Source organism: Streptomyces sp. NPDC057099 (assembly GCF_042671245.1).
Taxonomy (GTDB): domain Bacteria; phylum Actinomycetota; class Actinomycetes; order Streptomycetales; family Streptomycetaceae; genus Streptomyces; species Streptomyces purpurascens.
In genome coordinates this window covers 1-55981 of sequence record NZ_JBHUTX010000012.1, presented here as the reverse complement: position 1 = coordinate 55981, position 55981 = coordinate 1, and the positions used below count along the sequence as shown (strand labels likewise).

The window sequence follows — 55981 nt, the reverse complement described above, 5'->3', positions numbered from 1 at the left end:
CGGAGCGGCACGGCACCGGGCGCCTGCTGCTGCGCACCGCTGCGGGCCCGGTCACCGTCACCACCGAACGGTCGGCGGACGGCACCCTGGTGGCGACCCTGGTCAGCGTCGCCCCTCGTACGGCACCCATCGACGAGGGCGACCTGGCCGAACTGCTGGCGATCCTGGGCTGGTCCGAGGCGGACCTGGACCCGGCACTGCCTCCCCGGGCTGCCTTCGCCGGAGCCTGGCACCCGGTCCTCGCCGCCGCGAGCCGGGACCGGCTGGCCCGCCTGGAGTACGACATGGCGGCACTCGGCACGCTCATGGCCCGCAGGGGCTGGACCACGATCGACCTGGTCCAGCGGGAGTCGCCCACCGTCTTCCACGCCCGCAACCCGTTCCCGCCGGGCGGTGTACCGGAGGACCCGGCCACGGGAGCGGCGGCGGCCGCCTTCGGCGGCTACCTGCGGGAACTCGGCCTCGTACCGACCCCGGCCACCCTGACGGTCCACCAGGGCGTGGACATGGGGCGGCCGAGCACGATCACGGTGACGGTACCGGCGGAGCCGACCACCGGAATCGCGGTGACCGGCCCGGCCGTACGGCTCTGATTCCTGCCGGCCACCGCGGCCGGCCGGAGACGCGGCTCCGTCCGCCTTCGGCATCACCGCCTCCCCCGCACCGCCCGGATCACCTCCGCGAGGGCACCCAGGATCCTGGCCCGGTCCCTGGATTCGGCTCCGTCGAGTGCGGAGCGCACGAACAGTACGGCCGCCCAGGCGACGATCAGCAGGGTGAGGACGCTGCACAGGCACAGGGCGGCGACGAGAAGCGGATCCATGGCGGCTCCTTCGGGGGCCTCGGGACGGCGGGAACGTCCATGAAGGTGCCGGGAGAGGGCCGGCCGCCGAGCCGGGCAATCTGGGCGATCGGGGCTTGCTCCGCAGGTCAGCTCGGTAGCTTGGAACTTTCCGAGTCGGCCGACTCGCCCGACTCGGGACCATCGGGCGGCACGAGCGCACGGGTACGGGGGCCATGAAGGAACCACACACGTACTGGACGGAACTGGCCAGGCTGCTGCAGCTGGCCGAGAAGCCCGACACGGCCGCCGTGCACGCGGTGATCCGGGCAGTCCTGGCCTCCCCCCGTGATGCCCCGTCGGACAGCAGCGTCGCGGACTGGTTGGAGATGCGCAGAGTCCCCCGCACCGACGCACGCGTGGTGCTGTTCGTCGGCGCCCTCGAGAGCATCGCGCGTCGGAGGAACCCGGCCGTGCGCATCCCGACGAAGGAACGCTGGCGCACCCTGGCGGCACAGGCGCGCGCGAATCACGGCAAGGGCAACGGGCTCACCGGCCCGGGTGTTCCTCCCCCCGCCACCTCCCGTACCTCCGGCGCCCGGCCGTGCTGGCGGGAGGACGTCACGGGCTCCCCGGCCTGGCAGCTGACGGGGCCGGGCGCGACGGAGCAGGCCGAAGCCCTCAGGACACAGGCCGGAAGAACCGCCGACCGATTGGCGCAGCTGTACGTCGAGGCGCGGGCGGAGCTCGACGACGACCCGTGGCACGACGTCAACCTGGCCCGCCGGATCTCCCGCTGGACCAACTGGCTCATAGGCCTGCTCCGGAGCCGCGGCACGGTCCTCGTCTCCCCCGCCGAGGCCACGCTCATCGCCCTGCTCCCCTTCGTCCATCAGGCGCACCGGTCGCGGACGGCGGCGGAACTGTCCCGCGTCGATCCGACGGACCTCGGGCAGCGGGCCGCGCCGGACGAGGAACGGCGGATGTACGAGGTGCTGCTGGGCGGCCATGAACGGCTCGTCCGGCGTGCGGAGCTGGGTGCCCTGAAGGATCGCCCCGACGGGCGGCGGGAGATCGGGTGGTGGCTGTTCCACCAGTGGGCGGGACGACAGCCGGGCCGGCTCACGGAGTTCCTGTCGGCCGTGGGCGCCGAAGGCACCGGCCTCGAGGCCGTACTCGACCCGGAGCTCCTGGCGCGCCTGCTGGGCTCCGCCCACTCCGGACCGAACGAGTTGTTCGACGCCGCCCGTCCGGACCATCTGCGTGAGTACCCCTACCAACTGGATTTCGACGGCCGGGACTTCCAGGTCGTGCGGGAACGGCTGGTGGGATCCCTCTTCGCCGTCGCGCACGGCATGGCGGTCGAGGCCACGGACCTCTCCTCGGTGATCGTCCGGCACGTGGGCGTTCCCGACCCCCTCGACCCGGCGAGGCTCCTCGGCACGGTGGACAAGGCCTCCTGGCAGCCGCGCGGGGAAGGCATCGGGCTCAGGGCCGGCTGCGGCCATCCCGCCGTGGTGGCCGCCCTGACCGAGCACGCGCACCGGCTGGAGTCCCTGTTGCGGGCCGTCCGGCGGGCCGCGGCGCCCGACTTCGACGCGCTGCCCCTGTACACGGGCGTCGAGGAGGTCCGTGAAGTCGACACCGAGGGCAAGGCCGTCCCCGTCGGCGGTGTCATCCGCTTCCGGCTCGACGAGGAACGCGTCCAGGAACTCCTCATGGGGGAGAACCTCTACCGCGACCGGTCCCTCGCCATCCGCGAGCTGTACCAGAACGCCCTGGACGCCTGCCGCTACCGCCGGGCCCGGTCCCAGGCCGCCGAGACCGTCAGCGGGTACGTGGGGCGGATCGAGTTCACCCAGGGGTACGACGAGGACGAGAAACGGCACTACCTGGAGTGCGAGGACAACGGCGTCGGCATGGACGAGGTCACCCTGTCCGAGGTGTTCTCGCAGGCCGGCGTACGTTTCACCGATCTTCCGCGGTTCCAGGAGGAACGGCAGGAGTGGCAGAGCCGTGGCGTCACCATGCATCCGAACAGCCGGTTCGGCATCGGCGTGCTCAGCTACTTCATGCTCGCCGACGAGATCCGCGTGACCACCTGTCACATGAACGGCGTCGACGGTCGCTTACGTGAGATCACGGTCCTGATCAGCGGCCCCGGCCACTACTTCCGGGTCCGGCCCACCGACCGCCCGGGATCCATCGGCACCACGGTCCGCCTGTATCTGCGGGACGACGACAAGGCACCTTCCTGCGTACGGGAGTTGCGCAGGCTCCTGGGAATCGCGGAGTTCGCGACCACCGCCCGGCAGGGCGGGCAGACCGTGACCTGGGAACCCGGTGTCCTGCGCCCGCGGGAGGCACTCGGGCTGCGAACCGACGGCTTCGAGGCCCACGGCCGCCTGGTCTCCTGGTCGGCCGGACCGGACGGGACGGACGGCCAGGTCGTCTGGTGCCGGTCCGGCGGAGGCGTCCTGGTCGACGGGATCCACACCGAACCCCGGGTACGGCGAGGCGTTCTGACCGACCCGGGCGACACGCGCCGACTGCGCGGTGCCGTGGTCAACCTCACCGGCAGGACCCGGCCCCGCCGACTCTCCGTGGACCGCACGGAAATCCTGGACACCGACGTCTGCGCGGACGTGGAGTCCCTGCTCAGGGCCGCGCTGCCGACGCTCCTGTCGGCCGATCCCCCGCTTCTGGACCCCGAGTGGCTCGCCGAGGTCGCGGGCCACAGTCCCCGGCTCGCCGACATCGTGACGGAGGCGGCGGGAGCGGCGGGGTACGAGATGGAACTGCACGGTCATCGGTCGGCCGTGGCCGCCACGGGGTTCTTCCCCCTGGACGCTCTGACCGTCCACCAGCGCGACTCCACGCTCAGGGACTACGAGGCAGCCCTGGGCGAGACCCCGGCCGGGAGGGTGGGCGGCACCATGGACGACCGCATCCTGCTCTGGCGGCTGCTGGCCCACCGGCCCAACGCCGAGCTGACGGCCCTCTCGGCGGTCGTTCCGGACTTGGAGCAGGTGGAGCGGGTGCTTCCCGCAATTCCGTCCGATGTCCTCGCGTGCACCCCTGTCCTCGATGCCTGGAACGAGCGCCACTGGCCGTTCCCGGACATCGAGAACCATCTGTCCGCTCCCGGACACGCGCTGTTCCTGGCCGGCATCCGTGCGATCTCCTACCGCGAGGCCGTGGAGCGCCTGAGAGAACTGCGCCTGCCGACACCGAGACCGACCGAGGAGGATCCCGTCGTCGACGAGATCAACCTCGCGCTCATGAGCGGTGACCTGACCCCTCCGCTCCGCCGGGGTTCGCTGTCGTCCTGGATCAGCGGCGCCGGTCGAGTGCCCCCGGGTCACCTGCTCAAGGCCCGTGCCGAGTTCGGCATCAGTCTCGGTGAGGCCGCCCGGCGCATGAGGGCGTTCGGACTCACCGTCCCGGAACCTGACCCGTCGGCGGAGGACGTGGACGAGCGGGCACTGGTCCTTCTCAGCAACAACCTGAACGGCCGGAGCCCCTGGCTCGGTGTCCGCAGACCCGTGGCTCCCGGTCACCTCCTCAAGGCCCACCGCGAGCTCGGCATCGGCCTCGGCACGGCCGTCCAGTGGCTGAGGTGGTTCGGCTTCACCGTCACGGCGGACACTTCCCTGCTGGAGGCCGCGGACGACAGGACACTGCGTCTGGTCAGCCACCACCTGCGCGGGAAGGACCCGCTGGACCCCGAGGAGCCGGTTCCCCTCGGCCATGTGCTGCACGCCGCGGCCGAGTTGGAGCGGACAGTGCCCGACGTCGCACGGGACCTGCGGGCCCTCGGATTCCGTCCGGAACTCGCCCCCGCCCGGGAAGAGCAGGCCGACGACTTCCTCCGGCGGAGCACGGAATGGGGGTGGGGCGCCCGTGAGTGGCGAAGCCTCGGCGAGAAGGACGCGATCCCGCCCGGTGTACTGGCCCGTGTCTCATCCGCGCGGGGCGTGCCCCCGTCCGACATGGCCCGGTGCATCGAGGCGCTGGGACTCCCCACACCCGCCGCGCTGCCGAACCGGGCGCGGGACACCGACGTGGTGATCCTCAGCGCCCACGCCAACGCCAAGGCCCCCTGGATCCCGGCGGACGACTCCGTGACGATCCATCAGGTGGCGAGAGCGTCGATCGAGACCGGACTCCCGCCCGCGGAGGTGGCATCCCGGCTGCGCGCCTACGGTCTCGTACCACCGGACATCCCGTTCCCTCCGAGCGCCGAGGCGCAGGACGACATCCTGCTCGAGGCGAATCGGCGTCCCGGGTCCTCCGGGGCGCCTCTTTCCCCGGACCGACCGGTGTCGGTACACCATGTGGTCCTGAAGTCCTCAGGCCTCGGCATGCCACCGCGGACCGTCGTCGACCGTCTCGCCCAGTACGGTCTGGTCGCGCCGCTCGAGGCGGCACCGGAGGATGCCTACGCGTTCGACCACTACCTCCTCGGCCTGGACGACGAGACCAAGCAGCCGCTCGATGAAGGCCGGCCCGTCCCCCTGCACCGTCTGGTCGCCGTCACCCGGAGGCTGTCCAAGGAACCCCACGAGATCGCGGAACGACTGTCAGCGTTCGGCTTCCGGGTCCCCGAGGACCGGATCGGCCGACTGGACGAGACCGACCACCGGATCTCCCGGCTGAAACCCGCCCCGGGCAAGCGGACCCCGCCCACCGGCCTCGCCGAGCCGCTCTCCGACTTCCTGTACATCGCCCGCCACTTCGACCTGCCCGCCCGGGAACTCGTGGAGCGGCTGGAACGTCTGGACGTCGATCTCCAGCGCATCCGCGACGCCGTCCGCGCCGCGCTGCCCGAAGTACCCGGCCTGATCATGGAACAGGAGCCGCGCGCCGCCCGGCCGGTCGAGGTTATTTGACCTCGCGCATCCCCAACGGCCCGCCGATCTCCTCCGCCATGACCCTGCCCGCCTCGAACTCCAGGGTGTCGTCGCCGATGCCCTGGTCCGTGTCCAGGCCGTCGAGTTCGGCGAGGGGCTGGTTGAGGCGGACGTGGGCGAGGACCGACTGGAGGGCGCGGAGGGTCGCGGAGGCGGTGGAGCCCCAGTTGGAGAAGTAGGAGAACTGCCACCACCACAGGGCCTCCGTGGTGCGGCCCGCGCGGTAGTGGGCCATGCCGTGGCGCAGGTCCGTGATGACGTCCGTGAGGTCGTCGGAGATCCGGGCCGGGACCGGGGCCTTGCGGGGCTCGTAGGGGTCGAAGACTTCGGAGTAGATGTCGATCGGGTCCAGCAGGCGGGCCAGGTTCTCGCGGAGTTCGTCGACGTCCGGCTCGGGGCCCGAGTCGGGCTCGTAGCGCTCGTCCGGCACGATGTCCTCGTGCGCGCCGAGCCGGCCGCCGGCCAGGAGGAGTTGCGAGACCTCCAGGAGGAGGAAGGGCACGGCCGATTCCGGCTCGTCGCCCTTCGCGACCTCCGTGACGGCGACCAGGAAGCTCTCGACCTGGTCCGCGATCTGGACCGCGAAGTCGTCCGGGTTCTGATCGGTCGCGTGCAGCGTGGCGTCAGACATCTAGGAGTCGTCTCCCCTCGAAGGCGCGGCCGAGGGTGACCTCGTCCGCGTATTCCAGGTCGCCACCCACCGGGAGGCCGCTGGCCAGGCGGGTGACCTTCAGGCCCATGGGCTTGATCATGCGGGCGAGGTACGTGGCGGTCGCCTCGCCTTCGAGATTCGGATCCGTGGCGAGGATCAGCTCGGTGACCGTGCCGTCGGCGAGCCGGGCGAGCAGCTCCCTGATGCGCAGGTCGTCGGGCCCCACCCCGTCGATCGGGCTGATCGCGCCGCCCAGGACGTGGTACCGGCCCCGGAACTCACGCGTCCGCTCGATCGCCACGACATCCTTCGGCTCCTCGACCACGCAGATCACCGCGGGGTCGCGCCGGGTGTCGCGGCAGATGTTGCACAGCTCCTCCTGCGCGACGTTGCCGCAGGTCGCGCAGAAGCGGACCTTCGCCTTGACCTCCATGAGGGCCTGGGCGAGGCGCCGTACGTCCGTCGGTTCGGCCTGGAGGATGTGGAAGGCGATCCGCTGGGCGCTCTTGGGACCGACGCCGGGCAGCCGCCCCAGCTCGTCGATCAGGTCCTGGACCACGCCTTCGTACAACGGACTGCCCTTCCTGGGACTTCGAGACCTTCGAGGAATTCGCGGTCTTCGAGGTCGGTCGTCGCGTACGGCCTTCCCGTACGTACCGTAGTTGTCAGCCGCCCGTCCGAGGAAGGCGGCGGGCGTCTCAGAACGGCAGCCCCGGGATGCCGCCGCCGCCCAGACCCTGCGCGAGCGGGCCCAGCTTCTGCTGCTGGAGCGCCTGCGCGTTCTCGTTGGCCGCCTGGACCGCCGCCACGACCAGATCGGCCAGCGTCTCGGTGTCGTCGGGGTCGACCGCCTTCGGGTCGATCTTCAGGGCGCGCAGTTCGCCGGCGCCGGTGACGGTCGCGGTCACCAGGCCACCGCCCGCCTGCCCGTCGACCTCCGTCTGCGCCAGTTCCTCCTGTGCCTGTGCCAGGTCCTGTTGCATCTTCTGGGCCTGCTGGAGCAACTGCTGCATATTGGGCTGGCCACCACCGGGGATCACGATCAGCTCCTTGCTCGGTACGGGTTTTCCCGTTCGGCACGAGCCTACGTGGTCAGGCCTGCCGTCGCCCCAGCACTCTTTCGAGTGATCCCCTCTCGCGCCCTATACCGGATCAAGGAATACTTCCGGGCGGAAAAGAGGCGAAAGCTGCGCCTTCGCCACCCATTGGGGGGTAGGAAGGGTCCGGCGCGTCAGGTGTGTCGTTCGTCGCGCAGTGTGAGTCGGCTGGGACCGCGCGTGGTCGTTCGTGGTCAGTAGGGAGTGCCGGGTGGGTCAGCCGGAGATGCAGCCCGAGGTGCCGCCTCAGGACGGACGGGGCGAGGGGGCGGTCCGGCCGGGGCCGGGCGATCTGACGGGGCGGGCCTTTCCGCTCGGGGACTGGGGCGAGCCGGCGGTCCGGCTGGACGAGCTGTACCGGTGGGTGGAGCGCGGGGCGCTGCGGACGGCGGCCTGGTATCTCGCGGACCGGGTGTGGAAGCGGCGGTGCGCGCGGGTGCTGCGCTCCGGGGCCGCGGTGGGGGCGGTCACCGGCGTCGCGCTGCCCCTGCTGGAGCTGACCGGGGTCGCCGGCGGGGTCGCGCCCTGGGGGTGTCTGGCGCTGCTGCTGGGGGTGGCGTGTGTGGCCGTCGACCGGTACTTCGGGGTGACGTCGGGCTGGATGCGGGACGTGGCCACCGCGCAGGCCGTGCAGCGGCGGTTGCAGGCGTTGCAGTTCGACTGGGCGGCGGAGTGCGTGCGGGAGGTGCTGGGGCCGGCGGAGGGGACGGCCGCGGAGGCCGCCGAGCGGTGTCTCGGGGTGCTGCGGAGGTTCACCGAGGACGTGAGTGAGCTGGTCCGGGTGGAGACCGGGGACTGGATGGGCGAGTTCCGGGCCGGGGGTGCGCCGGTGGGGATGCAGGCGGTGGTGTTGTCCGGTGGGGGGCGAGGGGCTGAGGTGGGGGGTGTGAACGGGCGGTTCTCCGTCCCGCCACCGGGGGGCGGCGCCCGGCCGAACATGCCCCGACAGCGGCCGCCGGAGCCGCGGTGAGAGTGCGGGGTCAGTTCTCGTCGCCCTGCGCGCACAGGCTGAGACCCTCCGGGGTCCAGCACGGTACGTGGCCGTGGGTGCGGGTGACGTCCTGGCCGTTGCCTCGGGAGAGGTACGTCAGGAAGCTCGACGCCAGGGAGTCGGCCGGGGGACGGCCGTAGGTGTAGGCGTACTCGATCTCGCGGTACGGGTAGGCGCTCGTGCCGTGTTCGATGGCGTCGACGGAGGCGGGGTCGCCGTCCAGGCGCAGGGAGTGCAGGCCCTTCGCGCGGGCGGCCAGGTTCAGTTCGCTGTAACCGACGGCACCCGGGAGGCCGGCGACCGTCGTCAGCACCTGTTCCGTGGAGTCGAGTTCGCAGCGGATGACGTCCGCCGTCGGGTCGTCCTTGTGGACGCAGTCGACGGAGGAGTTGGCGATCTCGCCCCGGCCCAGTACCCGGCGCTGGAAGACCTGCCGCGTCCCGGACCCCGCGTCCCGGCTGACCAGGTGCACGGGCAGGTCCGGGCCGCCGAGCTGCTTCCAGTTGCGGATATCGCCCCGGTAGAGGCGCCGTACGTCCGCCGTGGAGAGGTTCCTCAGGCCCACGTCGTCGTTGACCACCAGCGCGAAGACGGACACCGCCACCCGGTTCTCGCGCAGTGCGGGCAGGCCGGCCGGCTTGGGGCCGTCCGACAGAGCCACCACCGGCGGGGAGCCCCGCCCGTCCCGTACCGCCCGGTCGCCGGCCGCCGCGAGTTCCCGGATCCCGGCCGTCGAACCGTGGGCGTCCACCTCGATGACCGGGTCGCCGCCGCAGTCCCGCTCGTACTTGGCGGCCACCTCGCGCAGGACGGGCGCGAAGGCGGTCGAGCCGGTGAGGGTGAGGGTGCCGCTCGCGCAGCCGATCGGGGGCGGGGTGTCGTCCTGGACGACGACGATCGCCGCGAGGGTCACGACGCTCACCGTGAGCGCGAGGGTGATCAGCCGCGCCGCCCGGCTGAACAGCGGCGGCTTGTCGTCCGGCGTGGCACTGCGGTTGGGGTGCACCTCGCCGTCACGCAGGCCTCCCACCAGCCGGATCTCGTCGCCGACATCGCCGCCGGCGAGCAGCACGAGCAGCTTGAAGTGGTCGCCCCGGTTGAGCGGGACGCGGGGCATGCGCAGCGTGTTGCCGTCGTAGGCGAAGCCGCGGGCCGCGGTGAAATGGTCCATGAGGTGGTCGGTGTCCGACGGCTGGGTCACCGAGACGCCCCGCACGGTACGGCCCGCGAACACCGCGGTCAGGCCGTGCAGTTCGGGGCCGGTGTAGTCGTCGCGGTCGATGCCCTGCGAGCCGTCGTTCTCGATGCGCAGCAGGACCAGGGTCGCGTCGGCCATGCCGGGCGCCTCGTCGAACAGGCCGAGACGGCGGTTGGCGCGGCCCGAGCGCACGTCGTCGCCGATGGCATTGTCCATCTGCACGCGGTAGCCCACGCGCTTGCGGCGCGGTACCCGGCGCTCGTACCAGACCATGACGCCCGAGGCGATGATGCCGAGCAGGGCCGTCGCCACGGCCACGAGGTTCTCCGCGCTCAACCACTCCACCGTGGGTGCCCCCGCCGCCGCCCGGACTCGATCGTCCGGTCACCGTACGGCTGTACGAGCGGGTATCCGGATTTCGTCGGCTTGAATTCGCCGAACGTTCAACGACCTCGGGGCAACCGGAAGTTGGTCATTCCTTGGAGTACGTCAGCCGCTCCCCGCTGCTCGTGTTCACGCGCTGGAGCGTGTAGTCCGTCAGGAGGGTGACCTCGGTGGCCTCGCCCGGGGTGCAGGCGGAGCGCGGCTGCCCGACCGTCACGGTGGACGGGCCGATGTTCAACGGGCCGTCGGAGCCAGGATCGTCGGTCAGCTCGCCCTCGAACACGCAGTGGTAGGTGCCGCCTCCCTTGGTGGGGCCGTCGGCCACGAGGGACAGGACCGTGTCGCCCGGTTCGCCCTGCTGGATCGTCAGGGAGCGGGTGTGCTGCCCGTCGGCGTTGTCGATGGTGGTGGTCCAGGTGCCGAGGTACGCCGTGGGGATCGCGCCGTCCGCCGGGGAGGATGCGGTGGTGTCCGGCTGCGAGGCCTGCGGGGAGGAGCCGGAGTCCGAGGGGGCGCCGGTGTCCTGCGTGGGGGTGGGGCGGTCGTCGGCCCGGTCGCCCTCGCCGCCCTGCATCAGCGCGTACACCGAGCCGCCGGCGGCCAGCGCGACGACCAGGGCGATCACGACGAGCAGGGCGGTGGAACGGCCGTTGCGGGGCGGGTCTTGCGGGGGGCCGTAGGGCGGGGGCGTGCCGTAGGGCGGTGGGCCGTAGGGCGGGGTGGAGCCGGGCTGGGGGTGTTGTTGGGGGTAGCCGTAGGCCGGTGCCGGGTACGGGGGCGGGGGTGCGTAGGGGCCGGGCGGGATGCCCTGGCTCGCGGCCATGGTGGGCAGGTGGTTCAGCGGTGGGCCCTCGCCTGGCGGACCCGGTGGGGGTGGGGCGGTGGGTGCCTGCGGCGCAGGGGTCGGCGACGATTCGTCGGTGGTCGGGGCGTGTTCGGGGGTGGCGTCGGCTCCGTACTCCGGCTGCGGGGCGGTGGGGGCTGGTCGCGCCCACGCGGCGGAGCCGCCCATGTCAGGGCCCCGCGCCCCTTGGGTCTCTGGATCCTCTGTCTCCAGCAAGCGCACCGCATGCCGACCCAACTGGGCCACCAGTGCGCCCGGCAGCCATGGGTCGAGGGCGCGGCCGTCGGCGACGGTGTCGTCCGCGCCGGTGCGTTCCAGGACGCGGTCGAGGGTCGGGCGGGCGGCGGGGTCCTTGCGGAGGCAGTCGCGTACGAGGTCGGCGATGCCCTCGGGGACGCCCGTCAGGTCCGGTTCCTCCTGGGCGATGCGGAACATCAGCGCGTGCACACCGCTGTTGGCGGTGCCGAAGGGCAGGGCGCCGGTCGCGGCGTAGGCGAGGACGGAGCCGAGACAGAAGACGTCGCAGGCCGGGGTGATGCGGTCGCCCCGCACCTGCTCGGGCGCCATGAAGCCGGGCGATCCGACGAGCGCGCCGGTGCGCGTGAGCCCGCCGTCCGTCACGGTCTCCAGGGCCCGTGCGATACCGAAGTCGATGACGCGCGGGCCGTCGATGGTGACCAGCACGTTGGACGGCTTGAGGTCGCGGTGGACGATGCCGGCGGCGTGGATGTCCTTGAGCGCGTGCGCGAGCCCGGCCGCGAGGATGCGGACCGTCCGCTCGGGCAGGGCACCGTGGTCGTGCCCGACGACCTGCTGGAGACTCGGCCCGGCGACATACCCCGTGGCGACCCACGGCACCGCCGCCTCGGTGTCCGCGTCCAGCACCGGCGCCGTCCAGTACCCGCCGACCCGCCTCGCGGCCCCCACTTCCTGCCGGAACCGCTCCCGGAACTCCTCCTGCGCGGCCAGCTCCTCGCGCACGAGTTTCACGGCGACCGTACGGCCCCGCTCCGAGCGCGCCAGATACACCTGCCCCATACCGCCGGCGCCGAGCCGCGCGAGCAGCCGATAGGCACCGATGCGTACGGGATCCCCGAGCCCCAGCTTCTCCATCGCTCAGCCGCCTTCCCCCCACACGTGAGCAACAGATCGAGAATAGTGCGGGGGCGGGGCGGGGTGACCTGGGCGAACTCTACGGTTCCGTAACAGGCGGACCCACCTGGTCGAGCACGGTGGACAGGCGTTCCAAGAGCCGCACCGCCTCCGCCAGTTCCGCCTCCCCGAACTCCTGGGCGAGCCGGTCGGCGAAGGCCGCGTGTCCGGGTTCGATCCGGGCGATCGCCGCGCGCCCCTCCTCGGTCGGTGCGAGGAGCTTGGCGCGGCGGTGCGCGGGGTTCGGCCGGTACTCGGCGAGGCCGCGTTCCACCAGCAGGTCGGCGATGCGCTGCACGCTCTGCCGGGTGATGCCCATGGCGCGGGCGATGCCGGAGACGGGCAGCGGCTCGCCGAGGACCGCGCCGAGCACCTGCCACCAGGCGGCGGTGAGCCCGGCGGGCCGGGCCAGTTCCTCCGCGACGGCGAGGAACTGGCCGTTGAGCCTGAAGACTCCGAGGGCGCTGCGGCTGAACAGGTCCTGGCGCTCCCGGCTCACAGCGCGCCGGCCTTCTCCAGCACCGCGTACGCCGCCGCGTCGGAGTCGTGGAACAGCCGGTACCAGGCGTCGAGCACCTCACCCTCGTAGACCCCGAGCAGCCGGAGGATCTCCCGGGCGAAGGCGACGGGCTCGGTCGGGCCGGCGGTGACCAGGGGGCCGTCGGTGACGGCGTCGGTCTCGACGTAGCGCTCGCCGCCCGCGTAGCCGGTCGCGGCCAGGTAGAAGGAGACGGCGCTGGTGTGGTCGCGGTCGTCGAGCAGGCCCTCCCGGGCCAGTCCGGCGGTGGCCCCGCAGATCGCGGCGACCGGCACGCCCGCTTCCAGGAACGCCCGGGCCTTGCGGGCGAAGGGCGCGAGGTCGTCGCTCGTGTCCCAGAGGTCGGCGCCCGGGAGGATCAGCAGGGCGCTGTCCTCGGGGCGTACGTCGTCCAGCGCCGTGTCGGGCTGGATGCGCAGCCCGCCGATGCTGGTGACCGGGGCCGTGGACGGGCCGACCGTGCGGATGGTGTGGCCGGCGCGGGCGAGGTGGGCCGTGGCGTGGCCGGTCTCCCAGTCGGCGAGGGTGTCGTAGACGGCGAGATGGACGGGCTTGGCGCTCATGGCTCCTCCTGGAGTTCCGTGTATGACAACATACTGTCGATTAGGCAGCATGCTGTCAATATCCGTGGGAAGGTCCTCCGTGTGAGACCTCGTGTGAGACCTCGTGTGAGACCTCGTGTGAGACCTCGTGGGACACCTCCCCGTCGACAACCTGTCGCGGAAACCCCCAGACCTCACACACGACGCCGATTTCCCGCGCGCACTCCGCATGCCTACGCTCGCCCGCATGACCCCTCAGCCGAACCCCGAAGCCGGTGCCGCCGTCAAGGCCGCCGACCGTGACCATGTGTTCCACTCCTGGTCCGCCCAGGAACTCATCGACCCGCTCGCCGTCGCCGGCGCGGAGGGGTCGCACTTCTGGGACTACGACGGCCGCCGCTACCTCGACTTCTCCAGTGGGCTCGTCTACACGAACATCGGCTACCAGCACCCCGAGGTCGTCGCCGCGATCCAGGAGCAGGCGGCGAAGATGACGACGTTCGCGCCCGCGTTCGCGATCGAGGCGCGGTCGGAGGCGGCACGGCTGATCGCCGAGCGGACCCCCGGCGACCTGGACAAGATCTTCTTCACCAACGGCGGCGCCGACGCCGTCGAGCACGCCATCCGCATGGCCCGGCTGCACACCGGACGCCCCAAGGTGCTCTCGGCGTACCGCTCGTACCACGGCGGCACACAGCAGGCCGTGAACCTCACCGGCGACCCGCGCCGCTGGGCCTCCGACAGCGGCACGGCCGGGGTCGTGCACTTCTGGGCGCCCTATCTCTACCGCACCCGCTTCTACGCCGAGACCGAGGAGCAGGAGTGCGCGCGGGCGCTGGAGCACCTGGAGACGACGATCGCCTTCGAGGGGCCCTCGACCGTCGCGGCGATCATCCTGGAGACGATCCCGGGCACGGCCGGGATCATGGTCCCGCCGCCCGGCTACCTCGCCGGTGTGCGCGAGATCTGCGACAAGTACGGGATCGTCTTCGTCCTGGACGAGGTCATGGCCGGGTTCGGACGCACCGGTGAGTGGTTCGCGGCCGACCTGTTCGACGTCACGCCCGACCTGCTGACCTTCGCGAAGGGCGTGAACAGCGGCTATGTGCCGCTGGGCGGTGTCGCGATCTCCGGCGCGATCGCGGAGACCTTCGGGAAGCGGCCCTACCCCGGCGGTCTGACCTACTCCGGGCACCCGCTGGCCTGCGCGGCCGCCGTCGCGACGATCAACGTCATGGCGGAGGAGGGCATCGTCGAGAACGCGGCCCGGCTGGGCGCGTCCGTCGTCGGGCCGGAGCTGCACGCGCTCGCCGAGCGGCACCCGAGCGTCGGCGAGGTGCGCGGCGCCGGCATGTTCTGGGCGCTGGAGCTGGTGCGGAACAAGGAGACGCGCGAGCCGCTGGTGCCGTACAACGCGGCCGGGGAGGCGAACGCGCCGATGGCCGCCTTCGCCGCCGCCGCGAAGGGCGGCGGGCTGTGGCCGTTCGTGAACATGAACCGGACGCATGTGGTGCCGCCCTGCAACATCAGCGAGGCGGAGCTGAAGGAAGGCCTCGCGGTCCTGGACACGGCGCTGTCGGTGGCGGACGAGTACACGGCCTAGACCGGGGCCGAACAGGAGAGTAAACAGCTGTAAACCCGTCAGTAGCCGACAACCTCGCGCCTCATTCGAACGCGTAAGGTGGCGTGCTCGTAGACATACATATACGTGCACGCCACCCGAACGCGACGAGGGAGACGCCCTGACCATGCCCGGCAGCACCGGCAACGGCGCCGTGACGCGCAGCACCCTGCGCCAGCAGATCGCGGACGCGCTTCGTGACGAGGTGCTGGCCGGACGACTCCAGCCGGGTCAGGAGTTCACGGTCAAGGAGATAGCCGAGCAGTACGGGGTGTCCGCGACGCCGGTGCGCGAGGCCCTGGTCGACCTCTCCGCCCAGGGGCTCCTCGACGCCGACCAGCACCGCGGCTTCCGGGTCCACGAGTACTCGGCCGAGGACTTCCGCGGCATGATCGAGGCCCGCGACCTGGTCATCGAGGGGATGTTCCACGCCCTCACCTCCGGGCAGCGGGCCTCCCTCCAGCCCGACGACCCACGGGTCGCCGCCGTGCTCGCCGGGGTCCGGCGGCGTGGCGAGGAGGCCCAGCGGGCGGCGGGGGCCGGTGACCTCACCGTCCTCATCGGCTACGACCTGCGCTACTGGCGCGAACTCGCCGCGCTCTTCGGCAACCCGTATCTGGGCGACTTCCTGCACCGGCTGCGCGTCCAGACCTGGGTGGGCGCGGTGCAGCATCTGCGCCGGCTCCCCGACCTGCGCGGCGAGCTGTGGGCCGGCCACACCGCGCTGGTCGACGCCCTGGCCGCCCAGGACACCGTCACGGCCCGGTCGATCATCGCCGGCTACAACTCCCACTCGCTGGCCCTGATCGAGCGCCTTGCCTCCTGACTGCCTGCGTCGCAGCTGTCCGTATGGGTATGGGACATGCACGACAGGAGCCTCTGCCGTGCCGCACCGATACGCTTCCCTGACCACCGTGCTACCCGACGCCACCCGACCGCTGAGCTGAGCGAGGAGCCTTCTTTGGCCTGTGACCTGTGGCTGGTACCGCTCGTCGACGTCTTGTGCCACACGCCGGACAACCCGTTCGCCGAGGAACTCGCGCAATACAACAAGGTGCTCGCCGAGGCCGGGTTGCCGCCGGTGCCGGTGTACCAGTACATGCCGGGCCTGTCCGGCGAGGTCGCCCCGGTCGCGGGCTTCGACTACGACGCGCTGCACTTCCTGCGCCGCGCCTATCTGCTCCAGGTGTGCGGCCTGCCGGTGACGCCCGTGGACGAACTCGGCGGCGACTACGAGCAGTTGCTGGAGATGTTCGAGTCGACGGCCCAGCAGTCGCATCTCGTGTGGCACTACGACCACGCGGGCGCGTACGTCCCCGTCGACTTCCCCAGCCCGCTCGCCGACGACGATCTGCTCGCGGGCGGCGGCCCACTGGGCTCCTCGCACGCCCTGCTGCGGGAGCTGGAGACGGTCGCCCCCGCCCTGGGCATCGACCCGGCCAACCCCCCGGCCGCGCCCCAGGCCCCCCTGGCCCCCACGGAGCTGGAGGAACCCGCCGTCCCCGCCCCGTACGACCCCAGCCCGTTCGCCCGCGAACGGCACGTCTGGCTCGGGTTGCACGCGGCCGTGACACGGAGCCTGGCGCAGGGGTCGATGATCGTCTTCAGCTGAGGGCGGAGCAGGAGCCGATCGGAAGGTGCGTCCATGACGAGTGAGCAAGCCCGCCTGACCGCGATGATCACAACGGTCGAGCAGGAGGCGCCTGAACCTGCTCACCGGCTCGCTGGCCCTGGATCTGATGGTCGGGGGAGGCACCCTGCCCACCACGCACCGCCAGGCGCTGGACGCCCTGCGGGAGGCGGACGCCCCGCTGGTCGCGGAGTTGGCGGACGAACTGCGCCAGGACAGGCGCGACTCGGACATCCAGGCCGTCAAGCTGCTCCGCGAACGCACCGGCATCGACCTGGCCGGCGGCTATCACCTCGTCCGGGAACTGGCGGCACAGCTCGGCCGGTGACCAAGGGTCGCCCCTCGGGTCACCGGCCGCAGCAGCAGGCGTTCTACAGGAACGAGTTGATCTCGATCGTCTCGTCCCGGCCCGGGCCCACGCCGATCGCGGAGATCGGGGCGCCCGACATCTCCTCCAGCGCCTTGACGTAGGCCTGGGCGTTCTTCGGCAGGTCGGAGAAGGACTTGGCCTTGCTGATGTCCTCGTTCCAGCCCGGCAGCATCTCGTAGACCGGCTTCGCGTGGTGGAAGTCGGTCTGGGAGTACGGGAGCTCCTCGACGCGCTTGCCGTCGATCTCGTACGCCACGCAGACCGGGATCTGCTCCCAGCCGGTGAGGACGTCGAGCTTGGTGAGGAAGAAGTCCGTCAGGCCGTTGACGCGGGTGGCGTACCGGGCGATGACGGCGTCGAACCAGCCACAGCGGCGGTCACGGCCGGTGGTGACACCGCGCTCGCCGCCGATGCGGCGCAGGGCCTCGCCGTCCTCGTCGAAGAGCTCCGTCGGGAACGGGCCCGCGCCGACACGGGTCGTGTAGGCCTTGAGGATGCCGATGACCCGGCTGATCTTCGTCGGGCCCACGCCGGCGCCGGTGCAGGCGCCGCCCGCGGTCGGGTTCGAGGAGGTGACGAAGGGGTACGTGCCGTGGTCGATGTCGAGGAGCGTGCCCTGGCCGCCCTCGAAGAGGACCACCTTGTCGTCCTCCAGGGCCTGGTTCAGGACCAGGACCGTGTCGGCGACGTACGGGCGGAGCTTCTCGGCGTAGGCCAGCAGCTCCTCGACCACCTGGTCCACGGCGATCGCGCGCCGGTTGTAGAGCTTGGTGAGGACCTGGTTCTTGATGTCGAGGGCCGCCTCGACCTTCTGCGTGAGGATCGACTCGTCGTAGAGGTCCTGCACACGGATACCGACGCGGTTGATCTTGTCCGCGTAGGTCGGGCCGATGCCGCGCCCGGTCGTGCCGATCTTGCGCTTTCCGAGGAAGCGCTCCGTCACCTTGTCGACCGTGACGTTGTACGGCGTGATGATGTGCGCGTTGCCGCTGAGGAGGAGCTTGGAGGTGTCGACACCACGCTCGTTCAGACCGCTCAGCTCGGAGAGCAGGACCGACGGGTCGACGACGACACCGTTACCGATGACCGGCGTACAGCCGGGAGACAGGATTCCGGAAGGGAGGAGGTGCAGTGCGTACTTCTGGTCGCCTACGACGACCGTGTGGCCGGCGTTGTTGCCGCCCTGGTAGCGCACTACATAGTCCACGGATCCACCGAGCAGGTCGGTGGCCTTTCCCTTGCCTTCGTCACCCCACTGAGCACCGAGCAGCACAAGTGCGGGCACGCGCGTACACCCCTTCCGGGCGGGGCATGTCCATGGTCGAGGGCGAACGCGGCGGTGTACCACCGCGTGCACCGCGACCGCCGTTGGCCGCCAACCGTCGGACCGGATGCCCCGGAATAGACGAAGCCCCTGGCGCAATAGCGCAAGGGGCTCTTGCACAAAGATGCTACCCGAGGAAGCGAGGCATGGCCGAGGTGGCGACTTCTCCGACGTCCGAGCAGCTGCTGGTGGTCATAGACCCGATCGCACGCCGGACGGACAACGAGTCCGTACGGATCGCGAAAGACGTGCTCAGCGGGGGTGCCGGCACGAAGGTGTGCCTGCCGGAGGGGCCGGAGGAGTTCGCCCGGGCGCTGGCCCGGCGGGGCTCGCGGCGTCCCGTGGTGGTGGGCGACGACCGGGCCCTGATCCGCGCGGTGTCGCTGCTGCACCGGCATCGGGAGCTGGCGGGGTGCGCGCTGTCGGTGGTGCCGGTCGGGGGCGTCATGTCCCTCGCGCGTTCGCTGGGGGTGCCGACGGGGACGGTGGCCGCGGCGCGGGCGGTGCTCGACGGGGTCGAGCGGCGGATGGACCTGATGGTCGACGACAGCGACGGGGTGGTGCTCGGCGCGCTGCGCATACCGCCCCTCTCGCCCTTCCCGGCGGCCGAGGGCGAGATGTCCCAGGCCGAGGATCCGGAGACAGGCCGTCCGTGGCTGCGGACCTGCCAGTCCCTGGTCCGGACCCTGGTACCGGCAGGCCGGCCGTCCCGGCTCACCGCCGGGCCGGAGCCCGGGCCGTCCCGGCTGCGGGTCGAGGTGGACGGGGAGACCCTCGTCGACCTGAACCAGCCGGTCGAGGCGGTCTCGGTGGCACCGGGCCCCGCGGGCATCGCGTCGGTGGAGGTCAGACCGGTCTCGGTGGGCGCCGAGGCCTCCCCTCTCCTCGCCCAGGGCCGCACGGTGACCGTCTCGGGAGCCCATTTCCGCTACCGGGCGGACACGGCGGTCTCGGGACCGGTCCGGACCCGGACGTGGAGGGTGCGGGAGGGGGCCTGGGGGCTGACGGTGCCGGCGGCGGTGTCGTGAATCAGCTTTCGGGGGCCTGGAATCCGGCGGTGTCCAGCAGACAGTCGAAGGGGGCGGGGATGGGAAGCTTCTCGCCGAACGGCCGGGTGATGCGCGACTCGTACCCCTTGGCGGACGGCGTCCACAGGACCGTGGCCTGCTCCTCCTGCATGTCGAGGAGCAGGTAGACGGGGACGCCTGCTCGTCCGTAGACCTCGACCTTGTCGGTCAGGTCGTCATCCCGGGTGCTGCTGGATGTCAGTTCGGCGACGAAGGACAAGGCCTCACCGTCCAGCCGGTTGCTCGTGGTCTCGAACACGCGCCCGGGCGCGGCGTGGATGTCCGGTCCGTACGCCCGCTCGTCGCCTGGAAAGACGTACAGGAACGGGCCACAACTGATGCGGTGCCCTGGAAGGAGATGCGGCCGCAGCTGTTCACACACCAGCTCCATGACGCGGTGGTAGTAGCCCTGCGACCACGGCGACACAACGATCTTCCCCCTGATGATTTCGGCCTTGAAGCCGTCGCGCAGGCGCAGCTCGTCGAGGATGTCCAGCAGTTCCTGGAAGCTGCTGGACTCGGCACCGCTTATCGTCGGTCGCTCTGCCATGACTGTCATGATGCGCCCTCCCCTTGGATGCGAGCCATCCGCCACCCAGTGTAGTCGGATGGTCACTCCGGCCCGAACGTCTTCTCCCTGTGCTCCCGCCAGCGCGCCATCATCGCCTCGACCTCTCCCTGGAGGAACTCGAAGAACGCGAGGGTCTCGGAGAGGCGGCGGCCGGCCGGGGTGTCGTGGCCGAGGCTGGTGACGCCTTCGCGGAGGGCGCCTTCCCAGCGCTTGAGGACGGCCTCGCGGTTGGTGAGGGCCTCGTACCACTGGTCGCCGTGGACCCGGTAGCGCTCGCGGCGGGAACCGGGCTCGCGTTCGCGGGAGACCATGTGCGTCTGGGCCAGGTAGCGCACCGCGCCGGACACCGCGGCGGGGCTGATGCGCAGCTGGTCCCCCAGTTCGGCGGAGGTCATCGAACCCTCGTCGGAGGCGAGCAGCGCGGCGAAGACCCGGGCGGGCATCCGCGGCATGCCGGCCTCGACGAGCTGCGCCGCGAAGGACTCCACGAACCTCGACACGGCCTCCGTGTCCCGGCCGCTCCCGGCTGATTCCGTCATGCGGTTCATCCTATCCACGATTCATACGGTTCCTTAACTTCACAAATTTCTGAAGAAAGCGTACCTTCTGAAGCATGACGAAGGCCATCACCGTCTCCGGACTGCACAAGTCCTTCGGACGGACGCACGCACTCGACGGGCTCGATCTGGAGGTCGCCTCCGGCGAGGTCCACGGCTTCCTCGGCCCCAACGGCGCCGGCAAGTCCACCACCATCCGTGTCCTGCTCGGCCTGCTGCGCGCCGACTCGGGCGCCGCGCAGGTGCTCGGCCGCGACCCGTGGACGGACGCGGTCGAGGCGCACCGTCGTATCGCCTACGTCCCGGGGGACGTGACGCTGTGGCGCAACCTCTCCGGCGGCGAGGTCATCGACCTCTACGGCCGGCTGCGCGGAGGACTCGACCCCGCGCGCCGGGCGGAACTGATCGAGCGCTTCGAGCTCGACCCCACCAAGAAGGGCCGTACGTACTCCAAGGGCAACCGGCAGAAGGTCGCCCTGGTCGCCGCGTTCGCCTCGGACGTCGACCTGCTGATCCTGGACGAGCCGACCTCGGGCCTGGATCCGCTGATGGAGGAGGTCTTCCAGCGGTGCGTCGCCGAGGAGCGCGAGCGGGGGCGCACGATCCTGCTCTCCTCCCACATCCTCAGCGAGGTCGAGGAGCTGTGCGACCGGGTGAGCATCATCCGCAAGGGCCGTACGGTCGAGACCGGGTCGCTCGCCGAGCTGCGCCATCTGACGCGTACGAGCGTGACGGCCGAACTCGCCGGGCCGCCGAACGGACTCGCGGAGCTGCCCGGCGTCCACGGCCTCGACGTCCAGGGCCGTCGCGTCCGGCTCCAGGTCGAGTCCGACCGGCTGGACGCCGTACTGCGGTCGTTGTCCGAGTCGGGTGTGCGGTCGCTGACGTCGACGCCGCCGACGCTGGAGGAACTGTTCCTGCGGCACTACCAGGACGAGGCGGACGAGACGGCAGAGACGGCAGAGGCGGCGGCCCGATGACGACCTTCGCGGTGCGGCCCGGCAGCTCACGCCAGCTGGCCGGGACGGGCACGCTGTTGCGGTTCGCGCTGCGCCGCGACCGGCTGATGATCCCGGTGTGGATCGGGGTCAACGCCCTGATGGTCCTCTCCATGCCGGGCACGCTGGAGGGCCTGTACGGCACCCCGGCCGAACGCGCCGACCTGATCCGGCAGATGGCCGGCAACTCCTCGCTGCGCGCGATGATCGGCCCGGTCTTCGACGACTCGATCGGTGCCCTGACGGCCTGGCGGGTCGGCGTCTACGCGGGCGCCCTGGCCGCCGTGATGAGCCTGCTGGTCGTCGTACGGCACACCCGGGACGAGGAGGAGAGCGGCCGTCAGGAGCTGGTCGCGTCCGGGATGGTGGGCCGCCGGGCCTCCCTCACCTCGGCCCTGCTGGCGGCGGCGGTCGCCAACGCGGTCCTGGCCCTGCTGGTCACGGCCGGACTGGCCGGCCACGGCGCGGCCGGGGCCCTGGCGCTGGGCCTCGGGATCGCCGGAGTCGGGATGGTCTTCGCCACGATGGCGGCGATCGTCGCCCAGCTGACGGAGAGCGCGCGGCTGGCCCGTGGGCTGACGGCGGCGGTGCTGGGCACGGCGTTCGTGCTGCGCGCGGCGGGCGACTCGGCGAGCAACGACGGCTCGTCGCCGATGACGTGGCTGTCGCCGCTCGGCTGGCTGGAGAACCTGCGGCCGTACGCGGACGAACGCTGGTGGGTACTGGCGCTGCTCGCCGGGGCGGTCCTGCTCCAGGGCGCGATGGCCTACGGGCTGGCCGGCCGCAGGGACATCGGCATGAGCTTCCTGCCCACCCGGCCGGGCCCGGCCACCGGCCGCCTGGGCAGCGCGGGCGCGCTCGCCTGGCGGTTGCAGCGGGGCGGTGTGCTGGGCTGGAGCATCGGCTTCCTCCTCGCCGGGGTCGTCTACGGCGGCATGACCGAGGGCGCGGCCGACCTGGTCGGCGACAACGCCGGTGCCCGGCGGATCTTCGAGCGGATGGGCGGCCGGTCCGGCCTGACGGACGCGTTCCTGGCGTCGATGGTCGGCATGCTCGGCCTGGTCGCGGCCCTGTACATCGTGGCGTCGGTGCTGCGCCTGCACGGCGAGGAGACGTCGGGCCGGGCGGAACCGGTCCTGGCGAACGCGGTCGGACGGCTGCGGTGGGCCGCCGGGCATCTGGTGATCGCCTTCGGCGGTGCGGCGCTCCTGATGCTGCTGGCCGGCCTGGGCTTCGCCCTCGGCTACGGCAAGGACATCGGGCCGATCCTGGGGGCGTGCCTGGTGCAGCTCCCGGCGATCTGGGTGATCGGCGGCCTCGCGGTCCTGCTGATCGGCGTACTGCCCCGGGCGGCAGCGGCGGCCTGGGGCGTCGCCGGAGCGGTCCTGCTGATCGGCTGGGTCGGACCCGCGCTGGACGTGCCGCAGGCGGTGCTGGACCTGTCGCCCTTCGGGCATCTGCCGAAGCTGCCGGGAGGATCCATGGAGTGGCGGCCGGTGCTGGTCCTGCTGGGGCTGGCCGTGGTGCTGGTGGCCGCCGGGCTGGCGGGGTTGCGGCGCCGGGACATGACGACCTGAGCGACGGCCGGAACTGCGCGGCGGCCCGCGTACGTCCATGCCGGGCATGGGACAACGTACGCAGGCCGCAGCCGGTTGTCTGAGCGCGGTCGTCGGGGCGGGCGCGGGGCTCGCGGTGTGGGCCGTCGGCGTCCGGGAGCGGCTGTGGCGGTTCGAGGCGGCCCCGGACTGGAGCGTGCTCTACGCCGAGCTGCCCCTGGCGGTCCTCGGCGGGGTCGCCGCCGCCCTGGCGGTCTGGGCCCTGGTCCGGCGTCTCAGGGATCCTTTCAGACCGCGACGCTGAGCCCCTCCAGCCCTCGGATCACGAAGTTCGGCTTCCGCTGCGGCTCCTCGGCGAGGCGCAGCGCCGGGGCCTTCTCCAGGAGGGCCGTCATGGAGGCCGCCAGCTCGATCCGGGCCAACGGCGCGCCGATGCAGTAGTGGATGCCCGCGCTGAAGGAGATGTGCGGGTTGTCCGTGCGGGTCAGGTCGAGGTGGGACGGGTTCTCGAACACCGTCGGGTCGTGGTTGGCGGAGCCGAAGAGCATGGCGATCTCCGCGCCGCGCGGGATCGTCGTGCCGGCGATCTCGATGTCGTCCAGGACCCAGCGTTCGAAGAGCTGGAGCGGGGTGTCGTAGCGCATCAGTTCTTCGACGGCGGAGGGGACGAGGGTGTGGTCCGCGCGCAGGGCCGCCAGTTGGGCCTCGTTGCGGAAGAGGGCGTACCAGCCGTTGACCGTGGAGTTCACCGTGGCCTCGTGGCCGGCGTTCAGGAGGAGGACCGCCGTCGAGATCATCTCCTGCTCGGTGAGGCGGTCGCCCTCGTCGTGTGCCTCGATGAGGCCCGAGACGAGGTCGTCGCCGGGTTCCTTGCGGCGGGCCGCGATCAGTTCCCGCAGGTAGTCGGAGAACTCGACCGACGCCCTGACCGCCTTCGCCGCCGTCTCCTCGGACGGGTTCAGCTCGTACATCCCGCAGATGTCCGCCGACCAGGGGCGCAGCGGGGCCCGGTCGGACTCCGGGATGCCGAGCATCTCGGCGATCACCGCGACGGGGAGGGGTTCCGCCACGTCCGTGAGCAGATCCCCTCCGCCGGCCGCCACCAGCGCCGACGCCAGGTCGTCCGCCAGGCCCCGCACATACGGCTTCAGCCGCTCCACCGTGCGCGGGGTGAACGCCTTCGAGACCAGGCGCCGGATCCGGGTGTGGTCCGGCGGCTCCAGGTCGAGCATCCCGTGGTCGTTGAGCGTGTGGAACGGCTCGTGCTCCTGCGGCGGCGCGGTGCGGCCGAACTCCTCGTGCGTGAAGCGGTGCTGGTACGTCCGGCCCAGGCGCCGGTCGCGCAGCAGGGCCGAGACGTCCGCGTGGTGCGGGACGAGCCACTGGTTCGTGGGCTCGTAGTAGTGCACGCGGCCCTTGGCCCGCAGCTCGGCGTAGGCGGGGTACGGGTCGGCGAGGAACGCCGGGTCCCACGGGTCGAACGCGAGGTCGAAAGCAGCTGCCATGGACGGACGCTAGCCCGGATCCCCGTCTCCGACCAGGGGTGTTCCGACACGAACGGCCCCCGACCCCCGGCTAGCCCGGCGTCACCAGCCGTGCCTCGTACGCGAACACCGCCGCCTGGGTGCGGTCCCGGAGGCCGAGCTTGACCAGGATGCGGCTGACATGCGTCTTGATCGTCGACTCGGCGACCACCAGCCGCTCGGCGATCTCCGCGTTCGACAGGCCCTGCGCGATCAGGACCAGCACCTCCGTCTCCCGCTCGGTGAGGTCCCCGTACGCCGCCTGCGCGGAGGGCATCAGGCGCGGGGTCTCGGAGAGCTTGGAGAACTCGGTGATCAGACGCCTGGTCACCGAGGGGGCCAACAGGGCCTCCCCGGTGGACACGATCCGCACCCCGTCGGCGAGCTGGCGGGCCGAGGCGTCCTTGAGGAGGAAGCCGGAGGCTCCCGCGCGCAGCGCCTGGTACACGTACTCGTCGAGGTCGAAGGTGGTGAGCACCAGCACCTTCGCCGCGCCGTCGGCGGCGACGATCTCGCGGGTCGCCTCGATGCCGTTCAGCTCGGGCATGCGGATGTCCATCAGCACGACGTCCGGGGCGAGTTCGCGGACCTTCGCGACGGCCTCCCGGCCGTTCACCGCCTCGCCGACGACCTCGATGTCCGGCATCGCGTTCAGCAGGACCGAGAAGCCCTCGCGCACCATCATCTGGTCGTCCGCGATCAGTACGCGAATGGTCATGCGTCACCCTCGTCCGGCAGGGCGACCGGAAGGAACACCGCCACCTCGTAGCCTCCGTCGTCCGTGCGGCCCGCCGTCATCTCGCCGTTCAGCATCGACACCCGCTCCCGCATGCCGGTGATGCCGTGCCCGGCACCGGGCGAGGGTTTGATCAGGCTCGGGTTCGGCGGCGGGCCGTTGACTATACGCAGGCCCAGCCCGCCGAGGACGTAGCCGATCTCGACGCGGGCGGTCGCGCCCGGCGCGTGCCGCAGGGAGTTGCTCAGCGCCTCCTGCACGATGCGGTACGCCGACAGCTCCACGCCCTGGGGCAGTTCGCGCACCGCCCCGGTCACCGCCTTGTCCACGATCAGCCCGGCATCCCGCACATTGGCCAGCAGTCCCTCCAGCTCGGCGAGCGTGGGCTGCGGGGCGTCCGGGGCCTCGTAGTCCTCGGCGCGGACGACACCCAGGACGCGGCGCAGTTCGGTCAGGGCCGCCACCGCGTTCTCCCGGATCGTGGCGAAGGCCTTCTCCAGCTCCGGCGGCGGGTTCTCCACCCGGTACGGCGCGGCCTCCGCCTGGATGGCGACCACCGACATGTGGTGGGCGACGACGTCGTGCAGCTCACGGGCGATCGTCGTGCGCTCCTCCAGCAGGGTGCGGCGGGAGCGCTCGTGCGCGGTGACCGTCTGCTGGGCGGTGACCTCCTGCACGGCGTCCCGGCGGATGTGCCGGACGGTGACGCAGAGCAGGATCATCGCCGAGATGATCAGCATGGGGCCGGAGTTGCTGCCGTACATGTCCCGCGGGCCGATACCGGTGTCCGCGAGGAGGGCGTAAAGCGCCGTCAGCGCCCACATCCACCCGGCCGTGCGCGGCCTGGTGCGCATCGCCACGATCGTCAGCACGGTCAGATGGCAGACGAAGCTGCCGCCCGACCAGGGCCATTCGCCCCAGCGTCGGTCGAGCACTCCGACGATCGGGGTGGAGAGCATGGACAGCCAGAACGCCCCCACCGGCCGGATCATGGTCGCCAGGACCGGAAGCAGGGTCAGTGGTGCGACCAGGAGCACCGCGACGTCGGTCTCGACACTGGCAGTGAACATGGCGATCAAGGCCGCCAGGGCGATCAGGGCGTGCGGCGTCCAGGTCGCGTACGCCCGCAGGCGGCGGGGCAGCCGCCGGATGAACCGCCCGTCCGGGCTCCTGCGCGGCAGTGGCCGGTAGGAGAAGGCGTCGTGGATGAGGTCCTGCCGCAGCCCGCGCAGGGAGTCCACCGCCACCCGGTACTCCGGGCTGTGCTGCTTGGCCCCGTCCCCCGGTGGCGTGGTCTGCAGGTGAGTCGTCTCGGTCACGTACAGAAAGGTAAGCGCACCCCGGGTCCCGGTCGTCCCCAGTGAGAGGGGTTCCTCGGGGTCCCTCTCAGGTACTACGGGAACGCGGGGGTGCGGCCTCAGTACCCCGACGGCCGCACCAGCCCCGACTCGTACGCGAACACCGCCGCCTGCGTCCGGTCCCTGAGGCCCAGCTTCACCAGGATCCGGCCCACGTGGGTCTTCACCGTCTGCTCGGCGACGAAGAGGTGCCGGGCGATCTCTCCGTTCGACAGGCCCTGCGCGATCAGGGCGAGCACCTCCGTCTCCCGCTCGGTCAGATCGCCGATCCGTTCCTTGAGCGGGGCCCGGGGCCGGTCGTCCAGCCGGGAGAACTCGGCGATCAGCTTGCGGGTGATGGCCGGGGCGAGCAGCGCCTCCCCCGCCGCCACCACCCGCACCGCCTCGGCGAGCTGCTCCGACGACGCGTCCTTCAGCAGGAACCCGGAGGCCCCGGCGCGCAGCGCGTCGTACACGTACTCGTCGAGGTCGAAGGTGGTGAGCACCAGCACCTTGATGTCCGGGTGCGCGGCCGTGATCAGCTCGGTGGCCTCGATACCGCCGACCCCGGGCATGCGGATGTCCATGAGGACGACGTCCGGGGCGGTCTCGGCGGCCTTCGCCACGGCTTCCCGGCCCTCCCGGGCCTCGCCGACGACCTCTATGTCGGGCTGGATGCCGAGCAGCACGGTGAAGCCCTGCCGGACCATCGCCTGGTCGTCGACGATGAGAACCCGGATGGGATCGCCGGTGCCGCCGCTCGTCATGGGGTTCCTGCCTCGGGGTCGGGGAAGTGGTAGGTGATCTGGTCGGTGCCCGGTGCGTCGGCGGGAGGGGAGTCCGGCAGGAACGCGGTGACCTTGAAGCCGTCCCAGTGCCACGGGTGCGCGGTCATGGTGCCGCCGAGCATGGCGACCCGCTCCCGCATGCCGAGCAGTCCGTGCCCCGCTCCCGTCGAGGGCGACGCGGGCCCCGTCGGCCGGGAGTTGACTATCTCCACCTCCAGCCCGTCCGACTGGTACGTGAGACGGACCTTGGCGCTCGCGCCGGGCGCGTGCCGCAGGACGTTGCTCAGGGCCTCCTGCACGATCCGGTACGCCGACAGCTCCACGCCGGGCGGCAGCGGACGCCGCTCGCCGTTGATCTCGGTGGTGACCTCGCGGCCGGCGGCCCGGGTGTTCTCCACCAGCGCGTCGAGCCGGTCGAGGGTGGGCTGCGGCGCGTGGTCGGCGGTGACGCCGCCCGGGCCGAGCGGTGCCTCCCCCGGACCGGGGTGTTCCGAGCGCAGCACGCCCAGCACCCGGCGCAGCTCGGTCAGCGCCTCAAGGGCGTTCTGCCGGATGCCCGCGAGGTTCTCCTTGAGCTCGTCGGGCGGGTTCTCGACGAGATGCGGGGCGACCTGCGCCTGGATGGAGATGACCGACATGTGGTGGGCCACCACGTCGTGCAGCTCCCGCGCGATACGGCTGCGCTCCTCCAGCAGGGTGCGCCGGGTGCGCTCCTCGGCGGTGAGCGTGGTCTGCTCGACGAGTTCCGCGCGGGCCTCGCGGCGGCCGCGCAGGGCGGTGCCGAGGAGCGCGAAGACGGCGGACAGGGAGACCGCGAGCACCCCGGTGGGCGAGTACTGGACCCCGGAGGCGGTCAGTCCCTCCAGGGCCCAGGTGACCAGCACGGTGACGCCCAGCGCCTCCGCAGCGACACGGGTGGGCACCCGCAGCGCGAGCAGCAGCATGACCAGCAGGTGGGCGACGATCCCCGCGGCGGTCCAGGGCCAGGTGAACGAATAGTCGGGTTCGATCCGGGCGTACACCGCGACGGCGCCCAGCACGGTGGCCGTCGTCGACAGCCACCAGGCCGGTATCGGCCGCCACATCGCGAGGACCACGGCGACGCCCTGCCCGAGTGCGAGCAGGAAGGCGTCTCCGGGGTCCAGATGCCCGTTGTCGTTGAGCTGGGCCGTGCCACCGAGCGTGACCCCGAACGCGGCCAGGCACACCAGCCCGTGCGGCAGCCAGCGCAGCCAGGTGGAGGGCGGCAGCGGATCCGCCCGGACGGTCCACAGGTCCTCGCGCAGCACGCGCAGCCAGCTCCCCACACGCGCTCGCAGCGCGCGGCCCACCCCCGTGTCCGTCACGCGGCCCAGCCTAGACATGGCGGGCCTTCGCCGCTGTCCCCCGGCCGGACGGACGGTGCGTCCGCACCACCCGCGACCGGCGGCCCGGGTCGCCACCCCGTTCGAAGGAGCGGAAGGCCGCCCAGCACACCGCGAGGGCCAGGACGAACACGGGAAGCCACAGGAGCCGGGCCCCGACCCAGTCGAGCCCGTCGGGCCGCGTGTGCAGCCCGGGGAGCCGGCCCGCGAGGAGGCCGGTGGCCGTCGTGGCCATCAAGGCGGTCTGGTGCCAGAGGAAGATGGTCATCGCGGAGAGGTTGGCGAGCGCCACCGCCGCCCAGGCCACGGGCCGGCGCATCGCGCGGCGCAGCCGCTCGCGCAGCAGCAGGGCGAGACCGCACTGGGCCAGGCCGAAGGTGACGACGGCCAGCGTCGGCGGGTCCAGGTTGGACATGCCCTCGCCCGGTACGCCGACCATCGACGCCGGGTAGCCGGCGAAGACGACGAGCGCGGCGGTCGCCGCCGCACCGCAGCCGAGCAGGACCCAGCCCGCGCGGCGGCCCTCCAGCTCGCCCCGGGTCCAGGCCGCGCCCAGGGTGTAGGGCACCATCCAGCCCGCCGCCACGTTCACCCAGCCCAGCCAGGCGGGGCCGCCCAGGCCGAACCGCACAAGGTCCACGTGCAGTACGACGGCCAGCGGCCACAGTGGGTTCAGCCGGGTCAGCAACGGGGTCGCCGCCGTCAGCACGGCGAACACCACGAGGAACCACAAGGGTGACAGGGCCAGCTTCACCAGCGTGCGGACCGTCCCGAACTCGGCGCCCGACAGCAGCAGGGCGAGCGCGGCGACCGTCCACAGGCCGAGGACGGCCGCGACCGGCTTGAACAACCGGGTCAGACGGCCCGTCAGCCAGCGGTGGTACGGAACGCCCCGGGCGCGGGCCGAGGCATAGCCGCGGGTGGCGACATGGCCGCCGACCAGGAAGAACACGGCGAGGGTCTGGAACAGCCAGGAGACGGGCGTCAGCCAGGGCATGTCCCTGAGCGGGCTCGCCGTGCGCAGGGCGCTGCCGTCGGAGACCAGGGCCGTGACCAGCCAGTGGCCGAGGACGACGCCGAGCACCGCGGCGGCGCGCAGGGCGTCCACGGCCCGGTCCCGGTCGGCCGGGGTGGCCCTACCGACGCGGTCGGCGCCGCGCAGCACCGCGTGCCGGATACCCCGTACGCCGATGTCAGGCATGGGTCACCGCCTCGGTCTCGCCCAGGACGATCCGGGTCAGGTTGGTCAGGGAGGCCGTGCCGGGCCTGAAGTAGTCGCTGTGGCCGCCGTCGCCGGCCGCGAAGACCCGGGCGCCGAAGGCCGGGGAGGCGGGGTCGGTGCCGAAGCCGACGGTGGTGCCGAACAGGTCGGCGCTGACATGCGGGACGTTCGCCACCCAGTCGTCGCCGCCGAGGGCCGCCCAGACGCGGGCCCGGGTGTGCAGGGCGGCGGCGGAGTCCGCGCCGGTGCCGGGGCTGCCGACGAGCGCGAGGTCGTCGACGGCGAGCCCGGCGGCGGCCCGCCCGCAGACGACCGAGCCGTACGAGTGGCACAGCAGCGAGATGCGCGGCCCGTCGCCCGCTATGGCACGCAGGTCGGAGACCAGGGCGCGCAGCCGCGGGGCCGCCTGCTCCGCCCTGCCGGTCGTGGTGACCGTCGTGCTGACCGTGCCCGGCGTCTCGTAGCCCAGCCAGGCCACCACCGCGGTGCGCGTGCCCGACGGGGCCTGCCGGACGAGCTGCCCGTGCAGCGCGGCGGCGGCCGCGCGGAACCGGCCGTAGGTGTCGAGGCTGGTGTCGGAGCCGGGGACCAGGACCGCGATCCGGTCGGCCCGGCGGAGGTCGCCCAGGACCTCCGTGACCCGGCCGGAGCCGCGGCCGTCGAAGGCGAGCAGGTGCCGGGAAGGGGCGGCCAGGGAACGGTCCGTCGCGGCCCGGGCCCGGTCGTGACGGCCCGCGGCCATCCGGGCCGCTTCGGCGGCGTTGGCGCGGTTGGCCGCGTACGCCTCGTCCAGCGTCGACGCGCTGAGCGGAGCGAGGGAGGCGGGTGCGGGAGCGGGGATCTCCGGCCGGGCCGCCCCGGAAAGGGGGAGAACCACCGCACCGGTGACGAGGGCGGCGAGCGCGGCTCTGCGCCATCGGCCCCTGCGGCGCCGAAAGCCAGGGCCGTCCCCGTCGCCTCGGCCGCCGTCACGGCGGTACCTCGATGCGAGACCCATGGTCGTTCCCCCTCCAGCGCACCCGGCCATCGGGTCTGCACGGAAGGGAAGTTACGGAGCCGGAGTCGTCGTCCGCGTCCCACCAAGGAACTCACCTGCGGAGTAGCTCTCAAGTACTACGGGTATGCCCCGGGGCCCACCCAGGGGTCCCGCCAGGACGGCCCCTCACCAGGCCAGTTGCTCGATCTCCTGAGCCACCACGGCGCACGCGTCCGCCGCCGGGTCGATGAGCGGGAAGTGACCCACGTCCTCCAGCAGCGTCACCCCCACCATCTCCCCGGCCTTCGCCGCCGCCTCCGCGTACGACTCGGCGACCATCTGCGGCACATCGAGGTCGGCGCGCCCCTGGACGAGGGTGGTGGCGATGCCGGTGGGCAGCAGCAGCGCCGGGTCCGCGTACGGCTGCCGCTCGGCGAAGTGCTCGTCCCCGCCGAGGAGTTGGCGTACGGCATTCCCGCACACGTCCAGCTTGTCGGCGACCGCGAAGTCCGCGATCGGCGCGAGGGCGACCACGCCCCGGAGCGCGGCCGAACCGCCGCTGCGCCAGGGTGAGTCGGCCGGCAGGACGTGGCGGGCCGCGCCCCACAGCGCGAGGTGCCCGCCCGCCGAGTGGCCGGTGAGGACCGTACGGCGCGGGTCGGCCTGCGGCAGCAGTTCCCGTACCAGCGCCGGGAGGGCGTCCAGCGCGGCGGCCACGTCGTCGAAGGTGTCGGGCCAGCGGCCCGCGAGGGAGTCTTCGTCACCGCCGCGCCGGTACTCGGCACTGGCCACGGCCAATCCGCGGCGGGCGAGGAAGTCCGCGAAGGGGCTGATGTGACGCCGGTCGTAGGGCGCCCGCCAGGCACCGCCGTGCAGCACGAGGACGACCGGGGCGGGCCCGCCCGGTCCGGCCTCCGTACGCGGGGCGTAGAAGTCGATCACCTGGTCGGGGTGGTCGCCGTAGGCGGCGGTGGCGTCGGGGCCGACGGGCTCGTGGGAGAACGCCGACTTCTCCTCGGCAGCGGCCCGTGCTGCTGCGACGTCGTCCGTCATGCTCCAACCTTCCAGCGAAACGTACGGGCGGACCAGTGAGAAGTCGGCCGTTGGCCGGGACGGTACCAGGCAGGTGACATGCGCGGGCACGTGGATGTCACGCTGGGTGAAGATGGGGCGGTTCAGCCGTTTCCTTGCGTCTGAGGCGAGTTGCCGACGAACGGCTGGGAAACGAACGGCCCCCGCGGCGGCAGGGGCCGTTCGTCAGGGACCGTCCGTCACGGTCGGCTCACGCGAGGGACAGCGTCTCCGCCAGCACCCGTGCCGCCCGCTCCACGTCGGCGAAGCCCACGTACAGCGGCGTGAACCCGAAGCGCAGCACGTCCGGCGCCCGGAAGTCGCCGACCACACCCCGCTCGATCAGCCGTTTCATCACCTCGCCGGCGTCGTCACAGCGCAGGGCGATCTGGCTGCCCCGCTCCACGTGCGCCACCGGCGTCAGGCACTCGACCCTGCCCTCGGGCACGTACTCCGCCACGCACTCGAGGAAGAAGTCCGTCAGCGCGAGGGACTTGGCCCGCACCGCCTCGACCGATACCCCGTCCCACACCTCCAGGGCCGCCTCCAGGGCGAGCATGGAGAGGATGTCGGGCGTGCCGACCCGGCCGCGCAGTGCACCGGAGGCCGGTTCGTAGGCGCCGCGCATCCCGAACGGCTCGGTGTGGGAGTTCCAGCCGGGCAGCGGGGAGTCGAACCGGTCCTGCAGCTCCCGACGTACGTACAGGTACGCCGGTGAACCCGGGCCGCCGTTCAGGTACTTGTAGGTGCAGCCGACGGCCAGGTCCACCCCGTGCTCGTCGAGCCCGACCGGCAGGGCGCCCGCACTGTGGCACAGGTCCCAGACGGCGAGCGCGCCCGCCTCGTGCACGGCGGCCGTCAGCGCCGGCAGGTCGTGCAGCCGGCCGGTGCGGTAGTCGACGTGGTTGAGGAGGACGGCGGCGGTACGGCCGGACAGCGCGCCCGGCACCTCCGCGGGTGTCACCGGCCGCAGGGTGCGGCCGGTCATCCGCGCCGCCGACTCCGCGATGTACCCGTCGGTCGGGAAGGTCGTGGCGTCGACGAGGATCTCGTCGCGGTCGTCCCCGGCGAGGCGCACGGCCCCCACAAGTGCCTTGAAAACATTGACACTTGTCGAGTCTCCGACCACGATCTGCCCGGGGGCCGCCCCGACCAGCGGGGCGATCCGGTCACCGATCCGCTCGGGCGCCGTCCACCAGCCGCTCTCCTCCCAGGACCGGATGCGCAGCTCGCCCCACTGACGCCGTACGACGTCCTCGACCCGCCCGGGCACGACGGCCGGCAGCGCGCCCAGCGAATTGCCGTCCAGATACACGACCTCGTCGAGGACGAACCCGTCCCGCTTGCCGCGCAGTTCGTCGGCGGCGTCCAGCTTCTCCGCCCTCATCACGAGTTCAGACATAGGACCGCGCCGTCCACAGCTCGGGGAAGACGTTCTTCTGCGCCCGCTTCTCCAGCCAGGCCACCCCGGCGGAGCCGCCCGTGCCGGTCTTGGAGCCCATCGCGCGGCGGGTGGCGACCAGATGGTCGTTGCGCCACCGCCACACCAGCTCGGCGACATCGCTCAGCGCCTCGCCCAGCCGGGCGAGTTCGGCACCCTGGTCACCGGAGTACACGGCCGTCCAGGCCGCCTCCACCTCCGGCGACGGTTCGTAGCGCTTCGCCACGTCCCGCCCCAGCACGGCCTCCGGGACGTCGTACCCGCGCCGCGCGAGCAGCCGTACGACCTCGTCGTACAGGCTCGGCTCGTGCAGCGCCTTCTCCAGCTCGGCGTGCACGCGCGGGGCGCCCCGGTGCGGGACGAGCATGGACGCGGACTTCTCGCCGAGCAGGAACTCCATCCGCCGGTACATCGCCGACTGGAAGCCGGAGCCCTCGCCGAGGGCGCTGCGGTACGAGTTGAACTGGGCGGGCGTGAGCTGGGCGAGCGGCCTCCAGGAGGCGTTGAGCGCCTCCAGCTCGCGCACGGACCGCTTGAGGGCGGCGGTCGCGGTGGGGATGTCGTCACCGCGCAGTGCGCGGGCCGCCGTCTCCCACTCGTGGACGATGACGGTGAACCACAGCTCCATCACCTGGGTCGTCACCAGGAAGACCATCTCTCCGGGGTCGTCCGAGAGGGTGTGCTGGAGGTGGGTGAGCACGTCCGCCTTGACGTAGTCCTCGTACGGCGTCGTGCCTTGGAAATCGAGATGCGGGGTCTCGGGCTCGTGAGCCTCGTGGGACATCGCTGTCTCCTGCAGATAACTCCGGGTAGCGGTCCGCCCCTGCCGAATTCCGGCACGGGGGCCCCGGTCCCCACGGGCATACTCCGCAATAATCCCCCGGAACCGCAAGGCCCGCCCGCTGACCGGACGGGCCTCGCGTACACGGACCGCTGTCAGCCCAGGACCTGCGCCGCCGTCGGCGAGGAGTCCTTGAGGAACTGGGAGCAGCGCTCGTACTCCTCCTGCTCGCCGATCGTCTGCGCGGCGCGGGCGAGGGCGTGCAGGGCACGCAGGAAGCCGCGGTTCGGCTCGTGCTCCCACGGCACCGGGCCGTGGCCCTTCCAGCCGCTGCGGCGCAGGGCGTCCAGGCCGCGGTGGTAGCCCGTACGGGCGTACGCGTACGACTCCACGGCCGCGCCCCGCTCGAACGCCTCGTCGGCGAGCTGCGCCCAGGCGAGCGAGGAGGTGGGGTGCGCGGCGGCGACGTCGACCGGCGCGGTACCCGAAGCGAGCAGTTCCCGTGGCCCGGGGTCATCGGGGAGGTGGGTCGGGGGCGGACCCCCGAGAAGGTTCTCGTGAATGGACATGAGGTCAAGTCTGCGCCATCACGACAGCCGCGGCGCAGCGGGCGGGGGTACGGGCCGGACGGCCGCTACGACAGCCGCTTGCGTACCGGCTCCCCCTCCAGCGGAGGCGACGTGACGCCCCCGAACGTCCGGCACTCCGGCCGCTTGCAGTCCGGCGGCGGCCTCCGTACGAACGCGAACGCGATCACCGCCCCCACGACCAGCGCCCCCGCGCACCACCCCATGGCCTTGCCGAACGCCGCGTCGAAAGCGGCCGGCTCCCGGTACGCCTCCTCCCCCATCCCCGCCAGCAGCGGCAGCGCCGCCACCGCCACCAGGCCCGCCGCCCGGGCCGCCGCGTTGTTGATGCCGCTGGCCAGCCCGGCCCGCACGACGCTCACCGAGCCCAGCACCGTCGCCGTCAGCGGCGCCACCAGCATGACCAGGCCCAGCCCGAGCACCACCAGCGCCGGCAGCACATCGGCCCAGTAGGACGCACCCGGCCCCACCCGCAGCATCAGCAGCATCCCGACGGCACACAGCAGCGGCCCCACCGTGAGCGGCGGACGCGGCCCGATCCGGTCGGCCAGCTCCCCGGACCGCGCCGACAGCAGCAGCATCATCACGGTCGTCGGCAGCAGCGCCGTACCGGCCCCGAGGGCGGAGTAGCCCACGACGACCTGGAGCTGAAGGGCCGCGAGGAAGAAGAACCCGCCGAGGGCCGCGTACACACACAGGGTGACGATGTTGATCACCGTGAACTGGCGGGAGGAGAAGATGTCCGGCGGCATCATCGGCTCGGGCCTGCGCCGCTCGACGACCACGAACGCGACGGCCGCGGCCACTCCGGCCACCGCCGAGAGGGCCACCACCCAGCCGCCCTCACCGGCCTCGATCAGCGCGTACGTCAACAGCGCCAGCGCCACCGCGCCCAGCACGGCCCCCAGCACGTCGAACCGGCCACGGGCCCCCTCTCCGCCCGACTCGGGGACATGACGCAGCGCCACCGGCACGCACACCAGCGCCAGCGGCACGTTCAGCAGGAACACCCACCGCCAGCCCGGCCCGTCCACCAGCCAGCCGCCGACGAACGGCCCGATCGCCGCGCCGACCCCGCCGAAGCCGGACCACAGCCCCACCGCCCTGCCCCGGTCGTCGGGGTGGAAGGACGCCTGGATCAGCGCCAGCGACCCCGGCGTCAGCAGGGCGCCGCCCACCCCCTGCAGGGCCCGCGCGGCGATCAACGCCCCCGCGTTCGGCGCGATCCCGCACAGCAGGGACGCCACCGCGAACCACACCACTCCGACGACGAACACCTTCCGGCGCCCGAAACGGTCCCCCAGCGCCCCGCCCAGCAGGATCAGCCCCGCCAGCGTGACCATGTACGCGTTGACCGTCCATTGCAGGGCGGACAGGTTCGCGTCGAGATCACGGCCGATGCGCGGCAGCGCGACATTGACGACGGTCGAGTCCAGCAGGGCCATGCTGGAGCCGAGGACGGTGGTGAACAGGATCCACTTGCCCTGGGGCGAGGCCATGCGGACATCGGGCATGCAGGGAGCATACGGAAGAGCCCGGCACCACAGGAGGTGCCGGGCTCAAGCCGTGAAAACCGGACTTACTTGATCTTCGTGCCGGTGGAGCGCAGGTTGCCGCAGGCCTCGAGGACGCGCTTGGCCATGGACGCCTCGGCCAGCTTGCCCCAGGTGCGCGGGTCGTAGGTCTTCTTGGAGCCGACCTCGCCGTCGACCTTCAGGACACCGTCGTAGTTGCGGAGCATGTGGTCCGCGACCGGGCGGGTGAAGGCGTACTGGGTGTCCGTGTCGAGGTTCATCTTCACGACGCCGTTGTCCAGCGCGGTGGCGATCTCCTCGGCGGTGGAGCCGGAGCCGCCGTGGAAGACGAAGTCGAAGGGACCGGGGGCGGCGGCCTTGCCGAACTTGGCGGCGACGCCCTCGTTCAGCTCCTTCAGCAGCTCGGGACGGAGGACGACGTTGCCCGGCTTGTACACGCCGTGCACGTTGCCGAAGGACGCGGCCAGCAGGTAGCGGCCCTTCTCGCCCAGGCCCAGGGCCTCGACCGTGCGGATCGCGTCGTCGACCGTGGTGTAGAGGGAGTCGTTGATCTCGTGCGAGACACCGTCCTCCTCGCCACCGGTCGGGGTGATCTCCACCTCGAGGATGATCTTGGCGGCGCGGGCGAGCTCCAGCAGCTCCTGCGCGATGGAGAGGTTGTCGGCCAGGGTCTCGGCGGAGCCGTCCCACATGTGGGACTGGAACAGCGGGTTCAGACCGGCCTCGACGCGCTTCTGGGAGAGCGCCAGCAGCGGACGTACGTACCCGTCGAGCTTGTCCTTCGGGCAGTGGTCCGTGTGCAGGGCGATGTTCACCGGGTACTTCTCGGCGACGATGTGCGCGAACTCGGCCAGAGCGACCGAACCGGTCACCATGTCCTTGCTGTACTGACCGCCCAGGAACTCGGCGCCACCCGTGGAGATCTGGACGATGCCGTCGCTCTCCGCCTCAGCGAAACCGCGCAGGGCCGCGTGCAGGGTCTGGGTGGAGGTCACGTTGATGGCCGGGTAGGCGAACTTTCCTGCCTTCGCCCGGTCCAGCATCTCGTTGTAGACCTCGGGAGTTGCGATGGGCATGCGTCCGCTCCTTGTATCTGCGGGTTGGCGTACTGCGTTCTTTACGGCCCTGACCTAGACCTTGGGATGCGACGTCATCGTCGGCCCCATCTTTCCAGACTTGGCCGGAAGGTCCAGGCCACCGTCCACGCCGTGGTCAGTCCAGCCCGAGCTCGTCCTTCGAGAAGGCGAAGAGGTACGGCACCCCGGCCCCCTCCTGGATCTTCTCCGCGGCGCCGGTCGCCCGGTCGACGATCGTCGCGACGGCCACGACCTCGGCCCCGGCCTCGCGCACGGCCTCGACGGCGGTGAGCGGGGAGCCGCCGGTGGTGGAGGTATCCTCGACGACCAGCACGCGGCGGCCGGCGATGTCCGGGCCCTCGACGCGGCGCTGCAGGCCGTGCGCCTTCGCGGCCTTGCGGACGACGAAGGCGTCCAGGCGCTTCCCGCGCGCGGCGGCGGCGTGCAGCATGGCGGCGGCGACGGGGTCGGCGCCCATGGTGAGCCCGCCGACGGCGTCGAAGTCCAGCTCGGCGGTCAGGTCCAGCAGCACCTGCCCGACCAGCGGCGCGGCCTCGCCGTCCAGCGTGACGCGGCGCAGGTCGACGTAGTAGTCGGCCTCCAGACCCGACGACAGGGTCACCTTGCCGTGCACCACGGCCTTGTCCTTGATCTGCTGCAGCAGCGCGCCGCGTGTGTCCGTCATGGCGCCCAGCTTAGGGGTCCTTTCACTATGAGCGTCCGATCAGGTCGCGTGGTCTGGTGCCGTGCATCGCAAGGCGCCGGAGAGCCCTCGTAGCGGAGCTACTAGGGCTCTTCGGCAACGCGGCGAGGTGCGGTGCCAGGCCGCGCGACCCGGGCGCTCATGGTGAAAGGACCCCTCAAAGGCGGCGCCAGGTCCAGGTCGTGGTGGCCTCCAGCGGCTCCAGGGGCGTGACCAGGCGCGGCAGGGTGTTGAGGCCGTTGGGCGGGCCGGTCTGCGGCTCCACGCACACGGCGGCCTCCTGCTCGTCGTAGACGACGACCCACTCCTCGCGGCTCGCCACCTTCAGCTCCAGCTGCCCGGGCCAGGTCAGGGTGACGTCGACGCCGCCGGGCATCCCGAAGCAGTCGTCCCAGGGGCCGGGCTTCGGGTCGAGGCGGTTGCCGGTGGGCAGGTGGTCGTCGCCGCGCTCCTCCTGCCAGGCGGGGTCGAAGTCGAGCTGTACGTCCTGAGCGCCTTCGCCGCCGAGGTTGCGGTTGAACCAGGGGTGCCAGCCGATCTGCGCCGGGAAGGACGAGTCGTAGGTCTCGACGGACATGGTGAGCGTCAGCGCGTCCTCGGCGAGGGCGACGACCTGGGTGACGCGGCCCGGGTGGGGCCAGGGGTCGACGAGCTCGTACGTGAGGACGGCCTCGTCCGTGCTCGTGCGGGCGGTGCGCCAGGCGTGGTCGCGGACGGTGCCGTGGATGGCGTGGGGCGGGGCGTTGAGCGGCATCTGCCTTACGGCGGCGCCGTCCAGGAACCGGCCGTCCCGGACCCGGCCGCACCACGGCACCATCGGGAAGCAGCCGAACCGCTCCCCCTGCCGCAGCATCTGCACGCCGCCGATCCGCAGCCCTCCGACCCGGCCGCCGTTGCCCGGCTGCACGGTCACCTCCGCGTCGCCCGCGGTCAGCGTGATGTCTTCGTCACTCACGGGACGACCCTACTGCGGTGATCAAGAGGACCTCACGCGATACGGGGCGTTTCAGCGGCGTCGGCGCAGGGCCCGGACCGCCACGATGGCCGACGCCACCGCGAGCGCCGCGGCGGGCGCCGCCCAGCGCAGCGGTGCCGGGGGCGACACGGTCTGCGGCGCGGGCACCGGCGCGTACCGCCCACGCGGCGGGGCGTGATCGACCTCCTCGGCACTACGCCCGATCATCGTCCGCCGCGCATGCGCCGCCTCGGCGATGGACTCGGCGTCCTCATCCCCTTCAGCGGCCCGCCCGCCGGGGGCCGACGGCGGAACGGCGGGGGGTTCGGGGGCGGGGGGCTGGCCGTCTGGCGCCGGGGCAGGGGGCTGGTCATCGGGGGCCGGTGTGGAGCTCTCGTCGGCCGAACCGGAGGCGGGGCCCTGGCCGCCGGGGGCGGAGGCAGCGCCCTCGCCGCCAGAGCCGGAGGCCGAGCTCTCGCCACCGGAGCCAGAGGCAGGGCTCTCGCCGCCAGAGCCGGAAGCCGAGCTCTCGCCACCGGAGCCAGAGGCAGGGCTCTCGCCGCCAGAGCCGGAAGCCGTACCCTCGTCGGCCGTCGCCGTGCCCCCGTCGGCAGACGCCGCCGTGTCCTTGTCGGCCCTGGCCGGAGGCACGGCCTCGTCATCCGCGTCCGGGGTCGTTTCGTGGTCGGTTGTCGCCCGGGGTTCGAAGTCCTGGGTGGCGAGGGACGTGGTCGTTTCCGGTGCGGTGTCGGCCAGGTGTTCCGCGAAGCGGTGCAGGAGCCGGACGACGGCGCCCTCGACCGCGTCGGCCGGCAGGTCCTTGATCCGCCCGTCCGCGGAGGCCGTGCCGTCGAACACGAGGGTGCAGCCGTCCTCCGCCTCCCGCAGGGAGATCCGCAGGGCGAGCTCGACCGAGCCGCTGCCGCGCGACTCCTCCGCCTCGCCCTCCACGGCATACGCCCCGTCGTCCCGCCGGGAGACCCGTACGGCACCCCGGTAGGTGACGGAGTGACTGCCGACCCGGATCTTCAGCCGCCCGGTGACGGGCTCGGCGCCGGCGTCCTGCTGGAGCCCGGGAACCACCCGGGCGACCCGCGCGGGGTCGTCCAGCACCTCCCTCAGCCGCTCGGCCGGAACCGGAACGAACACCTCGTGCTCCATGTCGACGGACTCTACCCAGCACAGGCGAAAACGCACCCCCACCTCCGGAATTCGCTCCGCATACGGGTCCGCCCGGCGTATCCTGCGCCGCCCCGCCCCGGCTCCCTCAGTACCGCGGATGCACCAGCGTCGAAGCGGGCAGCCCGGCGATCCGCGTCCCCCGCGCCGCCCGCGCCCCCGCCGCCAGGGACGCGTCCGTGAGGATCCGCGGGCGCGGACCGTCCGGATCGAGGCGTGGCCGCGGGTCCGTGCGGGCGGCCAGGACGAATCCCCAGTCCCGGGGCGCCCGGGAGCGGTCGGCGGGGGTGCGGTCGGGGCCGACGGCGAAACCGGCGCGGCGTCCCTCCATGCCGTAGGGGGCGGTACGGAAGCCCGCCGCGCGCACCGTCGCGTCCACCGTCCAGTACACCCGAGGCCCCGCCGCGACCGGCCCGGCATGCACCACGAGCCGCCCGCCGGGGGCCAGCACGCGCCGCGCGAGCCCGTAGAACTCCTGCGAGTACAGCTTCGTACTCGCCGTGATCCCCGGGTCGGGCAGATCCGAGACGACCACGTCGTACGCCGCCGGGGGCGCCCCGCGCAGCCAGCCGAAGGCGTCCTGGACCGTCACCTGCACCCGCGGGTCGCCGTACGCGTGCCGGTTCAGCGCGGACAGGCCCGGGTCGGTGCGGGCCAGCCGTACGACCTCGGCGTCGAGTTCGACGATGTCGACCCGGTCCACTCCGGGGTGGCGCAGCACCTCGCGGGCCGCCAGGCCGTCCCCGCCGCCGAGGATCAGCACGCGCGCGTGCGTCCCGGTCATCGCGGGGTGGACGAGGGCCTCGTGGTAGCGGAGTTCGTCGCGTCCGCTGACCCGGAGCCGGCCGTCGAGGAAGAGGGCGAGCGGCCGGCCGTGCGTGCCGCCGGCGAGGACGACCTCCTGGACGCCGGTCTGGAGCGCGACGCGGACGTCCCTGCCGTACATCGCCTGCCGGGCGGCCCGCTCGAAGTCGTCGACGAGGACGGCGGCCGAGGCGAGGATCGCGAGCACGAGCCCGTTGACGAGCAGCAGCAGCCAGCGGGCGCGCCGGGTCAGATCCCGGCGGAACAGCCCGAGCACCAGCGCCCCGCCGACGACCGCGTTGACGGCGCCGGTGAGCAGCGCGCCGGTGAGCTGGCCGAGGAACGGCAGCAGGAGGAAGGGGAAGGCGAGGCCGCCGACCAGGGCGCCGACGTAGTCCGCGGCGAACAGGTCGGCCACCGCGCCGCCCGCGTCCTGGCGGCGGATGCGCTGGATCAGCTCCATCAGCAGCGGGACCTCGGCGCCGATGAGCAGCCCGGTCGCGAGGGAGAAGGCGACCAGGAGGCAGCGGGGGCCGCTCGCCCACATGCCGCCCCAGTCGCCCGTCCAGGCGAACACGGCGTACAGGGCCATCGCGCTGCATCCGCCGACGAGCGCGAGCGTGGCCTCGACGGCGCCGAAACCGGCCGCGGCGAGCCCGCGCAGCCGCTTCGCGGCGAGGGAGCCGATGCCCATCGCGAAGACCATGACGGACAGCACGACCGATGCCTGTGTGACCGAGTCGCCCATCAAGTAGGAGGCGAGGGCGAGGAGTTCGAGTTCGTACACGAGTCCGCAGGCCGCACAGACGAACACGCCCGCGAGGACCAGGAACCGTCCGGTGCCCGGCCGGACGGGCAGCCGTGCCGGGCCGCCGGGGCCGCCCGGGGCGCTCCTGGGCGGCGGGGAACCGGGCGGGGCGGGCGCGTGCGGCTCGATCACGCTGCGACGTTACGTCACGCCTCGACTGCGGTTCGTCACCCACACGTGTGGTGCTGGTTTACGGAGGCCCCATATCGGTACGAGATGCGGTTCACCATCGGTACGAGATGCGGTTCGCCGCGTGCGGTGCCGCCGGTTCAGTTGGCGGAGACCGTCGCCGGCATCCGTACGCCGACTCTCGTACGGGTCGCCACCAACTGGCCGTCCTGCGGATACGCGTGCCAGGTCCGCCAGTGCACCTGTCCCTCGTGGTGCTGGGCCAGCAGTGCCGTGAAGGCGTGCGGGCTGCCGGGGAAGACGCCCGCGAGGCCGTGCGGATGGTCGGAGACGAGGGCCAGCAACTCCTGGGCGCGGCCTTCGAAGGAGCCGGGCGAGAGGACCTCGACCCGGGCCGCGAACTCGTACTCCCAGTCGCCCACCCGCTTGGCGACGCCCAGCGGAAGCGGGGTGCTGCTGCCCGGAATGCACGCCACCGTCTCCGAGCAGATGCCCCGCTCCTCCTCCAGCAGGACCTGGTGGGACGCGCCGAGGAGTCGCAACTGCATCTTCGCGCCCGTCAGTTCGAGGTCCAGTGCGGCCAGTGCGGGAAGCGGCTCGCGCCCCAGCGCCCAGGCGAGATCGGCCGCGCGCGTGTCGGTGTAGGAGGTCTTCAGGGTCGTGAGCATGGATCGGCTCCGCAAGCACACAAGGAGAGGGAGATGGGTCCGCCGCGCCCCGGTCGCACCGGGGGGTTTCGGCCCGGATCAACCCGGTCGGCCGGTTTCTGGAAGGTGTCCGCAGAGCGTCCGAGGGGCTGCGTTGGTGGTTTAGAGGGAATCATGAACTGTGGTGCCGCCACAGCGTTTTTACCCAAGTTCGTAGGGTTTCCATCCCCCAGAGGGCTCTACAGCTCAATTGTTCAACTACGGCGTGCGCCGGCGCCGGGGAGGCGTGCGCCGGTGCGCCGGGGCCGCCGCCCGGAGCCGGGACGGACGGGTGCCCGAACTCGGAAGGGGCCCGCGAGATGCCCCTTTGACAAGCGCAGTTGCCGGAGTCACGCCCGAGTACGCCGTCCCATGGACGCAGTTGTCCTACAGACATGTGAAGTTGTCTGAGACCTCGCACAGTTGCCCGACAGACGTTCGACGCATCCGCCGGACGGGAAACGCGGGGCCCGCCTCAGCTGCGGACCCCGCGTTCGGTGGGTGCGTCTCCCCCCGTGGGGAGGGCCTGTGGGACTGCCGTCAGCTGCCTCCGCCGCCGCAGCCACCGCCACCACCGCCCCCACCGCAGGAGGACCCGCCTCCGCAGGACGAGCCGCTGCTGCAGGACGAACCGCCGGACGAGCCGGAGTCTCCCCCGCCGGCCCACCAGCTGCCGCCGCCGCTCGCCGAACCGGAGGACCCCCACGTCCCGCGACGCGCCGTCCGCCCGGAACCGCCCCTGCGGACCCCGGACACCAGCGCCGCGATCAGGATGACTGCGAACACCGCCAGGATGATGCCGATAACCATGGCGTCACCCTCCTTTCGTTTCCCCCGAAGCGGCCCCCCGTGGGCGCCTCGCTCTTGCGTGAACAGGGGATGCCCGGCACCCGCACGACCCAAAGCAGAGTTGAGGAAGTCCAGAGCTTCGGCGCAGGATGACCGGCATGACCTCCAGCGCGCGCCCCCTCCTCAATCGCCGGCTCGCCGAGTTCGGGACGACGATCTTCGCCGAGATGTCCGCCCTGGCCCTGAGCACCGGCGCCATCAACCTCGGCCAGGGCTTCCCCGACACCGACGGCCCCGAGGAGGTCAGGGAGGCGGCCGTACGGGCGCTGCGGGACGGCCGGGGCAACCAGTACCCGCCGGGCCCCGGCGTCCCCGAGCTGCGTGCCGCCATCGCCGCCCATCAGCAGCGGTACTACGGCCTGTCCTACGACCCCGACACGGAGGTCCTGGTCACCGCCGGGGCCACGGAGGCCATCGCGGCCTCGCTGCTGGCCCTGGTGGAGCCCGGCGACGAGGTGATCGCCCTGGAGCCGTACTACGACTCCTACGCGGCGTGCATCGCGATGGCGGGCGGGCGCCGGGTGCCGGTCACCCTCCGCGCGCACGAGGACGAGGGCCGCTTCCGCCTCGACCTCGACGAGCTGCGCGACGCCGTCACCGACCGCACCCGCCTGCTGCTGATCAACACCCCGCACAACCCCACCGGCACGGTCCTCACCCGCGAGGAGCTGGCCGCGATCGCCGAGCTGGCGGTGGAGCGCGATCTGCTCGTGGTGACGGACGAGGTGTACGAGCACCTGGTCTTCGACGAGGCCGAGCACGTGCCGCTGGCGACGTTCCCGGGGATGCGCGAGCGCACGGTGACCATTTCGAGCAGCGGCAAGACGTTCTCGTTCACCGGCTGGAAGGTCGGCTGGGTGACGGCGGCCCCGGAACTGGTCACGGCCGTCCGATCGGCGAAGCAGTACCTGACGTACGTCTCGGCGGGCCCGTTCCAGTACGCGATCGCCGAGGCGCTCGGTCTGCCGGACTCGTACTTCGACGGCCTCCGTACCGACCTGCGGCGCAAGCGTGACCTGCTCGGGGACGGCCTGCGGGCGGCCGGGTTCAAGGTCTACCAGCCCCAGGGCACGTACTTCATCACCACCGGCATCACCCCCTTCGGCGAGAAGGACGCCTACGCCTTCTGCCGCGCCCTCCCCCAGCGCTGCGGCGTCGTCGCCATCCCCAACTCGGTCTTCTACGACAACGCCGACGCCGGCCGCGGCCAGGTCCGCTTCGCCTTCTGCAAGAGGGACGACGTTCTCCACGAGGCCGCCGTTCGGCTGCGGCGCCTGGCTTCGTGACATCACCTTCCCCTGCCGGGTCGCCGGCGGCCCTGACGCGGCGCCCCGCCCGAAGCGCGCCCGCATGACCGGGTAACAGGTTCTTCAAAGGTTCTTCATCACCTCCGGCCTACGGTCGGGCTGCCCGCCGCGCCCGCGGTCGGGCCCGACAGGAGGCGGGAGAACCGATGAGGACGAACCGGGTGCTGATGGCCATGGTGACGGCGTCGGTCATGGCGATCACCCTGGCCGGCTGCGGCGGCGAGGGCGACGCTCCGAAGGTCCCGACGGCCGACGGCGACAACGCGTCCTCGGCGTCCGGCACGACGGCCGCCCCGGGCGGTGGCGACGACGTGTCCGCGTACGTGAACGCCCAGCGCGAGTGGGTGAAATGCCTGCGGAAGAACGGGGTCGACGCCCCCGACCCGGACGCCAAGGGGCAGGTCGACTTCGGCGACAACGCGGCGCTGAAGAAGGACACGAAGTTCCTGAACGCCTCCGAGAAGTGCGCCTCGCTCGTGGCGGCCGTCCCCGAGAGCCTCGAGAAGGCCAACCAGCCCAAGCTCACCCCCGAGCAGATCAAGGTCAAGCGGGACTACGCCGACTGCATGCAGAAGAAGGGCGCCCCCGACTTCCCCGACCCCGGCCCCGACGGGACCGCGCAGGGCTCCGAGTGGGACCAGACGTCGGCGGGAGCCAAGCGTGCCACCCGTGTCTGCGCTCCGATCATCGGCGACCCGGCGGACCAGCCCGCGGGCAAGGGCTGACGATGACGGAGACGGTCACGCAGACCGATCACGAGCGCGGGGCGGCTCCCGCGCCGCCGCCGCGCGGACGGCGCGGCCGGCGTACGGTCCTGGTGGCCTCGGCTCTGGTCGTCGTGGCGGCGGTCGCCGTGGTCGGTGCGCTGGGCCTCGGCGGAGGCGGGGCGGAGGACGACTCCCCCGCCCCGCCCCGCTCGGGCTCCACCGTCCCGGTCACCCGGGCGACACTGACCGAACGCACCACGGTGGACGGCCGGTTGGGCTACGGAACCGAGATACCGCTGCCGGTCAAGTCGACGGGCACCGTGACCTGGCTGCCCACGGACGGCAGGACGGTGCAGCGCGGCGGCACTCTGCTGCGCGTCGACGACCGGCCGGTGGTGCTGCTGTACGGGACGCTGCCGATGTACCGGGACCTGGGCCTGACCACGGGCACCGGACAGGGCACCCCGCAAGACGCCGGGAACACGGAGGACGCACAGGGCAAGGGGGACGCCCAGGGCACGGGGAACCAGGGCCTCACGGACGACACCTCCAAGGCCCCGGCTCCCTCCGGATCGCCGACGCCGGGCGGCGCCGGGGCAGGAGGGACAGGAGGGACGAGGAGCACGCTGCGCGGGATGGACGTCCTGCAGTTCGAGAGCAATCTCGCCGCTCTCGGCTACACCGGCTTCACGGTCGACGAGGAGTTCACCGACGTCACCGCCCGCGCGGTCAAGCGCTGGCAGCAATCCCTCGGGCTTCCGCAGACCGGCACGGTCGGTGTCGGGGACGTCGTCTACTCCGCCGGCAAGGTGCGGATCGGCCACGCGGGTGTCCGGCTCGGTTCGGCGGTCACCGAGGACGTCCTCACGTACACCGGTACGTCCCGGAAGGTCGTCGTCAACGCCTCGGCGGCGGAGGATTCCTGGGCCGTGCGCGGCGCCGCCGTCACGATCGGGCTGCCCGACGGGACATCGGTGAAGGGCGAGGTGGCCTCGGTGGGGAAGAAGGCGACCGACCCCGAGGAGGGAGGCGGGGAGGGCGGCTCCGGGGCACCGACGGTTCCGGTGACCATCACCGTCAAGGACCAGAAATCCGTGGGAAGGCTGGAGAGCGCGCCGGTCACCGTCGAGTACGTGGGGCGGGAACGGGCGGACGTCCTCACCGTCCCGGTCGCCGCCCTGGTCGCGCTTGCCGAGGGCGGCCACGGCCTGGAGACCGCGGACGGCCGGTTCGTCGCGGTGAAGACCGGGCTCTTCGCGGACGGCCGGGTGGAAGTGAGCGGAAGCGCGGTGCGCGAGGGCATGAAGGTGAGGATCCCCGAGTGAGCGCGGCGTCGGCGGTCGTGGAGTTCGACGGGGTCTCCAAGACGTACCCCGGTGGTGTGGCGGCGGTACGGGACGTGACCTTACGCATCGGGCGCGGCGAACTCGTCGCGGTCGTCGGCCCGTCGGGCTCGGGCAAGTCCAGCATGCTGAACCTCATGGGCAGCCTCGACCGGCCCTCCGCCGGGCGGGTGCTGGTCGACGGCCACGACGTGGCGAAGCTGACGGACCGTGAGGTATCGGCACTGCGGGCCACCCGGATCGGCTTCGTCTTCCAGCAGTTCCATCTGGCGGTAGGGGTTCCGGTCCTGGACTCCGTGGCCGACGGGCTGCTGTACGCCGGGGTACCGCTGCGCCGCCGCCGGGCCGGGGCGGCGGTGGCGCTGGAACGAGTCGGCCTCAGCCACCGCGTCCACCACCTCCCGCACCAGCTGTCCGGTGGCGAGCGCCAGCGGGTGGCGGTGGCCCGGGCGGTGATCGGCGAACCGGCGGTCCTGCTGGCGGATGAACCGACCGGCAACCTGGACTCCGCTTCCGGGCAGGCCGTACTCGGTCTGCTGCACGAGCTGCACGCCGCCGGGACCACCGTCGTGATCATCACCCACGACCGGGAGATCGCGGCCGGGCTGCCCCGCCGCATCGAGATGCGCGACGGCCGCGTGGTGGCGGACACCACGACCGTGGCGGACACCACGACCGCGGACGCGCCGAGTGAGGCGGTCCGATGACCGACGGTACGACGAACGGCCTCCCCATGGACGACGCCCCGCCCACCCCGCCGTCCGGCCCCCGCCGGCGCACCGGACGTGGCCGCGGACGGGCGAGCGGTGCCGTCGCCGGCACGGACGGCGGGCTGCGGGCCGCCCGCCTCGGCCCCCAGGACATCGTGCGACTCGGCGGGACCGGGCTGCGGACCCGTCCCCTGCGGGTCTTCCTCTCCGCGCTCGGGATCGCGATCGGCGTCGCCGCCATGATCGCGGTGGTCGGGATCTCCGGCTCCGGCCGGTCGGAGGTGGACCGCCGGCTCGACGCGCTCGGCACCAACCTGCTGCGGGTCGCCCCCGGCGACGCGCTCGACGGCACCGAGGCCAAGCTGCCCCACGAGGCCGTCGCGATGATCGGCCGCATCCCGCCCGTGCGGCAGGTCGCCGCCACCGGCGCGACCGCCGCCCACATCTACCGCAATGAGCACATCGCCATCGGCCGCACCGGCTCCCTGGAGGTCCTCGCGGCCGACAGGGACCTGCTGCCGGCGGTCGGCGGCCACGTTCGCCGAGGCCGCTGGCTGGATTCCGCGACCGAGAAGTACCCGGCGGTCGTACTCGGCTCCACGGCCGCGCGGCGGCTCGACGTGTACACGCCGGGGACCCGGGTCTGGCTCGGCGGCCGCTGGTTCTCCCTCGTCGGCGTCCTCGATCCCGTACCGCTCGCGCCGGAGCTCGACAGCGCGGCGCTGGTCGGCTGGCCGGCGGCCCGGACGTACCTGCGCTTCGACGGCCATCCGTCCACGGTCTACGTCCGCGCCGAGGACAGCCAGGTCGCGGAGGTACGGGCCGTGCTGCCGGCCACGGCGTACCCGGAGAAACCGGGCCAGGTCAGCGTCTCCCGGCCCTCCGACGCGCTCGCCGCCCGCGAGGCCACCGAGTCGGCGCTGGCCGGGCTGCTGCTCGGCCTCGGCGGCGTGGCCCTGCTCGTCGGTGGCGTGGGGGTCGGCAACACGATGGTCATCTCGGTCCTGGAGCGGCGCCCGGAGATCGGCCTGCGCCGGGCACTGGGGGCGACCCGCGGCCAGATCAGGACCCAGTTCGTGACGGAGTCGCTGCTGCTGTCGCTCATCGGCGGCCTCGGGGGGACGGTGCTGGGGACCGCGATCACGGCGGCCTACGCCCTCAGCCGCGAGTGGCCGACGGTCGTCCCGGTGTGGGCGAGTGCGGCGGGGATCGGCTGCACCCTCGTCATCGGCATGATCGCCGGACTGTATCCGGCGGTACGGGCGAGCCGGCTGTCACCGACGGAGGCCCTGTCCGGCTCCTGAACGGGTCAGGGGCGGCCTCGGTGAGACCGCCCCTGACGCACTATGAGTCCGGCCTGCTCAGCCCTCCCGCGGGAGTGCCGGCGGGCGTACTAGAAGCCGCAGTAAGTGAGGCTGCCGCCGTCGCTCAGCAGGTCGTCGCGGACCCAGCCGGTCGTACCGGTGGTGTCGTTCCGGAGGTACGTCCAGGTCTCGCTGGTGTTCCCGATGCGCGTGTAGCAGTGGTAGTCGAGGCGGTGGGTGTTGTAGGCGATGCCGTTGCTGGCACAGTTGGTGCTGGATCCGCTTCTCTCGTTGGCGCCGCTGGCCGTCCTGTTCCAGGCGCTGCTGTCCAGGTCGGAGGCGGTCCTGCCGCAGGACGCGGCCGCGGTGGCCGGGGTGGAGAGGGCGAGCGGGACGGCCATGGCCACCGCCGCAAGGGCAGGTACGACAGCCGCGAGTCGACGCTTCATTTCTGTACCCCCATGAATCCATTTTCTGTTGGCACTGCTTCCCCCGTGCACCGTGTGGCACCTGAGCAAAACAGTCACCACTGCATCAATCGGTGTGCAAATGGCGTCAGTACAATCGCAGTCCCGAAAATCCTGAAGAAAGAATTCCGCCCGCAACTGTCCGATTTCTGTCGACAGGGGACCGAAAATGCCAGGAGCGACAATGCGCCACTCTGCGGCCCTTTTGGCCACTCGATGAGCTTCCGGCTCCGGGTACTCGGCCTGCTGATGCTGGTCGCGATGACCGCCACCGCCGCCACCGCCTGGCTGACCCTGCGTCAGGCGAACCGCCAGGTCCAGGAGAGTGTCACCGCGGGACGGCAGGAGGTCTCCCGGATCACCGGCGAGCTCCGCGCGTACGGGGTCGCGCACGCCACCTGGGAGGGCCTCCCGCCGACGGTGAGCCGCCTGGCAAAGGACACCGGCCAGCGCATCCGGGTCGCCACCGAGAACGGCGTCCTGCTCGCCGATTCCGACGCGCTCCAGGGCCGTGCCCCCCGCCCGGTGAGCAGCCAGCCGGCGGTGCTGGTCGACCCGCGTCCCCTCCTGCGGATCCCCGCGGGACAGTTACCGCGGACCTCGATGAAACTGACGGCGACAGCGATCGCCCAGTACCGCGCCGAAGCGGCGTACGCGGCCTGTCTGACCCGGGCGGGGGCCGAGGTGACGGCCCGGCCGGACGACACCGGCGTGCCGCGGATCCGCACAGAGCGCCGGCCGGAACAGTGCGCGGAGCCGACAGGCGAACCGGACCCGCGGACTGCGCGGGACCTGGAGGCGATCAGGACATGCGAGTCCGAGCAGCAGTTCATCGCCTGTCTGCAGCGGGTGTTCAACGAACGCGTGGGCTCCGCCGCCCCGCCACGCCTGGAGATCCGTCTCGGCGTCCGGGACGAGTCCCCGCCCACCCTGGCCGCGGCACCCACGGTGGCCGTCGCCGGCGGCGTCGCCCTCGCCGCCGTGCTCGGCGCCCTGCTCCTGAGCCGGGCCGTGCTGCGCCCGGTCCGTGCCATGACCCTGGCCGCCGGGGGGCTGGGCGAGGGAGACCTGGGGCGGCGGGTCCCCGTCTCCGGCCGGGACGAGATCGCCCAACTCGGCCGTGCCTTCAACCGGATGGCGGACTCCATACAGGCCGGCGAGGAACGCCAGCGCCGCCTCACCGGTGACATCGCCCACGAGCTGCGCACCCCGCTGGCCAATCTGCGCGGCTATCTGGAGGCCCTGCGGGACGGGATCGTCGAACCGACCCCCGAGCTGCTCGACTCCCTCCACGAGGAGGCACTGCTGCAGCAGCGGATCGTGGACGACCTGCAGGTTCTCGCGCTGGCCGAGGCCGGTGCGCTCACCTACCACCGCACGCGCGTCGACCTGCGCGAGCTCCTCGAAGCCGCCGGCACGGCCCACCGCGCCCAGGCCGACGCGGCGGGTGTCGCGCTGAGGCTGGATGCGCCGCAGCCTGTGTACGTCATCGCCGACGCCGACCGTGTACGTCAGGTCGTCGGCAATCTGGTCGGCAACGCCCTGAGGGCCACGGCACCGGGCGGCACGGTGACACTCGCCCTGGTCCGGAGCGGCGATCTCGCGATCATTCAGGTGCGGGACACCGGCAAGGGCATACCCGCCGAGGACCTGCCGCATCTCTTCAACCGCTTCTGGCGAGCGGACGCGGCACGGGGCCGCGCCACCGGAGGGAGTGGCCTGGGGCTGTCCATCGCCCGCCAGATCGTGACCGATCACCAGGGGACCATCGACGTGGAGAGCGCCGTCGGCGTCGGCACCACCTTCACCGTCGCGCTCTCCACGGCCCGGCCGCGGGCCGACGCCGGCTGATCGACCCCGGTCAGGATCCCGGGAGCGCCCGGGTGGGGGCCGAGCCGTCCAGCAGGCGATACCCCCGGCCGTACACGGTCTCCAGATGGCGTGGCCGGGCCGGGTCGTCCCCCAGCTTCCGGCGCAGGTTGCGGACATGGGCGTCCACCGTGCGCTCGAGTACATCGCTGTCGTAGCCGAAGGCGCACTCGATGATCTGGGTCCGGGTGAACACCCGCCCCGGCTGGCGGGCCAGAGCCTCCAGGATCGAGAACTCCTTGGAGGTCAGCGCCACCGGACGGCCCGCCACCCGGACCTCGAAGCGGGCGGTGTCCAGTTCGACCGCACCGACCCGCAGCACCTCGCTCCCGGCCGCGCCGCCCTTCCTGGAGCGCCGCAGCAGCGCCCGTACCCGCGCGGTGAGTTCGCGGGGACTGTAGGGCTTGGTGAGGTAGTCGTCGGCCCCCAGATCGAGGCCGAGAAGCATGTCCTCCTCGGTGCTGCGGGCGGTCAGCAGCAGAATCGGCACCTCGGAGGCCTCGGCACGCAGAATGCGGCATACGTCAAGGCCGTCGACGAGCGGCAGCATCACATCGAGAACGATGAGATCCAGCCCCGTCGAACGCGCCCGTTCCAGCGCCGCCCTGCCGTCGGCCACGACCTGCACGGCGTTGCCTTCCCGTTCCAGATAAATCCGGATGAGACGAGATTGTTTTTCGTCGTCTTCGGCGACCAGGATGCGCGCGCTCAACGATTCTCCTCAGCGAGGCCCGGCACGATTCCATCACCGTTGATACCAACGCACCCCCGGAATTCCCACCTCCGGGAAACTCCCGGGCGTCAGGCCGGGCGGATCGCGCCCTTGATCGCCGACTGGCCGGCGAAGAACACCGACTCCTCACGGATGAGCGCTCCGGGACCCGGGGCGTGGATCATCATGCCGTCGCCGCTCCAGATGCCGACGTGACCGAGGTCGTCGTGGAAGAAGACCAGGTCTCCGACCTGGGCGTCAGCGAGCGAGACCTGCGTTCCCGCTCCCCACTGGGCCTGCGTGGTCCGGGGAAGCATGACGCCGGCGGCCTTCCACGCGGCCTGGGTGAGACCGGGGGCGTCGTACGATCCCGGCCCGACCGCGCCCCATACGCAGGGCCTGCCGGTCTGCGCCCGGGCGAAGTCGATCACCCGCTCGGCGCGGGTGCGGTGGCCGCTGTCCGGCGACAGCCACGATCCACCGTAGGCGCCGGGTGGGAACGCGGCGGAGAGGGCGGGTGCGGCGGCCGGCTCGGTGAGTACCGCCGGAGCAGGAGCGCTCGGGGCAGATGCCGGGGCGTCCGGCAGGCCGGCGTCATAAAGGGCGGTGGTCAGGCCGGCCGGTGCAGCGGGGGTGTGGCGAGCGGCGGGATCGGACGTGTAGTGCGGGGTGGGAGCGAAGGTGTGGTCAGGAGTGGGAGCGGCTGACAGAACCGCGGGATACGTCGCGGTCGCACCGGTCGCCGGACCGGCACCGTAGGTCAGCGTCCCGGTCGCCGGACCGGCACCGTAAATCTCCGTCCCGGTCGCAGGACCGGCACCGTACGCCTCCGTCCCGGTCGCCGGGAGATCCACCTGGAGGGTGCCTGCGGCGGGCCCCTGGACGGTGGGCAGCGTCACGGTGGGCAGCGGGCCGGACAGCGGGTCGGGCTCCGGGGCAGGCGCCTGCCCGACGGGCTCGTACAGCGGCCACGCCGCCGCGTCGCCGCCGAGGACCGGTAGCGCGTCACCGGGCCCGGCGCTCTCGTCCCGCCGGGACTCGCCCGGCAGAGCCGGTGCGACACGCTGGGCGGGGATCTCCGGGAGGGCTCCGGTGGCTGGTGACTGAGCTGTTCCGCCGGTCAGCTCCCGGGCAACACTCTTGGGCGCTTCGAGGGCGAGGGGTTCCGCGGGACGTTCCGCAGGGCGCACGGGTCGTACGGACTCGGGTGCGCGGTCGGGACGGACCGGCGACCTCCGGTCCGGCAGCGTCGCCGGCAGGGTCGGGCCCGATGTGGCCCGGGCGGAGGCGAACCACTTCCGGGCGAAGGTCACGGCCGCGGGCTCCGTGTCCTCCTGGGACCGGCCACCGGTGGCGGCCACGTTCCTCTGGCGCGGGATCGAAGCGGCCCGGGTCGCGTTGTACCTACCCGTGTCGCTCTCGGCCCGGTCGTAGAGCCTGTTGACCCACCGCCGGACCTCGTCAGGGCTCGGGCCCTCGCTCTCACTCGCCAACGAGGGCGCTCCTTCCGTCCAAGCGGGCGAGACCACCTGCCTACCGGTAGAAGTCGCGCGCGCAGTGGTCAACTTAGCAAACTTGTGAACCTTTAGTGAAGATCGATCACTGGCGAGGTCAGGAGGATCGCGACGGCGAGAGCGGCGCCGACGCCGTGACGGACGCGGCGAGGAAGGCGGTGGAGCGGGAGACGGGCATCGGATGTGCGCCGCTGAGAAAAGGCGTACGGCGCGTACAGCACGTACCTGTCCTGCTCGTACGCGCCGACGCGCCGCTGGGGCGAGGCCTCGCTGGGCCTACTCTTCGTCTTCGGGCTTCTCCGCCTCGTTGATCTCCTCCTCGAGCCCGAGCTGCTCGATGAGCCACTTGTCGAACTCGATCGCCGCGCGCACCCAGCTGACCGTCGAGGAGACGAAGTGCTCCAGGCTGACACCCATGCCGATCAGCATCTGGGCCTCGCCGATGAGGCGGACCGTGCCGTCGTCGTGGGTGTGGCTGTAGACCTTGGGCCACAGCGTGCGGCGGTTCCAGTCGTCGATCGACTCCAGGATCTGCGGCTTCGCCTCGATCTCATGGGGCCGGTCGTAGAACGTCCGCACGGAGAAGACCTGCTGGTCTCCCTCACCCCGGAACATGAAGTAGGTGCGGAACTGCTCCCACGGCGCCGCGAGGTCTCCCTCGTCGTCGACGACGTACTTGAGCTCCATCTGGTCGAGGAGCTGCTTCACGAGGTCCTGATCCGGGACGACGGGGCCGGCCGGGCCGCCGGGCTGCGGCTCGGGCTGGCCCCCGAAGTTCGGAATCGAGGACGGGTCGATGGTCACCGTGAATTTCCCTTCGTACGGATTCCGCCATCCTCCCCCATCCGGGGAGGGGGGTGGCAAGCCCGGACCGGCCCCATCAGCCGTCGGCTGACAGGATCCGGCCGGTCGGGGGAAGCACCGGGTACCCACCGGAGCCTTCACACGACTGTCAGGCGCGACGGACCTCGAAGATGTCGACCTTGTTGTTCCAGTTCCCGCCGCCCGGGTAGTCGAGGTTGGTGAAGTTCGACCAGCCGCCCGGCGGGTCGAGCCGCCGGACCCGGTCCGCGACGGGCCAGGAGCGCAGGTCGGTGATCTTCGCGTCGCCGTAGTTGATCGAGTAACGGCCGACCCAGTAGTAGACGGCGCTCAGCTTGTCCCGGCAGCCCCACTCCTTGAGGTCCTTCTCCCCGTCGGAGAACAGCCGCAGGAGCTTGCCCTTGTAGCCGACCTTCATATAGAGGCACCAGTAGTCGGCGACGCACCGGGAGGGCGGCGCGGCGGCCGCGCTGGGCCCGGCGGGAGCGGCGGCGTTGGCCTTCAGCGTCTCCTCGCGGATGTCGGCGGGCAGCTCGGGGTCGGCCAGCGCCTCGGCGTCCGAGTCGTAGCAGTGCACCTCACCGCTGGGCAGCTCGGTGCAGCTGTCGGCGCCCTCCCACGAATCGGCGAGGTTGATCTTCTTCCCGTTGTACTCGGCGATCACGGGGTTCGCCGGCGCTTCGTCCGCCGGTGTGGCGGTGACCGACGGCTCGGCGGTGGGCTCCTCGGCCGCGTGCACCACCGTGCCGCTGGTGAGCACGAGCACGGTGGCCGAGGCGGTGGCCACGAGGGCGGCCGTCAGCGATCTGCGTATCACGTCTGTCCTCCGGGACGGGGTCGTGGCGGGGTGAAGGGTGTCGCCGGTCAGCCGTGGACCAGCTTGGTGCCCTCGAGCTCCTGGGTGATGGCACCCTTGCCGTCGCCCTCGATGTCGTAGACGACCGTGGCGTCCGACGACCACCACAGCTCACCGTCGTAGACGACGGACGGAGCGACGCAGGTGTTCTCGGGGGAGTCGTAGGACCACTGGTAGTGGTCGTTGACGACCGCGGTCATGTCGCAGGTCTTCTTGGTCCTGACCTCGTCGGTCCCGGACGTGCCGAGGCGCGACTCGATCCGCGTCGTGATCTTGAAGCTGGTGAACCGCGTCGAGCCGTCGATCACCTGGTCGACGCCGAGCTGCCAGTAGACGACCGACTTCCCGGTCATGTTGCCGTTGGACGTCGTGTTCGCCCCGGTGTTCTCCACGTAGTAGGTCGTCTGCGGCTTCTGGCCGGGGAAGACGACGTCGAACTGGGACGAGGCCGTCCAGGCGGCGGCCGGGCCGGCGAACAGCACGCCGATCGCGAGGGCGGACGAGGCGAGACCGGCTGCGGTCAGAGTCTTGCGCATGGGCATTCCTTCTGGCTGGGGCTGAGGTGGGGACCCGAGAGGGCAGTGGAGTGCAGTGCGGGGCTGGTCGCCTGTGCCGCTGTGGCGGCGCGTGCCGCGACGGCTCCCCGTCAGCGCACGGGCGGCGGCCTGAAGTCGCGCAGAATGGCGCGCAGGGATGCGTGCACCCGTGAAATCCCCCGTGAATTCCCCCGTGAATGGTCAACGCACCAGGCGGGACTGGTCAGGTCCACATCACTGGCAGCCAGGTCACTCTAGGCACAGCGGCAACACGCCGACAGAGGGCCGAGATGACGTGGCCGAGAAGCGCTCCACGAGCGGAAGCGGCCACCGAATACGGAAGACCGTTCGAATCCTGCCCGGAAGGTGCGACGTTGCCGTGAAGCGGAGGGCGCGGAGTGCGCGGGGGTGACCCCGAGTTGGCCGAATACTTCGTATGCCTACGCCCCCGCCCCGTCCCAGGAAGTGCCCACATGACCCCCACCCCGCCCCCGCCCT

General features: G+C 72.1%; 53 protein-coding genes (1 of these 53 cut by a window edge). 17 read left to right on the top strand and 36 right to left on the bottom strand.

The window, feature by feature from the left end; all coding sequences use genetic code 11:
* Nucleotides 1-593 carry the 3' portion of a PhzF family phenazine biosynthesis protein gene (locus tag ACFT4A_RS18135; RefSeq protein ID WP_382831204.1) on the top strand. It extends 244 nt beyond the left edge of the window, so the window shows 593 of its 837 coding nt (coding positions 245-837); its start codon lies off the left edge, out of view; it ends in the stop codon at nucleotides 591-593.
* A gap of 53 nt (nucleotides 594-646) precedes the next feature.
* Here the strand turns inward: ACFT4A_RS18135 and ACFT4A_RS18130 are convergent, their stop codons facing one another.
* Nucleotides 647-823, bottom strand: coding sequence for a hypothetical protein (locus tag ACFT4A_RS18130; RefSeq protein WP_382831201.1), 177 nt, complete (start codon nucleotides 821-823; stop codon nucleotides 647-649).
* A gap of 194 nt (nucleotides 824-1017) precedes the next feature.
* Between ACFT4A_RS18130 and ACFT4A_RS18125 the strand changes: the two genes are divergently transcribed.
* A complete protein-coding gene (locus ACFT4A_RS18125; RefSeq protein ID WP_382831198.1) occupies nucleotides 1018-5673 on the top strand; it encodes a hypothetical protein in 4656 nt (1551 codons plus the stop codon).
* On the opposite strand, the gene ACFT4A_RS18120 is transcribed toward ACFT4A_RS18125, so the two are convergent.
* From ACFT4A_RS18120 to ACFT4A_RS18110, 3 genes are all read right to left on the bottom strand, one after another.
* Nucleotides 5666-6325 (bottom strand): DUF5063 domain-containing protein, encoded by a 660-nt coding sequence (locus ACFT4A_RS18120; protein WP_382831196.1) that lies wholly within the window; start codon nucleotides 6323-6325, stop codon nucleotides 5666-5668. The two genes, ACFT4A_RS18125 and ACFT4A_RS18120, sit on opposite strands and share 8 nt — an antisense overlap.
* Complete coding sequence (gene recR / locus ACFT4A_RS18115) at nucleotides 6318-6917, bottom strand: recombination mediator RecR (RefSeq protein ID WP_003991835.1); 600 nt, start codon at nucleotides 6915-6917, stop codon at nucleotides 6318-6320. Before recR ends, ACFT4A_RS18120 begins: the two co-directional genes overlap by 8 nt.
* A 127-nt stretch (nucleotides 6918-7044) precedes the next feature.
* The gene (locus ACFT4A_RS18110; RefSeq protein ID WP_078899404.1) at nucleotides 7045-7386 is read right to left on the bottom strand and encodes a YbaB/EbfC family nucleoid-associated protein; all 342 of its coding nucleotides are present in this window, start codon (nucleotides 7384-7386) and stop codon (nucleotides 7045-7047) included.
* A 268-nt stretch (nucleotides 7387-7654) separates the two neighbouring features.
* Here ACFT4A_RS18110 and ACFT4A_RS18105 point away from each other — a divergent pair, with 268 nt between their 5' ends.
* Nucleotides 7655-8413 (top strand): SLATT domain-containing protein, encoded by a 759-nt coding sequence (locus ACFT4A_RS18105; protein WP_382831194.1) that lies wholly within the window; start codon nucleotides 7655-7657, stop codon nucleotides 8411-8413.
* A gap of 10 nt (nucleotides 8414-8423) precedes the next feature.
* On the opposite strand, the gene ACFT4A_RS18100 is transcribed toward ACFT4A_RS18105, so the two are convergent.
* From ACFT4A_RS18100 to ACFT4A_RS18085, 4 genes are all read right to left on the bottom strand, one after another.
* Complete coding sequence (locus tag ACFT4A_RS18100) at nucleotides 8424-9977, bottom strand: substrate-binding domain-containing protein (protein ID WP_382831191.1); 1554 nt, start codon at nucleotides 9975-9977, stop codon at nucleotides 8424-8426.
* 127 nt (nucleotides 9978-10104) lie between these two features.
* A complete protein-coding gene (locus ACFT4A_RS18095) occupies nucleotides 10105-11973 on the bottom strand; it encodes a serine/threonine-protein kinase (RefSeq protein WP_382831189.1) in 1869 nt (622 codons plus the stop codon).
* 79 nt (nucleotides 11974-12052) lie between these two features.
* Nucleotides 12053-12511, bottom strand: coding sequence for a MarR family winged helix-turn-helix transcriptional regulator (locus ACFT4A_RS18090; protein WP_382831186.1), 459 nt, complete (start codon nucleotides 12509-12511; stop codon nucleotides 12053-12055).
* Nucleotides 12508-13113, bottom strand: coding sequence for a type 1 glutamine amidotransferase family protein (locus ACFT4A_RS18085; RefSeq protein WP_382831184.1), 606 nt, complete (start codon nucleotides 13111-13113; stop codon nucleotides 12508-12510). Before ACFT4A_RS18085 ends, ACFT4A_RS18090 begins: the two co-directional genes overlap by 4 nt.
* 226 nt (nucleotides 13114-13339) lie before the next feature.
* Here ACFT4A_RS18085 and ACFT4A_RS18080 point away from each other — a divergent pair, with 226 nt between their 5' ends.
* From ACFT4A_RS18080 to ACFT4A_RS18065, 4 genes are all read left to right on the top strand, one after another.
* Nucleotides 13340-14695 (top strand): aspartate aminotransferase family protein, encoded by a 1356-nt coding sequence (locus tag ACFT4A_RS18080; protein ID WP_382831182.1) that lies wholly within the window; start codon nucleotides 13340-13342, stop codon nucleotides 14693-14695.
* A 145-nt stretch (nucleotides 14696-14840) separates the two neighbouring features.
* A complete protein-coding gene (locus ACFT4A_RS18075) occupies nucleotides 14841-15539 on the top strand; it encodes a GntR family transcriptional regulator (protein ID WP_382831180.1) in 699 nt (232 codons plus the stop codon).
* Between the two features lie 135 nt (nucleotides 15540-15674).
* Nucleotides 15675-16325 (top strand): hypothetical protein, encoded by a 651-nt coding sequence (locus ACFT4A_RS18070; protein ID WP_376388725.1) that lies wholly within the window; start codon nucleotides 15675-15677, stop codon nucleotides 16323-16325.
* Nucleotides 16326-16452: 127 nt separating this feature from the next.
* Nucleotides 16453-16671: a hypothetical protein gene (locus ACFT4A_RS18065; RefSeq protein ID WP_382831178.1), complete on the top strand. Its 219-nt coding sequence runs from the start codon at nucleotides 16453-16455 to the stop codon at nucleotides 16669-16671.
* A gap of 43 nt (nucleotides 16672-16714) precedes the next feature.
* Here ACFT4A_RS18065 and ACFT4A_RS18060 read toward each other — a convergent pair whose 3' ends face one another.
* Entirely contained in the window at nucleotides 16715-17998 is a 1284-nt protein-coding gene (locus tag ACFT4A_RS18060) for an adenylosuccinate synthase (RefSeq protein ID WP_382587582.1), read from the bottom strand.
* A 185-nt stretch (nucleotides 17999-18183) separates the two neighbouring features.
* Between ACFT4A_RS18060 and ACFT4A_RS18055 the strand changes: the two genes are divergently transcribed.
* Entirely contained in the window at nucleotides 18184-19065 is an 882-nt protein-coding gene (locus ACFT4A_RS18055; RefSeq protein WP_382831175.1) for a diacylglycerol kinase family protein, read from the top strand.
* A gap of 1 nt (nucleotide 19066) precedes the next feature.
* On the opposite strand, the gene ACFT4A_RS18050 is transcribed toward ACFT4A_RS18055, so the two are convergent.
* Together ACFT4A_RS18050 and ACFT4A_RS18045 are read right to left on the bottom strand one after the other, a co-directional pair.
* Entirely contained in the window at nucleotides 19067-19663 is a 597-nt protein-coding gene (locus ACFT4A_RS18050) for a Uma2 family endonuclease (RefSeq protein WP_382831172.1), read from the bottom strand.
* A gap of 53 nt (nucleotides 19664-19716) precedes the next feature.
* Nucleotides 19717-20214 (bottom strand): GbsR/MarR family transcriptional regulator, encoded by a 498-nt coding sequence (locus ACFT4A_RS18045; protein ID WP_382831170.1) that lies wholly within the window; start codon nucleotides 20212-20214, stop codon nucleotides 19717-19719.
* A gap of 74 nt (nucleotides 20215-20288) precedes the next feature.
* On the opposite strand from ACFT4A_RS18045, the gene ACFT4A_RS18040 reads away from it, so the two are divergent.
* From ACFT4A_RS18040 to ACFT4A_RS18030, 3 genes are read left to right on the top strand one after another with little or no spacing between them, the layout of a single operon-like run.
* Nucleotides 20289-21212 carry an ATP-binding cassette domain-containing protein gene (locus ACFT4A_RS18040; protein ID WP_382831168.1) on the top strand — a complete coding sequence of 308 codons (924 nt, stop codon included), beginning with the start codon at nucleotides 20289-20291 and terminating at the stop codon, nucleotides 21210-21212.
* Nucleotides 21209-22807 (top strand): ABC transporter permease, encoded by a 1599-nt coding sequence (locus tag ACFT4A_RS18035; protein ID WP_382831165.1) that lies wholly within the window; start codon nucleotides 21209-21211, stop codon nucleotides 22805-22807. The genes ACFT4A_RS18040 and ACFT4A_RS18035 overlap by 4 nt, the downstream gene beginning before the upstream one ends.
* 46 nt (nucleotides 22808-22853) lie before the next feature.
* Nucleotides 22854-23090 (top strand): hypothetical protein, encoded by a 237-nt coding sequence (locus ACFT4A_RS18030; protein WP_382831164.1) that lies wholly within the window; start codon nucleotides 22854-22856, stop codon nucleotides 23088-23090.
* On the opposite strand, the gene ACFT4A_RS18025 is transcribed toward ACFT4A_RS18030, so the two are convergent.
* From ACFT4A_RS18025 to ACFT4A_RS17935, 19 genes are all read right to left on the bottom strand, one after another.
* Nucleotides 23074-24291, bottom strand: coding sequence for a cytochrome P450 (locus tag ACFT4A_RS18025; protein WP_382831162.1), 1218 nt, complete (start codon nucleotides 24289-24291; stop codon nucleotides 23074-23076). The two genes, ACFT4A_RS18030 and ACFT4A_RS18025, sit on opposite strands and share 17 nt — an antisense overlap.
* 70 nt (nucleotides 24292-24361) lie before the next feature.
* Nucleotides 24362-25027, bottom strand: a complete 666-nt coding sequence (locus tag ACFT4A_RS18020; RefSeq protein WP_189725722.1) for a response regulator transcription factor — start codon at nucleotides 25025-25027, stop codon at nucleotides 24362-24364.
* Nucleotides 25024-26364 (bottom strand): sensor histidine kinase, encoded by a 1341-nt coding sequence (locus ACFT4A_RS18015; RefSeq protein WP_382831158.1) that lies wholly within the window; start codon nucleotides 26362-26364, stop codon nucleotides 25024-25026. The genes ACFT4A_RS18020 and ACFT4A_RS18015 overlap by 4 nt, the downstream gene beginning before the upstream one ends.
* A gap of 98 nt (nucleotides 26365-26462) precedes the next feature.
* Nucleotides 26463-27149, bottom strand: a complete 687-nt coding sequence (locus tag ACFT4A_RS18010) for a response regulator (protein WP_382831155.1) — start codon at nucleotides 27147-27149, stop codon at nucleotides 26463-26465.
* Nucleotides 27146-28534, bottom strand: a complete 1389-nt coding sequence (locus ACFT4A_RS18005) for a sensor histidine kinase (protein ID WP_382831152.1) — start codon at nucleotides 28532-28534, stop codon at nucleotides 27146-27148. Before ACFT4A_RS18005 ends, ACFT4A_RS18010 begins: the two co-directional genes overlap by 4 nt.
* Nucleotides 28527-29735, bottom strand: coding sequence for an acyltransferase (locus tag ACFT4A_RS18000; protein WP_382831149.1), 1209 nt, complete (start codon nucleotides 29733-29735; stop codon nucleotides 28527-28529). Before ACFT4A_RS18000 ends, ACFT4A_RS18005 begins: the two co-directional genes overlap by 8 nt.
* Entirely contained in the window at nucleotides 29728-30753 is a 1026-nt protein-coding gene (locus ACFT4A_RS17995) for an alpha/beta hydrolase (RefSeq protein ID WP_382831146.1), read from the bottom strand. The genes ACFT4A_RS18000 and ACFT4A_RS17995 overlap by 8 nt, the downstream gene beginning before the upstream one ends.
* A 165-nt stretch (nucleotides 30754-30918) precedes the next feature.
* Nucleotides 30919-31785 (bottom strand): alpha/beta hydrolase, encoded by an 867-nt coding sequence (locus ACFT4A_RS17990; RefSeq protein ID WP_382831143.1) that lies wholly within the window; start codon nucleotides 31783-31785, stop codon nucleotides 30919-30921.
* 229 nt (nucleotides 31786-32014) lie between these two features.
* Entirely contained in the window at nucleotides 32015-33205 is a 1191-nt protein-coding gene (gene kynU / locus ACFT4A_RS17985; protein ID WP_382831141.1) for a kynureninase, read from the bottom strand.
* Nucleotides 33198-34028 (bottom strand): tryptophan 2,3-dioxygenase family protein, encoded by an 831-nt coding sequence (locus ACFT4A_RS17980; RefSeq protein WP_382831138.1) that lies wholly within the window; start codon nucleotides 34026-34028, stop codon nucleotides 33198-33200. The genes kynU and ACFT4A_RS17980 overlap by 8 nt, the downstream gene beginning before the upstream one ends.
* Before the next feature lie 152 nt (nucleotides 34029-34180).
* The gene (locus tag ACFT4A_RS17975; protein ID WP_184594398.1) at nucleotides 34181-34594 is read right to left on the bottom strand and encodes a DUF3151 domain-containing protein; all 414 of its coding nucleotides are present in this window, start codon (nucleotides 34592-34594) and stop codon (nucleotides 34181-34183) included.
* A gap of 65 nt (nucleotides 34595-34659) precedes the next feature.
* A complete protein-coding gene (locus tag ACFT4A_RS17970) occupies nucleotides 34660-36126 on the bottom strand; it encodes an MFS transporter (protein WP_382831135.1) in 1467 nt (488 codons plus the stop codon).
* A gap of 65 nt (nucleotides 36127-36191) precedes the next feature.
* The gene (fbaA, locus tag ACFT4A_RS17965; RefSeq protein ID WP_382831132.1) at nucleotides 36192-37223 is read right to left on the bottom strand and encodes a class II fructose-bisphosphate aldolase; all 1032 of its coding nucleotides are present in this window, start codon (nucleotides 37221-37223) and stop codon (nucleotides 36192-36194) included.
* A gap of 136 nt (nucleotides 37224-37359) precedes the next feature.
* Complete coding sequence (gene pyrE, locus ACFT4A_RS17960) at nucleotides 37360-37908, bottom strand: orotate phosphoribosyltransferase (RefSeq protein ID WP_030245666.1); 549 nt, start codon at nucleotides 37906-37908, stop codon at nucleotides 37360-37362.
* Between the two features lie 175 nt (nucleotides 37909-38083).
* A complete protein-coding gene (locus ACFT4A_RS17955; protein WP_382831129.1) occupies nucleotides 38084-38881 on the bottom strand; it encodes an aldose 1-epimerase in 798 nt (265 codons plus the stop codon).
* Between the two features lie 51 nt (nucleotides 38882-38932).
* A complete protein-coding gene (locus tag ACFT4A_RS17950) occupies nucleotides 38933-40042 on the bottom strand; it encodes an SRPBCC family protein (RefSeq protein ID WP_382831127.1) in 1110 nt (369 codons plus the stop codon).
* Nucleotides 40043-40148: 106 nt separating this feature from the next.
* A complete protein-coding gene (locus ACFT4A_RS17945) occupies nucleotides 40149-41804 on the bottom strand; it encodes a polyamine aminopropyltransferase (RefSeq protein ID WP_382831125.1) in 1656 nt (551 codons plus the stop codon).
* Nucleotides 41805-41941: 137 nt separating this feature from the next.
* Nucleotides 41942-42469, bottom strand: coding sequence for a DUF2617 family protein (locus tag ACFT4A_RS17940; protein WP_382831122.1), 528 nt, complete (start codon nucleotides 42467-42469; stop codon nucleotides 41942-41944).
* Between the two features lie 558 nt (nucleotides 42470-43027).
* Entirely contained in the window at nucleotides 43028-43297 is a 270-nt protein-coding gene (locus ACFT4A_RS17935) for a hypothetical protein (protein WP_382831120.1), read from the bottom strand.
* 128 nt (nucleotides 43298-43425) lie between these two features.
* On the opposite strand from ACFT4A_RS17935, the gene ACFT4A_RS17930 reads away from it, so the two are divergent.
* From ACFT4A_RS17930 to ACFT4A_RS17910, 5 genes are all read left to right on the top strand, one after another.
* Nucleotides 43426-44622 (top strand): pyridoxal phosphate-dependent aminotransferase, encoded by a 1197-nt coding sequence (locus ACFT4A_RS17930; protein ID WP_382831119.1) that lies wholly within the window; start codon nucleotides 43426-43428, stop codon nucleotides 44620-44622.
* Between the two features lie 167 nt (nucleotides 44623-44789).
* The gene (locus ACFT4A_RS17925; RefSeq protein WP_382831116.1) at nucleotides 44790-45368 is read left to right on the top strand and encodes a hypothetical protein; all 579 of its coding nucleotides are present in this window, start codon (nucleotides 44790-44792) and stop codon (nucleotides 45366-45368) included.
* Nucleotides 45369-45370: 2 nt separating this feature from the next.
* Nucleotides 45371-46675, top strand: coding sequence for a peptidoglycan-binding protein (locus tag ACFT4A_RS17920; RefSeq protein ID WP_382831113.1), 1305 nt, complete (start codon nucleotides 45371-45373; stop codon nucleotides 46673-46675).
* The gene (locus tag ACFT4A_RS17915; RefSeq protein ID WP_382831112.1) at nucleotides 46672-47400 is read left to right on the top strand and encodes an ABC transporter ATP-binding protein; all 729 of its coding nucleotides are present in this window, start codon (nucleotides 46672-46674) and stop codon (nucleotides 47398-47400) included. Before ACFT4A_RS17920 ends, ACFT4A_RS17915 begins: the two co-directional genes overlap by 4 nt.
* Nucleotides 47397-48707 carry an ABC transporter permease gene (locus ACFT4A_RS17910; protein WP_382831109.1) on the top strand — a complete coding sequence of 437 codons (1311 nt, stop codon included), beginning with the start codon at nucleotides 47397-47399 and terminating at the stop codon, nucleotides 48705-48707. Before ACFT4A_RS17915 ends, ACFT4A_RS17910 begins: the two co-directional genes overlap by 4 nt.
* Before the next feature lie 89 nt (nucleotides 48708-48796).
* On the opposite strand, the gene ACFT4A_RS17905 is transcribed toward ACFT4A_RS17910, so the two are convergent.
* A complete protein-coding gene (locus ACFT4A_RS17905) occupies nucleotides 48797-49156 on the bottom strand; it encodes an SH3 domain-containing protein (protein ID WP_382831106.1) in 360 nt (119 codons plus the stop codon).
* Between the two features lie 234 nt (nucleotides 49157-49390).
* On the opposite strand from ACFT4A_RS17905, the gene ACFT4A_RS17900 reads away from it, so the two are divergent.
* Nucleotides 49391-51025: a sensor histidine kinase gene (locus tag ACFT4A_RS17900; protein WP_382831104.1), complete on the top strand. Its 1635-nt coding sequence runs from the start codon at nucleotides 49391-49393 to the stop codon at nucleotides 51023-51025.
* A gap of 10 nt (nucleotides 51026-51035) precedes the next feature.
* On the opposite strand, the gene ACFT4A_RS17895 is transcribed toward ACFT4A_RS17900, so the two are convergent.
* The 5 genes from ACFT4A_RS17895 to ACFT4A_RS17875 all read right to left on the bottom strand — a co-directional run bounded on the left by ACFT4A_RS17895 (nucleotide 51036) and on the right by ACFT4A_RS17875 (nucleotide 55483).
* Nucleotides 51036-51755, bottom strand: a complete 720-nt coding sequence (locus tag ACFT4A_RS17895; protein ID WP_382831101.1) for a response regulator transcription factor — start codon at nucleotides 51753-51755, stop codon at nucleotides 51036-51038.
* Between the two features lie 89 nt (nucleotides 51756-51844).
* A complete protein-coding gene (locus ACFT4A_RS17890; RefSeq protein ID WP_382831098.1) occupies nucleotides 51845-53248 on the bottom strand; it encodes an NlpC/P60 family protein in 1404 nt (467 codons plus the stop codon).
* Nucleotides 53249-53545: 297 nt separating this feature from the next.
* Nucleotides 53546-54073 (bottom strand): YbjN domain-containing protein, encoded by a 528-nt coding sequence (locus ACFT4A_RS17885; RefSeq protein WP_031142427.1) that lies wholly within the window; start codon nucleotides 54071-54073, stop codon nucleotides 53546-53548.
* A 148-nt stretch (nucleotides 54074-54221) separates the two neighbouring features.
* On the bottom strand, nucleotides 54222-54908 hold the full coding sequence (locus tag ACFT4A_RS17880) for a hypothetical protein (protein WP_382831095.1): 687 nt from the start codon (nucleotides 54906-54908) through the stop codon (nucleotides 54222-54224).
* Between the two features lie 47 nt (nucleotides 54909-54955).
* Nucleotides 54956-55483 carry a hypothetical protein gene (locus ACFT4A_RS17875; protein WP_382831093.1) on the bottom strand — a complete coding sequence of 176 codons (528 nt, stop codon included), beginning with the start codon at nucleotides 55481-55483 and terminating at the stop codon, nucleotides 54956-54958.
* Nucleotides 55484-55981 lie beyond the last annotated feature (498 nt).

Bases quoted from the DNA above. Each gene is read 5' to 3' on its own strand.
- ACFT4A_RS18130 (WP_382831201.1), bottom strand. From the start codon at position 823: ATGGATCCGCTTCTCGTCGCCGCCCTGTGCCTGTGCAGCGTCCTCACC.
- ACFT4A_RS18125 (WP_382831198.1), top strand. From the start codon at position 1,018: ATGAAGGAACCACACACGTACTGGACGGAACTGGCCAGGCTGCTGCAG.
- ACFT4A_RS18120 (WP_382831196.1), bottom strand. From the start codon at position 6,325: ATGTCTGACGCCACGCTGCACGCGACCGATCAGAACCCGGACGACTTC.
- ACFT4A_RS18095 (WP_382831189.1), bottom strand. From the start codon at position 11,973: ATGGAGAAGCTGGGGCTCGGGGATCCCGTACGCATCGGTGCCTATCGG.
- ACFT4A_RS18085 (WP_382831184.1), bottom strand. From the start codon at position 13,113: ATGAGCGCCAAGCCCGTCCATCTCGCCGTCTACGACACCCTCGCCGAC.
- ACFT4A_RS18080 (WP_382831182.1), top strand. From the start codon at position 13,340: ATGACCCCTCAGCCGAACCCCGAAGCCGGTGCCGCCGTCAAGGCCGCC.
- ACFT4A_RS18075 (WP_382831180.1), top strand. From the start codon at position 14,841: ATGCCCGGCAGCACCGGCAACGGCGCCGTGACGCGCAGCACCCTGCGC.
- ACFT4A_RS18065 (WP_382831178.1), top strand. From the start codon at position 16,453: ATGGTCGGGGGAGGCACCCTGCCCACCACGCACCGCCAGGCGCTGGAC.
- ACFT4A_RS18055 (WP_382831175.1), top strand. From the start codon at position 18,184: ATGGCCGAGGTGGCGACTTCTCCGACGTCCGAGCAGCTGCTGGTGGTC.
- ACFT4A_RS18050 (WP_382831172.1), bottom strand. From the start codon at position 19,663: ATGACAGTCATGGCAGAGCGACCGACGATAAGCGGTGCCGAGTCCAGC.
- ACFT4A_RS18045 (WP_382831170.1), bottom strand. From the start codon at position 20,214: ATGACGGAATCAGCCGGGAGCGGCCGGGACACGGAGGCCGTGTCGAGG.
- ACFT4A_RS18040 (WP_382831168.1), top strand. From the start codon at position 20,289: ATGACGAAGGCCATCACCGTCTCCGGACTGCACAAGTCCTTCGGACGG.
- ACFT4A_RS18035 (WP_382831165.1), top strand. From the start codon at position 21,209: ATGACGACCTTCGCGGTGCGGCCCGGCAGCTCACGCCAGCTGGCCGGG.
- ACFT4A_RS18030 (WP_382831164.1), top strand. From the start codon at position 22,854: ATGGGACAACGTACGCAGGCCGCAGCCGGTTGTCTGAGCGCGGTCGTC.
- ACFT4A_RS18025 (WP_382831162.1), bottom strand. From the start codon at position 24,291: ATGGCAGCTGCTTTCGACCTCGCGTTCGACCCGTGGGACCCGGCGTTC.
- ACFT4A_RS18020 (WP_189725722.1), bottom strand. From the start codon at position 25,027: ATGACCATTCGCGTACTGATCGCGGACGACCAGATGATGGTGCGCGAG.
- ACFT4A_RS18010 (WP_382831155.1), bottom strand. From the start codon at position 27,149: ATGACGAGCGGCGGCACCGGCGATCCCATCCGGGTTCTCATCGTCGAC.
- ACFT4A_RS18005 (WP_382831152.1), bottom strand. From the start codon at position 28,534: ATGTCTAGGCTGGGCCGCGTGACGGACACGGGGGTGGGCCGCGCGCTG.
- ACFT4A_RS18000 (WP_382831149.1), bottom strand. From the start codon at position 29,735: ATGCCTGACATCGGCGTACGGGGTATCCGGCACGCGGTGCTGCGCGGC.
- ACFT4A_RS17995 (WP_382831146.1), bottom strand. From the start codon at position 30,753: ATGGGTCTCGCATCGAGGTACCGCCGTGACGGCGGCCGAGGCGACGGG.
- ACFT4A_RS17990 (WP_382831143.1), bottom strand. From the start codon at position 31,785: ATGACGGACGACGTCGCAGCAGCACGGGCCGCTGCCGAGGAGAAGTCG.
- kynU (WP_382831141.1), bottom strand. From the start codon at position 33,205: ATGTCTGAACTCGTGATGAGGGCGGAGAAGCTGGACGCCGCCGACGAA.
- ACFT4A_RS17980 (WP_382831138.1), bottom strand. From the start codon at position 34,028: ATGTCCCACGAGGCTCACGAGCCCGAGACCCCGCATCTCGATTTCCAA.
- ACFT4A_RS17975 (WP_184594398.1), bottom strand. From the start codon at position 34,594: ATGTCCATTCACGAGAACCTTCTCGGGGGTCCGCCCCCGACCCACCTC.
- ACFT4A_RS17970 (WP_382831135.1), bottom strand. From the start codon at position 36,126: ATGCCCGATGTCCGCATGGCCTCGCCCCAGGGCAAGTGGATCCTGTTC.
- fbaA (WP_382831132.1), bottom strand. From the start codon at position 37,223: ATGCCCATCGCAACTCCCGAGGTCTACAACGAGATGCTGGACCGGGCG.
- pyrE (WP_030245666.1), bottom strand. From the start codon at position 37,908: ATGACGGACACACGCGGCGCGCTGCTGCAGCAGATCAAGGACAAGGCC.
- ACFT4A_RS17950 (WP_382831127.1), bottom strand. From the start codon at position 40,042: ATGGAGCACGAGGTGTTCGTTCCGGTTCCGGCCGAGCGGCTGAGGGAG.
- ACFT4A_RS17940 (WP_382831122.1), bottom strand. From the start codon at position 42,469: ATGCTCACGACCCTGAAGACCTCCTACACCGACACGCGCGCGGCCGAT.
- ACFT4A_RS17935 (WP_382831120.1), bottom strand. From the start codon at position 43,297: ATGGTTATCGGCATCATCCTGGCGGTGTTCGCAGTCATCCTGATCGCG.
- ACFT4A_RS17930 (WP_382831119.1), top strand. From the start codon at position 43,426: ATGACCGGCATGACCTCCAGCGCGCGCCCCCTCCTCAATCGCCGGCTC.
- ACFT4A_RS17925 (WP_382831116.1), top strand. From the start codon at position 44,790: ATGAGGACGAACCGGGTGCTGATGGCCATGGTGACGGCGTCGGTCATG.
- ACFT4A_RS17920 (WP_382831113.1), top strand. From the start codon at position 45,371: ATGACGGAGACGGTCACGCAGACCGATCACGAGCGCGGGGCGGCTCCC.
- ACFT4A_RS17910 (WP_382831109.1), top strand. From the start codon at position 47,397: ATGACCGACGGTACGACGAACGGCCTCCCCATGGACGACGCCCCGCCC.
- ACFT4A_RS17905 (WP_382831106.1), bottom strand. From the start codon at position 49,156: ATGAAGCGTCGACTCGCGGCTGTCGTACCTGCCCTTGCGGCGGTGGCC.
- ACFT4A_RS17900 (WP_382831104.1), top strand. From the start codon at position 49,391: ATGAGCTTCCGGCTCCGGGTACTCGGCCTGCTGATGCTGGTCGCGATG.
- ACFT4A_RS17875 (WP_382831093.1), bottom strand. From the start codon at position 55,483: ATGCGCAAGACTCTGACCGCAGCCGGTCTCGCCTCGTCCGCCCTCGCG.